This is a genomic window from Williamsia sp. 1138 (assembly GCF_002095435.2).
Classification (GTDB): Bacteria; Actinomycetota; Actinomycetes; order Mycobacteriales; family Mycobacteriaceae; genus Williamsia.
The window spans coordinates 56,608-111,815 of record NZ_MJEJ02000034.1; the positions used below are offsets into that span (position 1 = coordinate 56,608).

Annotated in this window: 60 protein-coding genes (2 of these 60 only partly in view); 32 read left to right on the top strand and 28 right to left on the bottom strand. The window is 64.0% G+C overall.

The window, feature by feature from the left end; all coding sequences use genetic code 11:
- From istA to BH683_RS07475, 3 genes are all read left to right on the top strand, one after another.
- Positions 1–1,328, top strand: partial view of an IS21 family transposase gene (gene istA / locus BH683_RS07465; RefSeq protein WP_084835633.1) — the 3' portion only. 211 nt of this gene lie to the left of the window's left edge; 1,328 of the gene's 1,539 nt are visible here — the last part of the coding sequence; the start codon falls outside the window, past its left edge; it ends in the stop codon at positions 1,326–1,328.
- A 66-nt stretch (positions 1,329–1,394) separates the two neighbouring features.
- A complete protein-coding gene (istB, locus tag BH683_RS07470; protein ID WP_084835634.1) occupies positions 1,395–2,159 on the top strand; it encodes an IS21-like element helper ATPase IstB in 765 nt (254 codons plus the stop codon).
- 188 nt (positions 2,160–2,347) lie between these two features.
- Positions 2,348–3,580, top strand: coding sequence for an IS110 family transposase (locus BH683_RS07475; protein WP_084835684.1), 1,233 nt, complete (start codon positions 2,348–2,350; stop codon positions 3,578–3,580).
- A gap of 43 nt (positions 3,581–3,623) precedes the next feature.
- Here BH683_RS07475 and BH683_RS07480 read toward each other — a convergent pair whose 3' ends face one another.
- The 3 genes from BH683_RS07480 to BH683_RS07490 form a co-directional block, all read right to left on the bottom strand.
- Positions 3,624–4,103, bottom strand: coding sequence for a hypothetical protein (locus BH683_RS07480; RefSeq protein WP_143695998.1), 480 nt, complete (start codon positions 4,101–4,103; stop codon positions 3,624–3,626).
- A gap of 137 nt (positions 4,104–4,240) precedes the next feature.
- The gene (locus BH683_RS07485) at positions 4,241–4,807 is read right to left on the bottom strand and encodes a hypothetical protein (protein WP_094647315.1); all 567 of its coding nucleotides are present in this window, start codon (positions 4,805–4,807) and stop codon (positions 4,241–4,243) included.
- A 367-nt stretch (positions 4,808–5,174) separates the two neighbouring features.
- Complete coding sequence (locus BH683_RS07490; protein ID WP_084835636.1) at positions 5,175–5,534, bottom strand: Rv2640c family ArsR-like transcriptional regulator; 360 nt, start codon at positions 5,532–5,534, stop codon at positions 5,175–5,177.
- A gap of 97 nt (positions 5,535–5,631) precedes the next feature.
- On the opposite strand from BH683_RS07490, the gene BH683_RS07495 reads away from it, so the two are divergent.
- A complete protein-coding gene (locus tag BH683_RS07495) occupies positions 5,632–6,132 on the top strand; it encodes an ArsI/CadI family heavy metal resistance metalloenzyme (RefSeq protein WP_084835637.1) in 501 nt (166 codons plus the stop codon).
- 51 nt (positions 6,133–6,183) lie between these two features.
- Here BH683_RS07495 and BH683_RS07500 read toward each other — a convergent pair whose 3' ends face one another.
- From BH683_RS07500 to BH683_RS07530, 7 genes are all read right to left on the bottom strand, one after another.
- A complete protein-coding gene (locus BH683_RS07500) occupies positions 6,184–6,603 on the bottom strand; it encodes a low molecular weight phosphatase family protein (protein WP_084835638.1) in 420 nt (139 codons plus the stop codon).
- Positions 6,600–7,031, bottom strand: coding sequence for an arsenate reductase ArsC (locus tag BH683_RS07505; RefSeq protein WP_084835639.1), 432 nt, complete (start codon positions 7,029–7,031; stop codon positions 6,600–6,602). Before BH683_RS07505 ends, BH683_RS07500 begins: the two co-directional genes overlap by 4 nt.
- A 34-nt stretch (positions 7,032–7,065) precedes the next feature.
- Positions 7,066–8,142, bottom strand: coding sequence for an ACR3 family arsenite efflux transporter (gene arsB / locus BH683_RS07510; protein ID WP_084835640.1), 1,077 nt, complete (start codon positions 8,140–8,142; stop codon positions 7,066–7,068).
- Positions 8,139–8,525, bottom strand: coding sequence for a metalloregulator ArsR/SmtB family transcription factor (locus BH683_RS07515; protein WP_084835641.1), 387 nt, complete (start codon positions 8,523–8,525; stop codon positions 8,139–8,141). Before BH683_RS07515 ends, arsB begins: the two co-directional genes overlap by 4 nt.
- Before the next feature lie 109 nt (positions 8,526–8,634).
- Positions 8,635–9,591: a bile acid:sodium symporter gene (locus BH683_RS07520; protein ID WP_084835642.1), complete on the bottom strand. Its 957-nt coding sequence runs from the start codon at positions 9,589–9,591 to the stop codon at positions 8,635–8,637.
- Positions 9,592–9,711: 120 nt separating this feature from the next.
- The gene (locus BH683_RS07525) at positions 9,712–10,002 is read right to left on the bottom strand and encodes a hypothetical protein (RefSeq protein ID WP_210405180.1); all 291 of its coding nucleotides are present in this window, start codon (positions 10,000–10,002) and stop codon (positions 9,712–9,714) included.
- Positions 9,999–10,805: a MerR family transcriptional regulator gene (locus BH683_RS07530; protein ID WP_084835643.1), complete on the bottom strand. Its 807-nt coding sequence runs from the start codon at positions 10,803–10,805 to the stop codon at positions 9,999–10,001. The genes BH683_RS07525 and BH683_RS07530 overlap by 4 nt, the downstream gene beginning before the upstream one ends.
- A gap of 428 nt (positions 10,806–11,233) precedes the next feature.
- Between BH683_RS07530 and BH683_RS07535 the strand changes: the two genes are divergently transcribed.
- A complete protein-coding gene (locus BH683_RS07535) occupies positions 11,234–11,866 on the top strand; it encodes a copper resistance CopC family protein (RefSeq protein ID WP_084835644.1) in 633 nt (210 codons plus the stop codon).
- 50 nt (positions 11,867–11,916) lie between these two features.
- On the opposite strand, the gene BH683_RS07540 is transcribed toward BH683_RS07535, so the two are convergent.
- The 3 genes from BH683_RS07540 to BH683_RS07550 are packed head-to-tail and all read right to left on the bottom strand — an operon-like array spanning position 11,917 to position 14,274.
- Positions 11,917–12,894, bottom strand: coding sequence for a M56 family metallopeptidase (locus BH683_RS07540; RefSeq protein ID WP_084835645.1), 978 nt, complete (start codon positions 12,892–12,894; stop codon positions 11,917–11,919).
- Positions 12,891–13,253 carry a BlaI/MecI/CopY family transcriptional regulator gene (locus BH683_RS07545; protein ID WP_084835687.1) on the bottom strand — a complete coding sequence of 121 codons (363 nt, stop codon included), beginning with the start codon at positions 13,251–13,253 and terminating at the stop codon, positions 12,891–12,893. The genes BH683_RS07540 and BH683_RS07545 overlap by 4 nt, the downstream gene beginning before the upstream one ends.
- Before the next feature lie 43 nt (positions 13,254–13,296).
- Positions 13,297–14,274 (bottom strand): M23 family metallopeptidase, encoded by a 978-nt coding sequence (locus BH683_RS07550; RefSeq protein WP_084835646.1) that lies wholly within the window; start codon positions 14,272–14,274, stop codon positions 13,297–13,299.
- A 557-nt stretch (positions 14,275–14,831) separates the two neighbouring features.
- Here BH683_RS07550 and BH683_RS07555 point away from each other — a divergent pair.
- Complete coding sequence (locus BH683_RS07555) at positions 14,832–16,097, top strand: Ig-like domain-containing protein (RefSeq protein ID WP_246833239.1); 1,266 nt, start codon at positions 14,832–14,834, stop codon at positions 16,095–16,097.
- Between the two features lie 30 nt (positions 16,098–16,127).
- On the opposite strand, the gene BH683_RS07560 is transcribed toward BH683_RS07555, so the two are convergent.
- A complete protein-coding gene (locus tag BH683_RS07560; protein ID WP_281492292.1) occupies positions 16,128–18,278 on the bottom strand; it encodes an acyltransferase family protein in 2,151 nt (716 codons plus the stop codon).
- Positions 18,279–18,425: 147 nt separating this feature from the next.
- On the opposite strand from BH683_RS07560, the gene BH683_RS07565 reads away from it, so the two are divergent.
- On the top strand, positions 18,426–19,208 hold the full coding sequence (locus BH683_RS07565) for a cytochrome c biogenesis CcdA family protein (RefSeq protein WP_084835688.1): 783 nt from the start codon (positions 18,426–18,428) through the stop codon (positions 19,206–19,208).
- 45 nt (positions 19,209–19,253) lie between these two features.
- Here the strand turns inward: BH683_RS07565 and BH683_RS07570 are convergent, their stop codons facing one another.
- Both BH683_RS07570 and BH683_RS07575 read right to left on the bottom strand, forming a co-directional pair.
- The gene (locus BH683_RS07570) at positions 19,254–19,868 is read right to left on the bottom strand and encodes a vitamin K epoxide reductase family protein (RefSeq protein ID WP_246833240.1); all 615 of its coding nucleotides are present in this window, start codon (positions 19,866–19,868) and stop codon (positions 19,254–19,256) included.
- On the bottom strand, positions 19,865–20,506 hold the full coding sequence (locus BH683_RS07575) for a thioredoxin domain-containing protein (protein WP_084835649.1): 642 nt from the start codon (positions 20,504–20,506) through the stop codon (positions 19,865–19,867). Before BH683_RS07575 ends, BH683_RS07570 begins: the two co-directional genes overlap by 4 nt.
- Before the next feature lie 206 nt (positions 20,507–20,712).
- Here BH683_RS07575 and BH683_RS07580 point away from each other — a divergent pair, with 206 nt between their 5' ends.
- From BH683_RS07580 to BH683_RS07595, 4 genes are all read left to right on the top strand, one after another.
- Positions 20,713–21,606, top strand: a complete 894-nt coding sequence (locus BH683_RS07580; RefSeq protein ID WP_246833244.1) for a cytochrome c oxidase assembly protein — start codon at positions 20,713–20,715, stop codon at positions 21,604–21,606.
- Positions 21,607–21,722: 116 nt separating this feature from the next.
- Positions 21,723–22,277 (top strand): TlpA disulfide reductase family protein, encoded by a 555-nt coding sequence (locus tag BH683_RS07585; RefSeq protein ID WP_246833245.1) that lies wholly within the window; start codon positions 21,723–21,725, stop codon positions 22,275–22,277.
- Positions 22,278–22,361: 84 nt separating this feature from the next.
- The gene (locus BH683_RS07590; RefSeq protein WP_084835652.1) at positions 22,362–22,667 is read left to right on the top strand and encodes a hypothetical protein; all 306 of its coding nucleotides are present in this window, start codon (positions 22,362–22,364) and stop codon (positions 22,665–22,667) included.
- A 37-nt stretch (positions 22,668–22,704) separates the two neighbouring features.
- Positions 22,705–22,977 carry a DUF4229 domain-containing protein gene (locus BH683_RS07595; RefSeq protein ID WP_084835653.1) on the top strand — a complete coding sequence of 91 codons (273 nt, stop codon included), beginning with the start codon at positions 22,705–22,707 and terminating at the stop codon, positions 22,975–22,977.
- Positions 22,978–23,001: 24 nt separating this feature from the next.
- Here BH683_RS07595 and BH683_RS07600 read toward each other — a convergent pair whose 3' ends face one another.
- Positions 23,002–23,931, bottom strand: coding sequence for a cation diffusion facilitator family transporter (locus BH683_RS07600; protein WP_084835654.1), 930 nt, complete (start codon positions 23,929–23,931; stop codon positions 23,002–23,004).
- Between the two features lie 216 nt (positions 23,932–24,147).
- Between BH683_RS07600 and ctaD the strand changes: the two genes are divergently transcribed.
- The 5 genes from ctaD to lnt are packed head-to-tail and all read left to right on the top strand — an operon-like array spanning position 24,148 to position 30,354.
- Entirely contained in the window at positions 24,148–25,917 is a 1,770-nt protein-coding gene (ctaD, locus tag BH683_RS07605; protein WP_084835655.1) for a cytochrome c oxidase subunit I, read from the top strand.
- 6 nt (positions 25,918–25,923) lie between these two features.
- Positions 25,924–26,421 (top strand): signal peptidase II, encoded by a 498-nt coding sequence (lspA, locus tag BH683_RS07610; RefSeq protein ID WP_084835656.1) that lies wholly within the window; start codon positions 25,924–25,926, stop codon positions 26,419–26,421.
- Complete coding sequence (locus tag BH683_RS07615; protein ID WP_084835657.1) at positions 26,418–27,128, top strand: TlpA disulfide reductase family protein; 711 nt, start codon at positions 26,418–26,420, stop codon at positions 27,126–27,128. Before lspA (BH683_RS07610) ends, BH683_RS07615 begins: the two co-directional genes overlap by 4 nt.
- Before the next feature lie 2 nt (positions 27,129–27,130).
- Positions 27,131–28,807: a cytochrome c biogenesis protein ResB gene (locus tag BH683_RS07620; protein WP_246833246.1), complete on the top strand. Its 1,677-nt coding sequence runs from the start codon at positions 27,131–27,133 to the stop codon at positions 28,805–28,807.
- Between the two features lie 29 nt (positions 28,808–28,836).
- Positions 28,837–30,354: an apolipoprotein N-acyltransferase gene (gene lnt, locus BH683_RS07625; RefSeq protein ID WP_084835690.1), complete on the top strand. Its 1,518-nt coding sequence runs from the start codon at positions 28,837–28,839 to the stop codon at positions 30,352–30,354.
- Between the two features lie 20 nt (positions 30,355–30,374).
- Here lnt and BH683_RS07630 read toward each other — a convergent pair whose 3' ends face one another.
- The 3 genes from BH683_RS07630 to BH683_RS07640 all read right to left on the bottom strand — a co-directional run bounded on the left by BH683_RS07630 (position 30,375) and on the right by BH683_RS07640 (position 34,326).
- Positions 30,375–32,576: a cation-translocating P-type ATPase gene (locus BH683_RS07630; RefSeq protein ID WP_084835658.1), complete on the bottom strand. Its 2,202-nt coding sequence runs from the start codon at positions 32,574–32,576 to the stop codon at positions 30,375–30,377.
- Positions 32,569–32,976 carry a metalloregulator ArsR/SmtB family transcription factor gene (locus BH683_RS07635; RefSeq protein WP_084835659.1) on the bottom strand — a complete coding sequence of 136 codons (408 nt, stop codon included), beginning with the start codon at positions 32,974–32,976 and terminating at the stop codon, positions 32,569–32,571. Before BH683_RS07635 ends, BH683_RS07630 begins: the two co-directional genes overlap by 8 nt.
- 102 nt (positions 32,977–33,078) lie before the next feature.
- Positions 33,079–34,326: an Nramp family divalent metal transporter gene (locus tag BH683_RS07640; RefSeq protein WP_084835692.1), complete on the bottom strand. Its 1,248-nt coding sequence runs from the start codon at positions 34,324–34,326 to the stop codon at positions 33,079–33,081.
- Between the two features lie 170 nt (positions 34,327–34,496).
- On the opposite strand from BH683_RS07640, the gene BH683_RS07645 reads away from it, so the two are divergent.
- A complete protein-coding gene (locus BH683_RS07645) occupies positions 34,497–35,231 on the top strand; it encodes a copper resistance CopC family protein (RefSeq protein WP_084835660.1) in 735 nt (244 codons plus the stop codon).
- Between the two features lie 289 nt (positions 35,232–35,520).
- On the opposite strand, the gene BH683_RS07650 is transcribed toward BH683_RS07645, so the two are convergent.
- From BH683_RS07650 to BH683_RS28355, 4 genes are all read right to left on the bottom strand, one after another.
- Positions 35,521–36,150 (bottom strand): hypothetical protein, encoded by a 630-nt coding sequence (locus tag BH683_RS07650; protein WP_143695999.1) that lies wholly within the window; start codon positions 36,148–36,150, stop codon positions 35,521–35,523.
- Between the two features lie 221 nt (positions 36,151–36,371).
- On the bottom strand, positions 36,372–36,656 hold the full coding sequence (locus BH683_RS28350; protein WP_143696000.1) for a hypothetical protein: 285 nt from the start codon (positions 36,654–36,656) through the stop codon (positions 36,372–36,374).
- Between the two features lie 355 nt (positions 36,657–37,011).
- Positions 37,012–38,973 carry a cytochrome c oxidase assembly protein gene (locus tag BH683_RS07660; protein ID WP_094647323.1) on the bottom strand — a complete coding sequence of 654 codons (1,962 nt, stop codon included), beginning with the start codon at positions 38,971–38,973 and terminating at the stop codon, positions 37,012–37,014.
- 321 nt (positions 38,974–39,294) lie between these two features.
- Positions 39,295–39,474, bottom strand: a complete 180-nt coding sequence (locus BH683_RS28355; RefSeq protein WP_062800715.1) for a hypothetical protein — start codon at positions 39,472–39,474, stop codon at positions 39,295–39,297.
- Positions 39,475–39,542: 68 nt separating this feature from the next.
- Here BH683_RS28355 and lspA (BH683_RS07665) point away from each other — a divergent pair, with 68 nt between their 5' ends.
- Positions 39,543–39,980, top strand: a complete 438-nt coding sequence (gene lspA, locus BH683_RS07665) for a signal peptidase II (protein ID WP_084248515.1) — start codon at positions 39,543–39,545, stop codon at positions 39,978–39,980.
- Here lspA (BH683_RS07665) and BH683_RS07670 read toward each other — a convergent pair.
- Together BH683_RS07670 and BH683_RS07675 are read right to left on the bottom strand one after the other, a co-directional pair.
- The gene (locus BH683_RS07670) at positions 39,969–40,742 is read right to left on the bottom strand and encodes an adenylate/guanylate cyclase domain-containing protein (protein WP_084248511.1); all 774 of its coding nucleotides are present in this window, start codon (positions 40,740–40,742) and stop codon (positions 39,969–39,971) included. The genes lspA (BH683_RS07665) and BH683_RS07670 overlap by 12 nt on opposite strands.
- Positions 40,739–41,335 (bottom strand): class I SAM-dependent methyltransferase, encoded by a 597-nt coding sequence (locus BH683_RS07675; RefSeq protein WP_062800713.1) that lies wholly within the window; start codon positions 41,333–41,335, stop codon positions 40,739–40,741. The genes BH683_RS07670 and BH683_RS07675 overlap by 4 nt, the downstream gene beginning before the upstream one ends.
- 92 nt (positions 41,336–41,427) lie before the next feature.
- On the opposite strand from BH683_RS07675, the gene BH683_RS07680 reads away from it, so the two are divergent.
- Positions 41,428–41,844: a metalloregulator ArsR/SmtB family transcription factor gene (locus BH683_RS07680; protein WP_062800711.1), complete on the top strand. Its 417-nt coding sequence runs from the start codon at positions 41,428–41,430 to the stop codon at positions 41,842–41,844.
- A 247-nt stretch (positions 41,845–42,091) separates the two neighbouring features.
- On the top strand, positions 42,092–42,517 hold the full coding sequence (locus BH683_RS07685) for a VOC family protein (protein ID WP_062800741.1): 426 nt from the start codon (positions 42,092–42,094) through the stop codon (positions 42,515–42,517).
- 179 nt (positions 42,518–42,696) lie between these two features.
- On the opposite strand, the gene BH683_RS29140 is transcribed toward BH683_RS07685, so the two are convergent.
- Positions 42,697–42,831 (bottom strand): hypothetical protein, encoded by a 135-nt coding sequence (locus tag BH683_RS29140; RefSeq protein WP_255283891.1) that lies wholly within the window; start codon positions 42,829–42,831, stop codon positions 42,697–42,699.
- 180 nt (positions 42,832–43,011) lie between these two features.
- Here BH683_RS29140 and BH683_RS07695 point away from each other — a divergent pair, with 180 nt between their 5' ends.
- From BH683_RS07695 to BH683_RS07720, 5 genes are all read left to right on the top strand, one after another.
- On the top strand, positions 43,012–44,187 hold the full coding sequence (locus tag BH683_RS07695; protein ID WP_062800709.1) for an ATP-binding protein: 1,176 nt from the start codon (positions 43,012–43,014) through the stop codon (positions 44,185–44,187).
- A 1,683-nt stretch (positions 44,188–45,870) separates the two neighbouring features.
- Positions 45,871–46,584, top strand: coding sequence for an adenylate/guanylate cyclase domain-containing protein (locus tag BH683_RS07705; protein WP_084835662.1), 714 nt, complete (start codon positions 45,871–45,873; stop codon positions 46,582–46,584).
- Positions 46,584–47,075: a Pycsar system effector family protein gene (locus BH683_RS07710; RefSeq protein WP_084835663.1), complete on the top strand. Its 492-nt coding sequence runs from the start codon at positions 46,584–46,586 to the stop codon at positions 47,073–47,075. Before BH683_RS07705 ends, BH683_RS07710 begins: the two co-directional genes overlap by 1 nt.
- Before the next feature lie 234 nt (positions 47,076–47,309).
- A complete protein-coding gene (locus tag BH683_RS07715; protein ID WP_143696001.1) occupies positions 47,310–48,212 on the top strand; it encodes a hypothetical protein in 903 nt (300 codons plus the stop codon).
- Between the two features lie 488 nt (positions 48,213–48,700).
- Positions 48,701–49,639 carry a DUF4192 family protein gene (locus BH683_RS07720; RefSeq protein ID WP_143696002.1) on the top strand — a complete coding sequence of 313 codons (939 nt, stop codon included), beginning with the start codon at positions 48,701–48,703 and terminating at the stop codon, positions 49,637–49,639.
- 70 nt (positions 49,640–49,709) lie between these two features.
- Here BH683_RS07720 and BH683_RS28620 read toward each other — a convergent pair whose 3' ends face one another.
- A complete protein-coding gene (locus BH683_RS28620) occupies positions 49,710–49,856 on the bottom strand; it encodes a hypothetical protein (RefSeq protein WP_168186992.1) in 147 nt (48 codons plus the stop codon).
- Positions 49,857–50,180: 324 nt separating this feature from the next.
- On the opposite strand from BH683_RS28620, the gene BH683_RS07725 reads away from it, so the two are divergent.
- The 7 genes from BH683_RS07725 to BH683_RS07755 form a co-directional block, all read left to right on the top strand.
- On the top strand, positions 50,181–50,765 hold the full coding sequence (locus tag BH683_RS07725; protein WP_084835666.1) for a hypothetical protein: 585 nt from the start codon (positions 50,181–50,183) through the stop codon (positions 50,763–50,765).
- A gap of 87 nt (positions 50,766–50,852) precedes the next feature.
- Complete coding sequence (locus tag BH683_RS07730) at positions 50,853–52,532, top strand: ParB N-terminal domain-containing protein (protein WP_084835667.1); 1,680 nt, start codon at positions 50,853–50,855, stop codon at positions 52,530–52,532.
- A gap of 551 nt (positions 52,533–53,083) precedes the next feature.
- Positions 53,084–53,299, top strand: a complete 216-nt coding sequence (locus BH683_RS07735; RefSeq protein WP_143696003.1) for a hypothetical protein — start codon at positions 53,084–53,086, stop codon at positions 53,297–53,299.
- Between the two features lie 105 nt (positions 53,300–53,404).
- Positions 53,405–53,614, top strand: coding sequence for a hypothetical protein (locus BH683_RS07740; protein ID WP_084835669.1), 210 nt, complete (start codon positions 53,405–53,407; stop codon positions 53,612–53,614).
- A gap of 388 nt (positions 53,615–54,002) precedes the next feature.
- Positions 54,003–54,437, top strand: a complete 435-nt coding sequence (locus tag BH683_RS07745; protein ID WP_143696004.1) for a hypothetical protein — start codon at positions 54,003–54,005, stop codon at positions 54,435–54,437.
- 87 nt (positions 54,438–54,524) lie between these two features.
- Positions 54,525–54,869: a hypothetical protein gene (locus tag BH683_RS28360; RefSeq protein WP_143696005.1), complete on the top strand. Its 345-nt coding sequence runs from the start codon at positions 54,525–54,527 to the stop codon at positions 54,867–54,869.
- Positions 54,870–54,913: 44 nt separating this feature from the next.
- Positions 54,914–55,208: the 5' portion of a hypothetical protein gene (locus BH683_RS07755; protein ID WP_143696006.1), read on the top strand. Its footprint extends 8 nt past the window's final position; 295 of the gene's 303 nt are visible here — the first part of the coding sequence; it begins with the start codon at positions 54,914–54,916; the stop codon falls past the right edge of the window.

Genomic DNA, 55,208 nt, shown 5'->3' on the forward strand with positions numbered 1-55,208 from the left:
CGGTGCGGGCGGTGACCAGACCGGCGATCGCGGCCCACCACGCCTGGATCAAGGACCAGTTGGACGAGTCGGTGACGGTCGCGACTATCGCCCAGCGGTTGCGTGATGACCACGGAGTGGATGTGTCCGAGTCGTCGGTACGGCGTTACGTATCAGCAGTATTCGCCGAACAGGTAGCCGAAGGCAAGGCCACGGTGCCGCGTGGCGCAGTCCCGCCGGGCGAGGAGGCGCAAGTCGATTACGGCAAACTCGGCATGTGGCATGACCCGGTCACCGATCGGCGGGTGACGGTCTGGGCGTTCGCGATGATCCTGGCGTGCTCACGGTTACTGTTCGTTCAGCCGGTGCTTCGGATGGATCAATCTTCCTGGTGTGCTTCGCATGTGGCGGCGTTCGACTACTTCGGCGGTACACCCGCCCGGATCGTGTGCGACAACCTCAAGACCGGGGTCGACCGCCCTGATCTCTACGATCCGAAAATCAACCGGGCTTACGCCGAGTTCGCCGCCTTCTACGACGTGCTGATCGACCCCGCCCGCGCGCGCAAACCCAAAGACAAACCGCGGATCGAACGCCCGATGCCTTACATTCGAGACTCGTTTTGGCGAGGCCGAACCTTCGGCTCGCTACCGCAGATGAAGGAGGCCGCCGTGGTGTGGTGCATCGACGTCTACGGCCAGCACGCGCACCGCGGTATCGACGGGATGACACCAGCAGAGCTGTTCGCTCAGATCGAACGATCAGCTCTGAAACCGTTGCCACCAAAACCCTTTGAACATGTCGTCTACCACGTCGGGAAGGTCGCACCGGATTGTCATGTCAAGGCCGGCAAAGCCCTGTATTCGGTGCCGTGGCGATTAATCGGGCACCGCGTCACGATCCGCACCGCTGGCGACATGGTGCAGGTTTTCGACGGCGATGAGGTGGCCGCGACCCACGTGCTGCACCTGGCGGGGCGGTCGACGAACTTCGAGCACTACCCACCCCACAAAGTCGCCTACACGTTGCAGACCGTGTCCTGGTGCCGCCACCAAGCCGAGGAGATTGGACCCGCGGCGGTGGCCGTGGTCGCCGAACTCTCCGAGGTCAACGCGCTGCACCGGCTTCGAGCGATCCAAGGCATCGTGGGCCTGCGCAAGAGCTACCCCGACGACCGGATCAACGCCGCCTGCCACCGGGCCAGCCAGGTCGGTGATGTGCAATACCGCACCATCAAAGGAATCCTGGCCGCCGGCACCGAACACGAAGGTGCACCCGCGCCGGCCGCTGCCGTCGTACCGGCCCTACTTCGCGGGCCGCAAGCTTTCGACACAGCCTCCGGTCAATAAGACGCATCCGCATTGCCATTGACACACAGCATCTTTCACGACTATCTCACTTAAGGAACTAGTGCTATGACCATCCACGATCCCAGCCTGCGAGCCGCACTGAAAACCCTCAAGCTCGGGGGCATGCTCGACACCCTCGACGCCCGCCTGGCCCAAACCCGCGACGGCCAACTCGGCCATCTCGAGTTCTTGCAGGTGCTCTGCGAAGACGAAATCTCCCGACGCGAGCACGCCGCTCTGGCCCGACGCGTACGCCGCGCTCGCTTCGAGCAACAGGCGACCTTCGAAGACTTCGATTTCACCGCGAACCCGAAACTGCCCGCCGCGATGCTCCGCGACCTCGCCGCACTGCGCTGGCTCGATGCCGGTGAATCAGTGATCCTCTACGGACCAGTCGGAGTCGGCAAAACCCATGTGGCACAAGCACTCGGCCACCACGTCGCACGACGAGGCGCGGACGTGCGTTTCGTCAAATGCGCACGCATGCTCGCCGACCTCGCTGGCGGTCACGCTGACCGGACCATCGGCCAACGCATGCGCGAATACACGCGCCCCGCCGTGCTCATCATCGACGACTTCGCGATGCGTGAGCACACCACCACCGGATCCGACGACCTTTACGACCTCGTCTCAGACCGGGCCATCGCCGGCAAACCCCTGATCTTGACCAGCAACCGCGCACCCAAAGACTGGTACCCGCTCTTTCCCAACCCCGTCGTCGCAGAATCGCTGCTCGACCGGCTCATCAACACCAGCCACCAGATCCTCATGGACGGCCCCTCCTACCGACCCCGCAAACGACCCGGACGCCCCGCCAAGAAGACCACCTGACCCCACCCGACCTGCTCAGCTACGCTGACCCCAGCACGCTCGGACATGGGGAATTACCTGACGGAAACCCCTGAGGAATTACGTGACCGTCGACAACTACTGAGATGACGGACCTTCGAGTCCTGCAATTAGGTCGTCGATTGACTCCGACTGGCTCGTGGACCGTGTTGCCGGACGAGGAGAGGTACGTGGAAGTATTTTGTGGAATCGATTGGGCCAGCGACCATCACGACATCGCGCTCGTCGACGCAGAGGGGACTGTGTTGTCCAAGGAGCGCGTAGCGAACGATGCTGCTGGGTTCGCGCGTCTCCTGGAACTGTTGGCTGACGCTGGCGATACAGCAGACAATTTGATCCCGGTGGCGATCGAGACCGACCACGGCCTGTGGGTCGCGAGCCTGGTCGAGACCGGGCGACAGGTGCACGCCATCAACCCGCTGGCGGCAGCGCGGTACCGGACCAGGCACTCGGTATCGAGAGCGAAAGCGGACATCACCGACGCGATCGCGCTGGCCAACATAGTGCGCACCGACCGCCACGCCCACCGTCCAGTCCCGGTCGACACAGAGCTGGCCAAGGCTGTCAGAGTCTTAGCGCGAGCCCAGCAGGACGCGGTGTGGGAACGCTCGGCCATCGGGAACCGCATCGCAGCCCTGCTGGGGGAGTTCTACCCAGCCGCGCTGCAGATGGTGGCGCTACTCACAGGCGGCCTCACTCGGGCCGATGTACGCACTATCTTGCGCCGAGCGTCAACACCTGCGGTAGCGCTGACGTTGACGCCAGTGAAGTTGCGCGGCTTGCTGGTTCGCGCTGGTCGTGAGCGCTATATCGCCGAGCATGCCACTGCGTTGCGAGCAATCTTCGCCACGGCGCAGCTACGGCAACCGGAACTCGTTGAAGAAGCGATGGGTATTCACCTGATCGCTTTGCTCGACCAGTACGAAGCCGTCGACCAGGCAGCACGGCGGTTGGCGGAGGCGACGAGTGAACGGTTCGTCGAGCATCCGGACGCCGCAGTCATCGTCAGCTTCCCCGGGTTGTCCGCGGTTTCCGGCGCCCGGCTGCTGGGTGAACTCGGAGACGACCGAAACCGGTTCACTGACGCGCGTGGCCTCAAAGCCTATGCCGGCGCTGCCCCGGTGACCCGTGCCAGCGGCCGCAAGACCGTGGTGACACACCGCCGCGTCAAGAACAGGAGACTCGAATCGATCGGGTCAAGTTGGACGCTGGCATCGCTGCGGGCCTCGCCCGGTGCGCGCTCGCACTATGACCGACGACGAAGCGTGGGCGACTGGAACCGGGCGGCGCAGCGGAACCTGTACAACAAGTTCCTCGGCCAGCTGTACACCTGCCTTCACACGGGCCAGCTGTATGACGAGGGGCGAGCATTCCCTTCCGAATTGTTGGAGCCGGCCGCCTGATTTCGCCGGGCGGCCTCGTCCCGTGGGTTGGGCCTGACCGAGGCTACGGGCTGGGCTGGCACATGGGACTGCTGGTGACGAGTAGCGGACAGATGGCGGCTTTGCCGATCTTCCAGCTACCTTCGTCGTAGATGAGCGGGATTTCGGCGCTGTAGACGGGTGCGCTTGTCCTGTGGACTTCTACGTTCGCGTGCGCAGACTCGTTCGGTTCGGCCAACGACGTTGGTGCAATGAACCGGTAGGTTGCTGTTCCCTGGTCTGCGATCTTGGTGAAAACGTCTCGGTCGGCATCGGAGTCCTCCACCAGCGCAATCTTCTCGGCGGCAGGTACGTTCGGGTCAACGATGATCTCCATCACCCGGTTCAACGCTGAAGCAGGAGGTGCGGCGGACCCGTTCGCTAACGCATCCTGGTGGTCGGGGCTGAGCAGAGGATCATTCGCTGGCTCATCCGCGCCGCACGCGGCGACGAGAAACGTCGCCGCGATCGATACCCGCCATCCGTATCGCGTTCGACCAGCCATATCGCAACATTCTCACATCTGACGGCACGTGAGGCGGCAAGAGCGATCTCGCCCGAGATTGGGTAGGCAACCAGTGCGTAGACAAGAACTCAACGGCCTCGTCGTCTGAGGATTGAGAGACAACCGGATAAGGCGGTCTATGAAGTCGGTTGCGGTGGTGAGTATGGAGGTGGGTACTCGTCGCCCGGTTGCGGGATCGGGAAGGTCAAAGATGGGGTCTCAGTAGGCGCGGCGCTGGATCTCGGTGCGCCTTGGAGGTTGTCGTTGTGTGCTGCTGCGGCGGCGGCCAGTGGCGGCGAGGAGGGGTCGCGTGCTTGTTGTTCGGTTATTTTGACGTCTCCGTAAATCGGGATGAGGGTGTACCAACCTTCTGACGGCGATGCGTTGGTGGCGAACAGGTACCACTGGCCGCTGTTGAGCGGACGGTCGCCGCCTAGGGACATGTAAGCGCCGCTGCGGGTTCCGCCTTGTTGGTTGACGATCACGGTGGCCGATACCTCGCCCTTGAGCTGAACCCCGGTGGTCACGGTGAACTGGGTTTCGGGGAAACTGCTTCGAGATTTCGAACCAGCAAAGGCGTCGACGCGTCCGGTGAACACGTGGGTCGTCTCCGCCATCAGATTTCGTATGTCACTGAAATCCGTGGTGGCGTCGAAGGGTGAGATCAGGGTTGTTGTCGCCGACTCGGTGGGTGCATTGCCCATGTTGACGGTCGTTTTTCCGCAGCCGGATAGGGCCGCAGCTGCCCACAGCGTCACTACAAGAAGTGCGAGTCCACGCCGGCCGCCGCAGGACGAAGGGTGGGTGCAGGCAATTGTGCCTGGACTGGGCTGTTTCACGGTCTCGTCAGGCATCACGAGGATCGCGCGTTGAGGCGTGTGCCGACCGTTCGTGAATCGGGTCTGGATGCGCTCATGGCACCACCGTCTCACACCGGCACGACCGCAGGAAGTGGCCTTTGACTACTCCCGGATAGTTTCCGGACTTGACGACTTAGCAACCTGAGATGTCTCTGTGTCCTGTCAAGCGCAGGATGTTCGAATCTGCGGCCGACGTACGCCGTGGGACAGGTCAGCGGCAGCAGGTCGGGTCCAACACCTGCCGCAACGCTTGCAGCGCGTCGGTATGGGCGCGGTAGAAGACGTTCATGCCGCGACGTTCGGGGCGGACCATCCCGGCTTTCTTGAGCTGACCGAGGTGATGGCTGACGGTCGGCTCGGATAGCCCGACTGCGGCCGCCAGGTCGCAGGTGCAGACTTCGCCCGCGTCGTCGGTGAGCAGGATCGACATCAACTTGATCCGAACCGGATCCGCCAATGCCTTGAGCCGCAGCGCCACCTCCAGGGCCGCGTCGTCATCCATCGGGGACGCCGAGACCGGTGCGCAGCAGATGGGTGCGGTCATGTCGATCACCGGCAACGTCTTGGGCATGACACCAATCTTACCCACGCTATTGACATATGTCGAAGAGGTCGGCACTCTGGGTGGCGACGGTAGTTCGATGTATGTCTCACAGGTGGAGGTAGTTATGTCCCGTATGCAGTTGGCGCTCAATGTCGACGATCTTGATCAGGCGGTCGAGTTCTATTCGAAGTTGTTCAATGTTGCTCCGGCCAAACGCAAACCGGGCTATGCCAACTTTGCGGTGGCAGAGCCCCCGCTGAAACTGGTCCTGCTGGAGAACCCGGGCCAGGGCGGCACGATCAATCACCTCGGGGTGGAGGTCGAGTCCAGCGACACCGTGCATTCGGAGATCGCCCGGCTCAGCGGCGAGGGACTGTTCACCGAGGAGGAGATCAACGCGACGTGTTGCTTCGCCACCCAAGACAAAGTGTGGGTGACCGGACCGGCCGGGGAGAAGTGGGAGGTCTATACGGTCCTTTCTGACTCGGACACCTTCGGCACCAGCCCTAAGCTGTTGGCGGACAGTGCCACTGAGTCCGAGGAGTCGTCGGTGTGCTGCGGTACCGCCGGCGGGTCGCAGGAAGCGCAGAGCGCGGCGAGTACGACGTCGGCGGCTTGCTGCTAAGGACTTCTGCGGTATCGGTGGGCTCCTACTTTCCGGGACTCACCGACGGGCTCAGGATGTGCTCAAGCGGGTGGTCAAGTCGGTGACCCGGGCGGCGATGTCGTCTCGGATCAGGCGCATGCGCTCGATTCCGTCGATACCTCGCAGCGACGGTTCGTCGGTCTCCCAGACCTCGACGATGACGCCGTCGGGTGCAGTGACGTTCGCGGAGGTACCGAGTACGACGGTGAGGTCGGCGCCGCGCATCAGGTCATCGGTGAGCTGACGCGGTGCGTGGCCACCGATGTCCACGCCGACTTCGGCGAGCACCTGTGCGGACATGTCGTTGACGTTCTTGCCGAGGGCGGCGTCGGTGCCAGCCGAGGAGGCGGTGATCGCCGCACCGGCGATCTTCTCGGATAGTCCTTGGGCCATCACCGATTTGCCGCGGTTGCTCACACAGACGAACAAAATCTGCGGCGGCGTGCTCACAGCACCCCTCGAGTGGTGTGCGCAACGGGCGCGATCTCGGCGAGCAAGTCAACGACCAGGGCCCGGATCTGGTCGCGAATCGGCCGGACCGCGTCGACGCCCTTGCCGGCGGGATCGGCCAGGGCCCAGTCGCGGTAGCTGACCCCAGGAAACACCGGGCAGGCATCCCCGCAACCCATGGTGATCACCACGTCGGAGGATTCGACGGTATCGGGGGTGAGGATCTTCGGGGACTGGTCGGAGATATCGATGCCGACCTCGGCCATCGCCTCCACGGCCGCAGCATTGATGGTCTGCGCGGGCGCCGATCCGGCGGACCGAACCTCCACCTGCCCGCCTCCCAGTGCGGTGAGGAAACCGGCGGCCATCTGGGAGCGGCCCGCGTTGTGCACGCAGACAAACAACACGCTCGGCAGGGTTGTAGACATGAATGTCGCTTCCTTGTCGGTCTTGTGGGAGTGGTTATGCCGGTGTGGGGGTGAAGCGCTTGCGTAAGGCCAGGGACACGTACACCAGGGCGACCAGGACCGGGACTTCGATGAGCGGGCCGACCACACCGGCCAACGCTTGCCCGGAGGTGACGCCGTAGGTGGCGATCGCGACGGCGATCGCGAGCTCGAAGTTGTTGCCCGCGGCGGTAAACGCCAGGGTGGTGGTGCGTTCGTACCCCAAACCCATGACGGCCCCGAGGGCGTACCCGCCGCCCCACATGACAGCGAAGTACACCAGCAGTGGCAGCGCGATCCGCACCACGTCCCAGGGCTTGGAGGTGATCTGGTCGCCTTGGAGTGCGAACAAGATGACGATGGTGAACAGCAACCCGTACAGCGCCCACGGCCCGATGCGGGGCAGGAACTTCTCCTCGTACCACCTGCGGCCCTTGGCCTTCTCGCCGTAGCGGCGGGTCAAGAACCCCGCCAGCAAAGGGATGCCGAGAAATATCAGGACAGACTTGGCGATCTGCCAGGGCGAGGTGTCGATGGTGGTCTGTTCCAGGCCGAGCCATCCCGGCAGGACCGACAGGTAGAACCAGCCCAAGATCGCGAACATGAACACCTGGAACACCGAGTTGATCGCCACCAGCACTGCGGCGGCTTCGCGGTCGCCGCAGGCCAGGTCGTTCCAGATGATGACCATGGCGATGCACCGGGCTAACCCGACGATGATCAGTCCGGTCCGATACTCGGGCAGGTCGGGCAGCATGAGCCAGGCCAGGGCGAACATCAACGCCGGGCCCAGGACCCAGTTCAGCGCCAGCGACCCGATCAAAAGTTTGCGGTCGCCGGTGACGGTGTCGAGGCGGTCGTAGCGAACTTTCGCCAGGACCGGGTACATCATGATCAGCAACCCGATCGCAATCGGCAGCGAGATGCCGTCGATCTCGACCGCGCTCACCACGTCGTCCAGGCCCGGAATCAGTCGGCCCAGCAGCAGACCGGCAACCATCGCCACCCCGATCCACACCGGCAAGAACCGGTCCAGGGTGGACAGTTTGCCGACCACGGCCGGCTGGTCCGAGGTGGCCGCGGCGGTGCTCATGCGGTCACCAACGACGTGTCTGCGGTGGGATCGGCGGCACTAAGCACCGACGACAACTGTTGCAGGGCAGCAGGAATTACCCAGTAGTACACCCAGGTGCCGCGCCGTTCGCAGTCGAGCAGGCCCGCCTGACGGAGCACCTTGAGATGGTGCGAGATCGTCGGCTGCGACAGATCGAACGAGTCGGAGATGTCGCACACGCACGCCTCTCCGCCGGCGTGACTGGCCACCAGGCTCAACAACCGCAACCGCACCGGATCGCCGAGCGCTTTGAACATCACCGACAGGTCGCCGGCCCACTCGGCCGATAGCGGCTCACGCAGCAGCGGGGAACAGCACTGCCCGCTGGGCGCATCGGAGGGCGGGAGATCTTGTTTCGACATACGTCTATATTGACGCTTGCCGAATCAGCGGTCAAATGAACAGCTCCTGAACGCAAAATGGCTGGCCGCGGGGGCGGGGGGAGGCGGCTCGTCGGCCACTGGGCCGGGGTTAGGTGGGAACAGGCTCGGCGCTCGGTATCAGCCGGGGTATCACGCGGACGTAGATGACCATCCCGATGACTTCGATGAGGGTTTGGGTGACGACAACGGCGGCGGCGAGTTCGAGACCGTCGGGCAGCGCCAAAGCCAGCGGCAGCACGACCAGGGAGTTGCGGGTGGCGCCGGAGAACGCGATGGCGCGGCTGCCCCCGACATCGAGACGAAAGGCTGCCGATAGGGCTTTGCCGGCGTAGGCCATCACGATCAGGAACACGATGTAGAAGGGGATGACAGCAGCGACGTCGGTGAGGTTGTCTCTGATGGCAGGGATCTGCGAGGCGACGACGATCGCGAGGACGGCGACCATCAGCGGCACCATCAGGGTGCTCGCCCCCGCGGACACGGCGCGGCCGGCGGGCCGGCGTGCTGCCCAGGCCTGGGTGGTCCAGGCCAAGATCAGGGGGATCACGATCAAGATCAGGAACGCTTCGAGGAACGGGCCGACCTCCACGACCTCGGCGAGGTCTGAGCCCATGAACAGCAGCAAAAACAGTGGCAGCAATATCATTTGGGCAATCAGCAACAACGGTGTGGAGGCCAGGAGGCGGTCACTGCTGCCGCCGGCGAGACCGGAGAACACGATGACGTAGTCCACGCACGGACACAGCAGCACCAGCAGCACCCCGACGCGGACGGCCTGATCGGTGGGTAGCAGGAAGAACATCGCAGCGACCACCACCGGAACAACAACGAAGTTGATGACCAACGCCGCCGACAGAAACCGCCCGTCGCGTAACGACCGTGCCAGATCGGCGGCCGGTACCTGCAGGAATGTCACATACAACAACGCACCCAGGACCGGGTTGATCGCGTGCTCAAGAAACGGGGCCAGGCCGGGAGCAGCCAGGCCGATGCCCGCTCCGGCGACCATCGCCAGTAGATAGATCACCACCTGATGGTGTTCCATCCGATCAACCAGCCTCACTGGTGATGTCGACACGCGTCTCCTTCGAGGTCTCTGTGGAATGAGCAGGTTTTTTTCGATCCCCGACGCCGGTGAGCGCGGGGCCGTGCATCGCCGGGTGGTTCAGCGATCACGGGTGGGGATTGTGGGCGAGTCGAGGTCAACCGGGCCCGCGGGCGAGGAGGTGCACGCCCCGGCGCGGCGCCGGCGGCCTAGCTCGAGGACGATGCCCGCCGCCGCCGCTACCGCGACAACCATCAGCAGGGCAGGGAGCCACAGGGACCCGGCCAAGCCTGCGACGCCGATCCCGCCGAGGATCGCGAGCAGCGGCCCGGCGCAACAGAGAGCGCAAGCGCCCACCAGACCGGCCAAGACCGTGGCCGGTGCCCGCCACGATCGGCTCGGGGCGCTCACGCCACCTCCCCGAACAGCTCGGCCATCAGTGGCTGGGCATCGCGGGGTGCACGAACCTGCACCGAGGCGCCGCCATCAGCGATGCGCAGGGTGAACTCATAGAACGAACAGCATTGTTGCTCTGCGGCAATCAGATACGCGAGCTGACTGATCAACGCGGCATCGGTACCGAAGCCGATCTCCAAACCGACACTGGCCGGATCGGTCTCCACAGGCCGGCGGTAGCGGGCATGACCGAGGACCTCGCGCCACTGCAGCGTCCGCTCGCCCAGGTCATCGCTGCTCAACGTGCACGCGATAGCCGGCCCCACTTCAGCTGGGGACGGGCAAGCAGTGACGCTCACGTCGGTGAGCCCAAGGTCGGCCACCCCCGGCGCTGGCGCCGCCGCCGGACCGGTGTCGGTGATCATGCATCCGCAGCCGGGACCACACCCACCTGCAGGGGCCTGGCCGGCGAGCTCTGAGCGCACCGTGCGCAACCGGTCGGCGAACGCCGAAAGCTCAGCAAGACGATGCTCGGTGTCGGTGATCTGCTGATCAATTAGCGGTGCCAGCTGTGTGCGCACCGATGCGCACACCCCGGACTGCCACGCCCCCAATAGGTCTCGGATCTCATCGAGTGCCAACCCCATCAATTTGGCCGACGAAATGAACGCCAACCGATCGACCGCGCCCTGATCGTAGATCCGGTATCCCGACGGGGTCCGATCAGCAGTCAGCAGACCCGAATCTTCATAAAAACGCAGCGTCGAGGTGGGCACACCCGCCCGCTGCGCCAACTCGGAAATGCGATAGGTCGTCATGGAAGCAACGGTAAACCTTCAACACGAGTTGAAGGTCAAGCCTGCACGGCTGAACACCCCATAGCTAGCACAAGTGTTCGATAATTAATTAGAATCCGACCGGCGGGGGCCTGCGACCTCGTAGCCGTGCGATCGAGGCCACCGTCTCCCTGTGTGTGAAGGACCGTGGCAAAAATTCCCGGCGGGCATAAGAAGTCAAGGAAAACCCCGGTCGTAGATGCGCTCATGTCCCTGTTGAGCCCGGGTCGAAGACGCCCGCGCGGCGGAAAAATGGCAGACCGCGGGGTTTGGTCGGCGGGGCCTGGCACCCAGCGCCGCACCCGCCCGTGCTTCAACTCGTGCGCCCCGAGTTCAGTCGGATGGGCAGTGGGATGCCCTGAGCGCGTGAACATTCGCACAAAAACTATGAGATATAGTAGTTTTGGTTGATGGCAACTGGAACCGTTCATGCTGGCGGGGTACTGGCAAAGGTGGCGGTCGTGCTCGTCGCACTTGTCGCGGGCCTGGGCGGTGGTGCTGGATCAGCCTCGGCACACAGTTCGTTGGTGTCCTCCACCCCTGCTGCCGATGCGGTGCTCGATCAGGTACCCAGCTCGATCGAGTTGGTCTTTAATCAGGACATCTCGCAGAGCTTTGCAACAGTGGTGCTCACCGACAGCTCTGGCGAGCAGCGGCAGTTATCTGAGGTCGCGGTCTCGGGACCGACCGTGAGCGCACCTCTCCAGGCGCCGTTGAAGGCGGGCCGGCACACGATCGGGTATCGGGTGCTCTCGGCCGACGGGCATCCGATCACTGGTGAGGTCCCGTTCTCGGTTATCTCGCCCGCGACCGGTAGCGCTCCAGCCAGTGTCGGTCCGAACAGCCCCGCCGGGCAGTCAGCGGTGCCCAGGATCTCTGCCGGCCCGGCGCCACAGGCCGTCGAAAACTCTACGGGCGGCAAATTGAAGGACAACTGGATCGTGTTTGTGCTGGTCGGTGGGGCCTTGGTCGGGCTGATAGCTATTGGTGCTTTGCTGGTGTTCAGCTCGGACAGGAATCGCGATGATCGGGATCCGTCTTAGAGTGGGCGTGAGTCAGATGTCGCCGACTAGCGTCCGAACGAGATCGACGGTTAGGTGATGAAGATGCAGTACACCGCGGACAGGGCGGCCATGGTTATCACTGCCGAGACGGCCGCGGCTGTGAGAGGCAGTAGAGCTGCGGCGGCGTAGGTCAGGCGGCGAGGGCTCGGTGCGGCGGCGGCGGAGAGTACCTGGAGCCGGCGGTCATTGGTAGCTTCGATGTCGCGCGCGGTGGGGGCATAGCCCACGGCGTGTACAGCAGGGCTATCGCCTTGTTCGGCAAGGACACGACATAGCGCTGAGCGGACGTCGGCGGGGCTCGTTCGGCGTGCGGCGGCGCGATCGGCGTCGAGTTCGACGAGCATGGAGATCGCGGCCGGCGCGCGGGTGATCAGCGGCACCATCGGCAGTGTGCGCGCCAGGATAGCGCACAGCGCCAGGATGCGGTGGTGGCGGCCGTGTAGGTGGGCGCGTTCATGTTCGAGGACAGCGGCGGCTTCTGCAGGGGTCAGGCAGGTGTTGAGGCCCTCGGTCGCAATGACCAAACCGGGGCTGCCGGCGATGCTGTACGCGAAGGGCAGGGGATGGTCGAGCCACAGCACGGGATAGCGGCTGCCGGGGTCGTGTTTGGTGCGGGCGACGATGGTCAGTATGTCGTCGTGATAGCCGCGGACCTTGGTGCGGGATCGGTGCTGGCGGCGGCCGACGGCAGTGAACCGGCCCAGGAAGAATGTTGCGGCGAGAACCGCTGCGCCGAAGGCTATCTCCGATATCCAGGGGGCCATCGTGTGTTGCGCCGAGCTCAGGCAGCGGATCCAGATGTCGGTGATGCCCTCGGCGGGAGCGTGATCGGGCCAGGCGACGACCACTACAGCTGAGAGCGCGAGAAAGATGAATGCGGCGATGCTGGCGAGCCAGCCGACGAGCATCAGGCGCGGTGGGGCGGCGGGCGGATGTAGAGCCAGTACTCGGGGCATGATCACCCCCACCAGGGCGGCCGCCAGGGCCAGCGTCGCCGCAAGGGTCACCGGGCCGCCCGTTTTCTGGGCAGGCTTTTGCGTAGCGCTGCGGTTTCTTCGGGGGTGGCGGTCTGGGCGAAGTGCATCAGGACTGCGGTCGGGTCGTCGCTGGAATCGAGGATGTCGCGCAGGGTTTGCGAGGTCACCTCTTCGCGGGTGTGTTTCGCGCAGTATTGGTAGGCGCGGCTGACCTTGGTCCGGGTTAGAAAACCTTTGCTGTGTAGGTTGGTCACGACGGTCAAGATGGTGGTGTAGGCCAGTTTGCGGTCACTGAAGGCTGCGAGGATGTCGTGTACCGACAGTGCTTCGGGCGCGGCGTCCCACACGGCGTCCATGACGTCTGCCTCGAGTGTGCCCAGCTGCTTCATGACGTCATTGTCCCCAATGGTCGCCGGGTCGTCCACTGGCGGGTCATCCGATGTCGATTCCGCGGTTGCTCAGCCACTGCGCCGGGTCGAGCTTGAGCCCGTCTTGTTGCCAGACCTCGTAGTGCAGGTGCGGGCCCGTCGAGTAGCCGCGATTTCCGACCGTTGCGATCTGTTCACCGGCTTGGACCCGCTGCCCGGCGCTCACCAGGGTCTCGTTGATGTGCCCGTAGACACCGATGGTGCCGTCGTCCTGCAGGACGCGGATCCACAGCCCGAAGCCATCGGCGGGCCCGGATTCGATGATCTCGCCGTCGCTGGTCGAAACCACTGGAGTGCCAATGACGTTGGCGATATCGAGACCGTAGTGTGTTGTGTCCCAACGTGAACCGTAGCTCGACGTCAGGGTGCCGTAGGTCGGTGCAGCGGTCTTCGGCCGTGGCGGCGGTGCAGGCTCCGGAGGCGCTCCGCGGTTCGGCTGAACTAGGTCGCGCATCGCGGTGGTCAGCGCATCGAGTGGAGATGCCGCCGCCGGTGCAGGCGGGGTGGGTGCCGAAGGGCTGCCTGCTTGCGCGGTGACCTGACTGATGGTGGCAGGTGGCGTCGTGGACGAGTCTTGCCCGGCGACGGCCGGATGGCTACCGACCTGCGAGACGGGCGTGATCGCCGGATGTGGTGGATCGGCGAGCGCGGTGGTGGCGGTACCCCCGGCGGCCAGGAGAACTGCGGCAGCGACCAGCGACCCGCTGATGCCGGCGGAGGCGACTGACCGCGCCGACGAGACGGGTTTGTACCCGGCGTCGAGTCGTTCGAGATAACTGAACTCGGTTTCTCTCCGGCGATCGGGCGCCTGGGCGCACAGGGCGCGTTCCCATGGAGCTGCGGGCGCAGCGAAGACGTACCCGGGATCGACGTTCTGGGGACGCGGAGCACGCGGCCGCGGTGAGCCACCCGGATGACCAGGTCGACGAAACTGTGGGAGAGCACGAGTCGGCTGCAGCAGCGATGAGGATGACGCTTCCATCGGTCGATTGCGCGGCGCATGTGGTGGCACCGGAGTCCTCGGTCTCGTGAAGACTGGGACTTCGGGGGCGGCGAAGAGCCGGTGCCGGCCGGACGTCGTCGGCGTCAGCGGTTTCGGGGTCCGACCGGAGATGGCTATAGAACTCATCTCGGGTGCGCAGTCGTCAGGTTGGGGGCCACGGCCATGTAAGCGGGCGCCGGGCGAAATGTCGTGGGGCGAAGCCGTGTCAGGTCTGCGATGCCGTGCCAAGGGAAGTCCTTCAGTCCAATCGGGCCGGATGAAACAGTGTGATAACGAGCAGGACTCAAACAGGTTACTACTATCTACCTTAGTTTTTCATTCTGGCGCCCAAAGTCGCTGTTTATGCTGTTCAGAGGTGCGCGGGTGCAGACGGGTAGCCCTGTGGGTTCCAGAATTCATGGCTACGTCCAATCCTTGCCCCGTGGTCGAGCGGCTGTGAGATACACCCTCCGGTGTCCTCTCGCAGCGGAACTCTCGGCATGGTTTCCGTAAACTACTAAAGGTCTTAGTAGTAGTGCGGTGAGGAGCGTGACCGAGTGCCAGAACGGCATCGTTTTGCTGATGTCCCGATGAGCCGGCGCGGACTGCTCGCCGTCGGCGGGGGTGCGGTTGCGGCCGCTTTCCTGGCCGCCTGTTCCACCGGCGGTTCCTCGGTGTCCCCCTCGTCGAGCTCGCGTCCGTCAGTCGGTGAGGCGGGGCCGCCCGGTGGCGCCGTCAGCTTTGTCCCGGCGCCGGGCACCCAAGCATTTGACCCCCTCGGGGTGGTGACGGTCACCGCCGCCGGGGGGACCCTCGTCGAGGTGACGATGACCAATGACACTGGCCGTGTCATTCCTGGAATCTTCACCCCGGACAAGCTGGTGTGGAAGCCCGATACCCCGTTGGGTTACGGCAGGACCTACCAGCTGTCGGTCGTCAGCCGTGACGATCAGGGCCGTCAGGGCGAGTTCGCCAGCACGTTCGGGACGGTGACACCGGACAACCTCACGACGCCCTCGCTGGTCACGACCGGTGGTGGAGCTCTGTCGGACGGGGCCACCTATGGGGTGGGCGTGGTGGCCGTGGTCAGGTTCGACGAACCCGTCACCGACCGGGCTGCGGCGCAGCGATCTTTATCGGTCCAGACCGAGCCACCGGTCGAAGGCCAGTGGAGCTGGGTGGACGATCAGAATGTGCACTACCGGCCGCGCGAGTACTACCCGCCGGGCACCTCCGTGGCGGTACGAGCCGACGTGTACGGGGTGGACCTGGGCGGCGGACTTTACGGGCAGGAGGACGCGGCAGTGTCCTTCACCATCGGGGCTTCGCACGTGTCTATCGCTGACGACAACACCAAGCAGGTCACGGTGTTCGAGAACGGTGAACTGGTCCGCACGATGCCCACCTCGATGGGCCGCGGCGGCACGGAGACGGTCAACGGTCAAACGATTCACTTCTGGACGCAGCGAGGAATTTATACGGTCCTGGACAAGGCGAACCCGGTGATCATGGACTCCTCGACCTACGGCCTGCCGGTCAATTCGCGACTGGGATATCGCCAGTCGATCAACTACGCCACCCGGATCAGTAACGACGGGATCTATCTGCACCAACTCGAGAGCAGTATCCCTCAGCAGGGCAACACCAATGTCTCGGCGGGATGTCTGAACCTCAATCCTGACAATGCCCAGTGGTTCTACAACTTCTCGGTACCCGGGGACGTGGTGGAAGTGCGCAATACCGGCGGGGATCCGCTGCAGCAGTGGCAAAACGGTGACTGGAGCGTGCCGTGGGACCTCTGGCTGCAGGGGAGCGCTCTGTAGAGTCCTCGGCTGAGATCGACCGTCGGTGCGTCACGGTCTGAGCCAGGGGAGTGAGGCGTTCATCTGACGCCACAACTCAGGTGCCAGGCTCCGCACGAAAGTCGCGCTGAGGTGGTGCCAATCGTTGTAGACCACGGTGTTGCCGATGACAGCGGGACACATGTCTTTGGTGCACAAACCCTCGGATAGGTCCAGCGGCAGGATATTCGGGTTGGTGCCCAGGATGGCCAGTGTTGGATTGCTCGGTTCTAGCGCCATGGATCGGGGCGTGCCGCAGTCGTCGGCGCTGCCACCCTCGGCCAGGCACGAGGGGCTGTCGATGGGGCCGTCGGCGTTGTGTGGCCATACGGTATCGCGCATGCCGAGCACCGGAATGCCGGCTGCGGCGAATTGGGCGAAGATCGGTAAATAGGTAGGGGGGACCCAGTCGCCAGGGGCATTGTCTCTGGGTCGGGTGGTGTTGGTGAATACCGCATCTGGGCGGTCCGCAATGATCTGTGGCATGACCCGTTGCACCCAGTCGAAGCAGCCGGGATAGGGAACGCCCCGCTGTTTGGGTACCGGATCGGTCGAGAGGGGGCACCCCATTTTGAGGTAGGTCATGACCTTGAAATTGTTCTGTTTTCCGAGCGCATCCAAAGCGGTGATCCAGAACTCGGCGTGCGACCCCCCGGCCAGCGCGATGGTTCGGGTGGCGGTGGGGTTGCCATAGGTGCCCACGCGCACTTCAGGGTCGGTGAAATCGCTGATATATCCCTCAAACGAGGTGATGGGGAGGTCTTTGCCCACCTCGAGCGGGGACGGTTGCGGGTCCACGGAGGCCACGGGTGCGCCGTCGAGGAAGGCCCGGGCGCCGGGGTAGACGGTGGGATCGAGGTTGGTGGTGTCGACGCGGAGGTTGCTGACGTGTCGGTTCCAGGCCTCGATGGCGACGCCGCTGACCAGAACTCCGACGAGTAGGACGGCCGCGGTCATCCGCGCTTGTGTCATGAGTTGGCGAGGACGCCGCTCTCCAGCGGTGCCGGTGTCGACAGGATGTGCCGATCGCGTCGCGGTCGGGCTCGCGCGTAGGGGTTCTTCGACGAACCGGTAGGTCGGCCACGCCAGGGCGATCGACACAGCCAGAACGAGGAGACCGCCGATCGCGCCGGCCTTATCGGTGTTGGCCCAGGATAGGTAGAAGATCAGCACCGGCCAGTGCCACAGGTACAGCGCGTAGGCAATCGATCCCAGCCACACCGGAATAGCGGTTGCCAGCAGTCGATTCATGCGCGGGGGTGCGTTGGGGGTGTTCGTGGGCCCCGTGCTTCCGGACAGAATGAGCGCCATCGTGGCCAGGACGGGAACCAGGGCCCACGGGCCGGGGTAACTGCTCAGTCCGTCGATCCACCACCCGCTGCTCAGGATCAGCGCCAAGCCCCCGATCGCCAGCGCACTGCGCAACCAGTAGCGTGCGATCGTCGGTGCCCATACCGCCAGGAGGCCACCGGCCAGCGGTTCCCAACTCCGGGCGATGGTGTCGTAGTAGTTGAAGGGCTGGTTGACCGACATTCGCATCGTCGCCCAGTACAACGAGATCGCCGCCACGCCCACGATCGCGATGCCAGCCACCACGCGAAGAACGACCGGATGAGACAGGGCCGGCAGGACAGTGCGGGCGCCGAGCTTGAGTAGGATGCCGATACCGAGGGCCGTCACCAAGGTGATGACGAAGAACTGACCCTGCACTGCCATAGACCAGACATGCTGCAACGGGCTGTTGACCGAACTCGCTGCGGTGTAGTCCTGGGAATTGAAAGCGAGATACCAGTTTTGGTAGTACAGGGCGCTCGCGACGACCTCACGGCCGGTCGCGAGCCATCGCGTTTGGGGCAGCACGAGCACGGTGCCGATGACCACGGCGATCAGGACGACGGCCAAGGTCGGCACCAGCCGGCGTGCCAGCCTGATCAGCCGGGGAACTGGGGTCGCCGCAGTCCACCACCGCACCGCAGGGTCCTGGGCGGCGGTGATTTGCCGCAGGAGCGATCCGACGAAGAAGTAGCCCGACAGCACCAGGAATACGTCAACACCGCCGGAGACTCGGCCGAACCAGATATGAAAGCACGCAACCAGCATGATCGCGACTCCACGCAGGCCGTTGAGATCGAGCCGGTGGGAGTCGGCGGACGTTCGTGTCACGGATGTGGACCGGCCGGCGTCTAGAACCGGTTGCGCCACGGGCTTACCTCACTCTCCCATCGAGACGCCCGCACCGGTCGCCAGAGCGGTTTGGGGGAACCGGATACAAATACTATTGTGCATAGTAGTTACAGTGGCGGGGTGGTGATGGCGTCGGTGGGGGAGCAGTTCTCCTCGATGGTGGCCGGTGGGCCTCTCATCCTCGCCATCGGGGCGTGCGCGGTGGCAGGGCTGGTCTCGTTCGCGTCGCCATGCGTGATTCCGCTCGTACCCGGATATCTGTCCTATCTTGCGGGTCTGTCCGGGGTCGAGGCAGTGGCCGACACCGCCGCGGCTGCGCGGGCACGGTGGCGGGTTTCCGGCGCGGCATTGCTGTTCGTTCTGGGCTTCACGGTCGTGTTCGTGCTCGCGACGGCCACGGTCTTCGGGGTGACCTCTGCGCTGACGATCAACCGAGACATACTGCAGCGCATCGGTGGAGTGATCACCATCGTGATGGGTTTGGTGTTCCTCGGTGCGTTCCCGGCGCTGCAACGCGACGTGCGGTTCCATCCCCGGCGGGTCTCGGGCCTGATCGGGGCACCGTTGCTGGGCGCTGTCTTTGCGTTGGGGTGGACGCCGTGTCTGGGCCCGACACTGGCCACGATCATTGCCACCGCCAGCGGCACCCAAGACACCACCGCGGCGCGCGGGGTGATCCTGATCGTCTCGTACTGTCTGGGTCTGGGACTTCCGTTTGTGTTGTTGGCGTTCGGGTCTGGGTGGGCGATGCGCGGGGTCGGGGTGCTGCGACGTAACTCGCGGCGCATCCAGATAGTAGGCGGAGTCTTGATGATCGTCATCGGCATCGCTCTGATCACCGGTGTCTGGGACTACTTCGTGGTGTGGATACGGGACATGTTCGTCACCAACACCACCCTGCCCATCTGACCAGCATGGCGCCGGGGGGGTGAACTCGCATCCGTGAACGGTCCATCACAGCAGAGTTGACCAGTACCACCAGAAGCGCTGAGTGATCAGTGCAATCACTGCGAGCACCCACAGCACCGGTACGAGGGAGTGCACGGTCACGACGACGTCGAGACCGCGGCGGGCTCGTCCAGGCGGGCAGTAGTGGTCGGCGTTGCGCACGCTGACGTACCAAAAAGCAACTACGACAACGACCCATACGGCCATGCAGTAGGGGCATAGGGCATCGATGCGATACAGGCTCTGAAAGATCAGCCAGTGCACGAACACCACCGCTGCAGTCAATCCGGCCTGAAGGCCGGCCATCACCCACCAGGCTGGGCGGCGACCCATCATGACAGCGACAGCGAGCAGCGCTGCAAAGCCCGCGATACCGAGCAGCGAGTTGGGAAACCCGAACGCCGAGGCTTGCGGGGTGTCCATCACCGAGCCGCAGTTGACGATGGGGTTGATGCTGCAGGTTGGTGTGTAGCTGGGATTGGTGGCCAGTTCAAACTTTTCGACCGTCAGCGTGAAGGCTGCGAGGAGTCCGACAGCTCCGCTGACGACGAGGATCCAGGGAAGCAACCGCCCGAACAGCACCGACCGCGGGGGTGAGTGTGGTGGGGTTGCGCTCGTCACTGCGCCATCGCGGAGTTAAGAGCGGCGCTCAACTCCTCGTAACTGCCGGGCTCGACCGGCGTGTGATTGATGTAGAGCGTGGGTGTGGCGCTCACGCCCCGAGCTTTGCCGTCGGCGATGTCGCGGTCGATGAGTTCGCGGGTGGCCTTGGAGTTGTAGTCCACTGCGTACTGCTCCATGTTCAGACCGAGTTCTTGGGCGTAGGTGGAGAACAGGTCATCGAGTGGCTCCTGCTGCTCACCCCACTGCTGCTGAGTCTCGAACAATTTTTTGTACATTGCCTCGAAACGACCTTGCTGCGCCGCCGCCGCGGCCGCCCGGGCGGCGCGGTCGCCGTTGACATGACCCGGCAGCGGGAAGTAGCGGACGACGAAGGTGACCTGGTCGCCGTAAGTCTGTCGCAGCCGCTCGACGGTCGGATACATCGCCCCGCACGCCTCGCATTCGAAATCCAAGAACTCCACGAACGTCGCCCTCGAGTCAGCGGGCGCCGAGAGCCGTTGGGAATCGGCCCGTACCGGCGCCGCGCCCTGCTCTGCTTCGCTGCTTCCGCCGGCCCGTGCCACCACGAACACCACCGTCAACGCCAGGCAGAAGACGAACACCACCGCGAGTGAGATCTTGATGTTGCGGCTCATCTGCTGACGCTCTCGGCCGAAACCTGGGGGGTCTGAACTGGCACGCTACTCACTCCTGTCGACGTACTACTAAGATGCCTAGTAGTTTACGTGGGTCCTGTCCCTGCCCGGTACCGCCGGGGTGCCGGGCGAGGGGACAACAGAGTCGGGTGAGGACGGTGACTGCGGTGCTCGAGGTTCCTGATGCTCCGCCGACCATCCTGGGCATGATGAGGTGGGATCTGCCGCCGATCCCGCTGCTGGCCACCCTCGGAATCGTCCTCGCAGCGATCTACTGTCTCGGGTTGGCGCGGCTTCGTCATCTGGGCCGGCCGTGGCCGTGGTACCGCTCGCTGAGCTTTCTCGCTGGCTGCCTGATCCTGTCGGCCGTGACCGGATTGGCCATCGAGGGATACGGGGTCGGGCTGTTCAGTGCTTTCATGTTTCAGCACATGACACTGTCGACGCTGGTTCCACCACTGCTGGTCATGGGTTCCCCGGGGCTGCTCCTGTTCGCGGCCGTTCCCGACGAGGGCAGAGGCCGCCGGGTACGCCGGGCGACGCTGCGCCTGGCACGCTCGCGGGCCAGCAGAATTGCCTTGCACCCAGGGTTCGCGATCCCGGTGTTTTTGTTCAGCTTCTACGGGCTGTACTTCTCGTCGATCTTCGACACACTCAACGACAGTTGGCTGGGCCACACGGGGATGGAAGTGTTCTTCCTGGTCAGCGGATTGCTGTTCATCATCCCGATTCTCTCGATCGGGCCCTTGCCGATGCGCCAGTCCAATCTGGGCCGGCTCCTCGACATCTTTCTTGAGATGCCGCTGCACGTGTTCTTCGGAGTCGTTTTCATGATGGCTCCGACCGTGCTGGTCGCCAGCTTCGCGGACCCGCCGCCGCAGTGGGGCATCAACCCGGTCGATGATCAAGCGGTCGCCGGCGCCCTGGCCTGGTCCTACGGGGAGCCAGTGGCCCTGCTGATCGTGTTGATCTTCGCCTCACGGTGGCGCCGCGACGAGGAGAAATCGGTGACCTCACCCAACGACTACGACGAGGCAAAAGACGCCGAGAAACTCGAGGCCTACAACGACTTTCTCCGCACCCTCGGATCTGGCCGATGAGGCTTTCGCTCTCCATCACGGCAGTGGCTGGATCGATCACACCGACGGCCCACGTTGCCTGCGGTCGCCGGCGACAGCGACGGGACAACAGGTTGAGAAGGCTTCCTGCTGTGGTGATGGTGATCTGTGCCCTCGTGCTGGTGGGCTGTGGTACCGGGGACGACGCAGTGCGCCAGGGTGATTCGTTCGAGTTCGTCTCACCCGGCGGCCAGACTGCCATCTTCTATGATCCGCCGGACTCGCGCGGTCAGGTCGGCGAGCTCATGGGCCCGGACCTGCTCGACGACACCGCCACGATCAGGCTGTCCGATTTCGCCGGCCAGGTGGTGGTGATCAATGTCTGGGGGTCCTGGTGCGGGCCATGCCGCGGCGAGGCCCCGGCCTTGGAACAAGTGTATGAGCAGACCAAAGACTCAGGAGTAGCGTTCTTGGGCATCGACTTTCGCGACCGCAAGCAATCCGGCCGGGATTTTGTCACCGACCGCGGCGTGACCTACCCGTCGATCTACGACTACGACGGACGGACGCTGGCCACCCTGACCACACCGACCTCGGTGGTACCCACCACGGTGGTCCTCGACCGGCGCCACCGCGCCGCGGCTGTCTACCTGCGCGCGATCACCGCCGACGAGCTGCGCCAGAGGGTCGAGCGCATCGCCGCCGAACCCTGACGGTCCGCCGGGCACGAGATGACGACCCGACAACGACCACTTCCTTTCCGCCCCATGACTTCCCGTTCAACCGATAGGGCCACCATGACCACTGACACCAGCGACACCGACAAAAACTGGAGCAACCCCCGGGCCGTCCGCGCCGGAGCGATCTACCTGGGAGCGTTCGTCCTGGTGGGTATCGCCTTCTTGGTGGCCTACCGGCAAACCGACTCCCGATTCTGGGGATTCTGTGCGCCGGCTGTCTTCATGCTCGGCGGGCTCGGCGCGTTCGTCCACACCTATCGCACCTGGCAGCGCGGCGGTCTGTGGCCACTGTGGCAAGGCGTCGGCTGGGCGCTGCTCATGTGCATGCTGATCACCCTGGGTCTGCCCGTCCGCGACCTGTGACACCAGTACAACTATCGACAATAGGAGCCTTTACCCGATGAGCGAATCCGCCACTCGTCGACTGATCCGCGACGTGCTGATCCTCAACGGCGCCCGGATGGCCACGGTTTTTCTGACAGTGATCGCAGTCTATTTCGGTGCCCGGGCACTGAATCTGAACCTGTCCGTTCTCGTCGCCATGGCGGGCGGACTCGTTGTCGCACTGGCTGCTTCGGCAACCATTCTGCGTCCCCTGCGCGTGCGGGTCAACGAGGGCATCGCCGCCGTGGACGCCCAACGCACCGAGCGACGCACCGCCAAAGAGCAGTAACGCACTGAGGTCATGCCGCGGGGGTCACCACGTCAGTTCATGACACCCCGACCCCGATACCGGCTCTATCTGCACGGTCGCGTGCTCGAGGTGGTGCTTGTCAGCGAGCAGCTGCTGGGCCGCGAGCAGCACCGCGGAATGATCAGCCGCCGGGGCAGCCACAACATGGGCTGAGGCCACCTCCATCCCCGACGTCAAGGTCCATACATGCAGATCATGCACCTGCACAACGCCGTCGAGGCGCACCAGATCTGCCCGCACCTGATCAACGTCCACGCCCGAGGGTGCGTGCTGGAACAGGATCCGCAACGCCCCCCGTGCCAAGGAGTAGGCGCGCGGCAACACAAACAAGCCGATCCCGACACCGATGAGGGGGTCGGCATACCGCCATCCGAACAGCAACGTCACCAGTCCGCTGATCAGCACGCCCACCGAACCGATCATGTCGGCCATCACCTCGAGGTACGCACCTCGAATATTGATGCTCTCCTTGGCACCTGACTGCAACAACAGGAACGCGATGATGTTCATCGCCAAACCGACAATGGCCACCAGCACCACAGGAAGGCCAGGCACCTCCGGCGGATCGGAGAGTCGCTGCGCAGCCTCGTACAGAATCCAGCCGGCGGCCACGAACAGCAACGCAGCATTGAACAGTGCGGCAAAGACTTCGGCGCGGTACAGACCGAAGGTCTGATCGGTGCGTGTCGTGCCACGTTTGGCCACCAACACCGCGGCCAAGGCCATGAACACGCCGAGCACATCGGTGAACACGTGCGCCGAATCAGACAGCAGCGCCAACGATGACGTCGCGAAGCCGACGATGACCTGCGTCACCAGCGTGATCAGCCCCAGGCCCAACGCCATCGCCAGACGCCGCACATGTCGCCCCGACGCGCTGGCAGCCTCGCCAGGGGACAGTGCAGCGTGAGTGTGATCGTGGCCGTGCCCCATAGTCATCTCTCCTCAACCCGTACACATAGTGATATGCGCATGTATGCAAGTATGAACGAGGCCGTGCCCAGGGGCAAGCTACTATCTCAGATAGTAGTTACTCGCGGCCGCTCCTTCTTGCAGACTCGGCCCAGCGTCCGGACTAGTGCATGCAACTACTATGATGCATAGTAGTTGGATGTATTCGTGTGATCGCCGGATGAGTTGGGTGGATATATGAGTCTGTTGGATCAGCCGGCGAAAGTGGAACCGGTCCGGCCGTTTCCGGCCCGGACGGGGCCCAAGGGGTCGTTCATCTACAAGATGATCACCACGACCGATCACAAAACCTTGGGCGTCATGTACTTGGTGGTGTGTTTCGCGTTCTTCCTCATCGGTGGCTTGATGGCCCTGCTGATCCGCAGCGAACTCGCCGCACCGGGGTTGCAGTTCCTGTCGACCGAGCAGTACAACCAGATGTTCACCATGCACGGCACCGTGATGCTGCTGATGTATGCCACCCCGATCGTCATCGGCTTCGCCAACGTTGTTCTCCCGCTGCAGATCGGCGCCCCGGATGTGGCGTTCCCCCGGCTCAACGCGTTGAGCTTTTGGCTGTTCGTGTTCGGCTCGTCCGTCGCGCTCGCCGGCTTCATGACCCCTGGCGGCGCCGCGGACTTCGGCTGGACCGCCTACACCCCGCTCACCGACGCCGTGCACTCCCCAGGGGCCGGCGCGGATATGTGGATCCTGGGCCTGGTCGTATCGGGGCTGGGTACCATCTTGGGCGCGGTCAACATGATCACCACTGTGGTGTGTTTGCGCGCGCCGGGTATGACGATGTTCCGGATGCCGATCTTCACGTGGAACATCTTGGTCACCAGCGTGCTGATCCTGCTTGCCTTCCCGCTGCTGACCGCGGCGCTGATGGCGTTGGAGTTTGATCGCCAGTTCGGCGGCAATATCTTTGACCCCGCCAACGGCGGCGCTATCTTGTGGCAGCACTTGTTCTGGTTCTTCGGACACCCGGAGGTGTACATCATCGCGCTGCCGTTCTTTGGCATCGTGTCGGAAATCTTCCCGGTCTTCGCCCGTAAACCCATCTTCGGCTACACCGGATTGATCTACGCCACTCTGGCGATCGCTGCGCTGTCGGTCGCGGTGTGGGCCCACCACATGTACGCGACAGGTGCGGTGCTGTTGCCGTTCTTCTCGTTCATGACGTTCTTGATCGCGGTGCCTACGGGTGTGAAGTTCTTCAACTGGATAGGCACGATGTGGAAAGGTCATCTGACCTTCGAGACACCGATGCTGTTCTCCATCGGCTTCATCGTCACCTTCTTGTTCGGCGGTTTGACCGGTGTCCTACTCGCCAGCCCGCCCCTGGACTTCCAGCTTTCGGACAGCTACTTCGTGGTGGCCCACTTCCACTACGTCCTGTTCGGGACCATTGTCTTCGCCACCTATGCGGGTATCTACTTCTGGTTCCCCAAGATCACTGGCCGGATGCTCGACGAGAAGCTCGGCAAGATCCATTTCTGGCTGACCTTCGTGGGCTTCCACGCGACGTTTTTGGTGCAGCACTGGTTGGGTAACGAGGGCATGCCGCGCCGCTACGCCGACTACCTGGCGTCAGACGGTTTCACCACCCTCAACATGATCTCGACGGGGGGCTCGTTCATCTTGGGTGCCTCCACGTTGCCGTTCCTGTGGAACGTGTTCAAGAGCTACCGCTACGGCGAAGTCGTCACCGTTGATGACCCGTGGGGTTTTGGCAACTCACTGGAGTGGGCCACCAGCTGCCCACCGCCGCGGCACAACTTCACCGAATTGCCCAAGATTCGTTCCGAGCGGCCGGCGTTCGAGTTGCACTACCCCCACATGGTCGAGCGAATGCGGACCGAAGCCCATGTGGGTAAGGGCCACAACAGCAAGAAGGCCGAAGAGGCCCGCCGTGAGCCACTGACGGTGGGAGATCACGAGTCGTCCACCGAATCGAATCCGTAGCAGCCGATGCGCGACCGCACCATAATTCGACGCACGTTTCTGGCCGGTGCCGGCGGGGCCACCGTGATCGCTCTTGCCCTCGAGCCAGTGATCCGGTGGGCACTGCGCGATCGCGACTATGACCTGGGGATGCTGCAGCTCACCCTGGCGTACAACACCGGTGTCGGGTTCAGCGTCGGTGCGCGGCAACCGGTGTGGCTTCTCGTTGCCGTCACCGCAGCACTGACGGTTGCCCTGCTGATCTACGGATGGCGCAGCGCAGGAAAGGTGCCCGTCATCACCACCGGCGGGCTTGCGCTCATGTCCGGCGGTGCTGGTGCCAACGTCATCGACCGGGCCCTGGACGGCCGGGTCACCGACTACTTCCACACTGGATGGTGGCCGACGTTCAACCTTGCCGACGCCTTTTTGTCGGTCGGCGTGGTGTTGGTCATCATCGGCGCGGTGTGGGAGGAGCGGCACAGCGCACCGGCCACGCGCACCGGCCTCGATACCGGCCGATGAGCGCACTGGCTGACCGGATCCGGACGCGACTGGCGATGTCTGCCTCGACGCGGTGGACCATCGCAGCTCTGGTCGTGGTCATCGCGATGATGGTGGCGATCTGGCCCCGCGAAGACCCAGGCCCGGGCCCCGCAGCGAACACCGGCATCAGCGGTTCCACAGCACCTCTGCCGGGCGAGCAGGCCGAGGTACCCGACGAGGATCTCGCGGCCGCTCGGCAAGAAGCCGGCCTGCAACCATGCCCCGCCGCAACCATGCCCCCAGGCTCAGATTCAGAACTGGCCACGGTCACTGTTCCTTGCCTGGCCGACGGCTTCGACGTCGACCTCGGCAGCGCCACCGCCGGCAGTATGTGGGTGATCAACTTCTGGGCGTATTGGTGCGCGCCGTGCCGCAAAGAGCTACCGATCTTCGCCGAATTCCAACGTACTGCCGGCGATCTGGTCCGCGTGCTGACCGTGCAGGGCAAGGAGGGGGCACAGAATCCGTTCCTATCCCTGAACCTGTTGATCGAGACTGGTGTCGACCTACCGACGGTGATCGATACCCAGGGCGCCATGGCCGCCGCACTCGGCGTTCCCCGCGTCTACCCATCCACGGTCCTGCTGCGCGCTGACGGTTCGGTGGCAGCTGTCCTACCCCAGGTCTTCACCTCCACCAGCGATGTGATCGACGCAGTCAACACCCATCTCGGGCTTGCGTTGTGAGTATCACCGCACCCGAGCGGACCGCGTCGGCACCTGGACGCGGGCCGGGTCGTCGCCTGCAGCGGTACCTGCTGTGGCCCGCTCGCAACCTGTGGCGGTCGTTGACCTCCATGCGTATCGCGTTGGCGTTGCTGTTCCTTCTGGCTATTGCCGCCGTGCCCGGAGCCCTGCTGCCGCAGCGGGACCTCAACGCCACAAAGACCAGCCAATACATCGCTGACAACGGCACCGTCGGTGAGGTTCTCGACAACCTTCAGATGTTCGAGGTCTTCTCCAGTATCTGGTTCACGTCCATCTACGCCCTGCTGTTCATCTCGCTGGTGGGATGCCTCACCCCTCGGATCGCCGACCACGCCAGATCCCTGCGGGCAAGGCCGGTCGCCGCACCGCGCAACCTGGCCCGCCTACCCCGGCACGAGGTGCGAGAGACCCACGGCACGCCGGAGCAGATTGCAGACACCATCGGACAAGGACTGCGAGGATGGCGCACAACGGTACGCACCGTCGAAAAACCCACACCGGACGGCGGATCGCTCACTGTCGTGGAGGTCTCCGCCGAAAAGGGCTATCTGCGTGAGTTCGGCAACCTCGTCTTCCACTTCTCATTGCTGGCCCTGCTAGTGGCGATCGCCGCGGGCAAGATGTTCGGCTACGAGGGCACCCGGATACTGGCCGCCGATGGCCAGGAAGGGCTCTGCAACACCTCCACCGCCGTGTACGACTCCTTCCGGGCGGGCAATCTCGTCGACGGCACCAACCTCAACGAGTTCTGCATCAGGGTCGAGGCATTCGACGCCAGCTACCTCGAGACCGGGCAACCTGACATGTACACCGCCACCCTGCAATACCAGAGCGGCACCGAGATTCGGAACAACGAATGGAACCAAAGAGCCCTCAAGGTCAACGATCCGCTCCGCGTCGCCGGTGATCGTGTCTACCTTCTCGGTCACGGATTCGCACCCACATTCACCGTCACCTTCCCCGACGGCCGCACCCGCACCCAGACCGTCCCCTTTCAGCCCGACGAACTCCAGACCATGATGTCGAGCGGAGCCGCACGCTTCGACACCCCGGCCGGGTTGTACCCCGACGAGGACGAACGGCGAAAAAACCAGATCGCGGTGGAAGGACTGTTCGCCCCGACCGCTGTTTTCGACGGCGGTCTGATGACCTCGGCGTGGCCGATCCCGGACAACCCGGCCGTGGCCATTGACATCTATCAAGGCGATACCGGCCTGGACACCGGCCGGCCGCAGAACGTCTACAGCCTCAACGTGGACATGATCAACCAGGGCCGGCTCCTCAAACTCGAACGGGTCAACCTCCTGGCCGGCCAAGACACCCGCCTCGCCGACGGAACAACTGTCCGGTTCGACGGTTACCAGCGGTGGGTATCTCTGCAGGTGTCGCACGACCCCGCCCAGAAATGGGTGCTGGTCGCCTCGATCACCATGCTCGGCGGTCTACTGGTCTCTTTGTTGATCAAACGGCGGCGGGTGTGGGCTCGGATCACACCTCAGGAAGGACGTGAGAGTCCTCGCTGCACCGTCGACATGGCCGGGCTGGCCCGCACCGACCAAGCAGGCTGGGGCGAGAACTTCCCCGACATGGTCGATGCACTCCTGTCGCAATCCGTGCCGACTGATGCGCACCCGACGCAGCCCCGTCGACCTCTATGACGGTCCTGGAACCGAACTCGTTGCGCGAGATGACAGTGTCACCACGGGTGGTTCGGGTGATCGTTCGGATCGTCGCTGCCGCCGGCTCCGGTGGCATCCTCTATCTGAGCTTCCCGCCCCGCCAGCTGTGGTTCCTCGCCCCCGTCGCTGTGGCCGTGCTAGTGGTGACGCTGCGGGGGCGTTCGAACCCGGCGGCAGCCGCCTACGGGTACCTCGCCGGGCTGGGATTTTTCGTCCCGCTGCTGCCGTGGGTGGGCGCCTATGTGGGTGCGGCGCCGTGGCTTGCACTGGCCGCCGTTGAAGCGGTGGCGTTCGGCGTATTTGGCGCCCTGGCGGCGGTGGTCGGCAGACTCCCCGGCGCGCCCGTGTGGATGGCGTGCGGCTGGGTGGCGGTCGAGGCGATCCGTGCCCGGGTACCGTTCGGCGGATTTCCCTGGGGGCGAATCGCCTTCGGCCAGCCTGATGGTCCGTTGTTGCCGCTGGCCGCTCTGGCCGGCGCACCTGGCTTGTCCTTCGTCGTGGTTCTACTCGGCGCAGCACTGGCCGCTGCTGTGGTCGCGCTGCGCACGAAACAACCTCAGATGCTGATCGCACCCGCCACTGCGGTCGCGGCCGTGGCGCTGCTGGTGTGGATCATGGCACCCGCCGGGACAACAGAGGCGGGGGAGAGGTCGGTGACCGTGGCCCTGGTGCAAGGCAATGTGCCGCGGTTGGGTCTGGACTTCAATGCCCAGCGCCGCGCCGTCCTCGACAACCATGTGCAACGCACCCTTGAACTGGCCGATCAGGTCCGCACCGGACAGGTCGCGCGGCCCGAGATTGTTGTGTGGCCCGAGAACTCATCAGATATCGACCCCTTCGGCAACCCCGACGCTGCCGCGCAGATCGACCGTGCCGCGCGGGCGATCGGAGTACCGATCTTGGTAGGCGCGGTGATCGCACAGGACAACGGCACCTCCCGCAACACGTTGGTGGTGTGGGACCCGGCCTCTGGACCCGGACAAGAGCACGACAAACGCCAGCTGGTGCCGTTCGGGGAGTATCTACCGCTGCGAGGACTGATGACGAGGCTGTCCTCCTACGCTGAGCAGGCCGGAAACTTCGTTCCCGGAACAGGTAACGGTGTCGTCGACATCGGTGGCGTCCCGGTGGCGGTGGCCACCTGTTACGAGGTTGCTTTCGACGATTTGGTGACCGAGTCGGTGCGCGCGGGTGCCCAGTTGATCGCGGTGCCGACCAACAACGCCACGTTCGGGCGCACCGAGATGACCTATCAGCAATTGGCGATGTCACGGGTGCGGGCAGTCGAACACGATCGGGCTGTGGTGATCGCGGCGACCAGTGGTGTGAGCGCGGTGGTCAACCCTGATGGCACAGTAGAACAACAGACCGCATTGTTCACTCCGGACGTCCTTGTCGCACGGGTGCCGCTGCAGACGACGACGACTCTGGCGACGCGGATCGGACCGGCCTGGGAGGTCGTGTGTACCGCGGCGGCCGTGGCGGCACTCGTTGCGGCAGCCTTCAGATCGCGGCGCCGAGCATGAGGCCTGCTCGCTACTACTAGCTAGCTGTGCCCGCGATCAGGAGAGGACGCCGCGCTCTGGTGTGCCTTGTCCGGTTCGGCTGGGGGTGCGCAACAGGTGCACCCGGAATCGTTTGCGGGAGAGCTGCTATTGGTGATCGACAGGTTGAACAGCGGTGATGCGGGCATCTGTGGTGTCGACGCTGGCGATGGCAGTTGTGCCTTGTTCGGTGTGGTGGCCGGTGCTGGAGCGCAGCAGCTATCGCCTGGGTCATGCTGGGCCGCCACCGCAATGTTGAGCTTGCCTGTGGGCACCCGCGGCAGCGCGGTAGCACCGGGAAGGGCGCTGGTCCGGGCGGCGCGGATGGCATTGGCGATCACGAGTACTTCGGCGAGTTCGTGGACGAAGACGACTGTGGCCAGACCGAGAATGCCCGTCGCGGCCAGCGGGATCAGGACACCGATGATGGCCAGAGACACCCCGATGTTCTGCAGCATGATTCGGCGTGCACGCCGAGCTTGTGACAGTACCTGCGGCAGGTGCCGAAGATCTTCGCCCATCAACGCCACATCAGCGGTCTCGATGGCGACGTCGGTACCCATCGCGCCCATAGCGATACCCACGTCGGCAGTCGCCAACGCCGGGGCGTCGTTGACGCCGTCGCCGACCATGGCGATCGGCCGGCCACCCGAGAGGGTGCTCAGCAGTTCGGCTTTGTCTTCGGGCAGGAGTTCGGAATGTATGGTGCTGATTCCGGCTGCGGCGGCCAACGCGTGTGCGGTGCGGTCGTTGTCCCCGGTCAGCATGGCCGAGTCGATCCCCAACGCCGTCAGTTGCAGGATCACCTCGGGGGCCTCGGGGCGGAGCTCGTCGCGTACGGCGATCGCGGCAATGACCTCACCTTCGCGTTCGACCAGCACGACGGTGGCGCCGTCGCTCTGCAATCGGTCGATATCGGCGGCGAGCACGCCGGGATCAAGCCATCCGGGTTTGCCCAGGCGCAACTGCTGTCCGTGGAGCTGGCCGGTGAGTCCATGGCCGGCGATCGCCGTGACGGCGTCGGCGGGTGCATCGAGTGCGGGAGCGGCCGCGAGAATAGCGGCAGCCAGTGGGTGCTCACTGCGTGATTCGAGTGCGGCGGCATATACCAGCGCGTCCTCGCCAGTGGTGCCTGCAGTGGTGAGGACCTCGATGACTTCAGGGGTGCCCCGGGTCAACGTGCCGGTTTTGTCCAACGCGACAACCCGGATGCGCCCCAGCTCCTCCAGCGCGGCACCGCCTTTGACCAGTGCGCCGTGGCGGCTCGCGGCGCCGATCGCGGCGACTACCGTCAGCGGCACCGCGATCGCCAGAGCGCACGGAGATGCGGCAACCAGGACAACCAGGCCGCGTTCGAGCCAGAGCACAGGATCGCCCGCCAGTGCGCCGACACCGGCTACCAGCGCTGCCAGCACCATGATCGCGGGGACCAGCGGACGGGCGATCCGGTCGGCGAGACGTTGGCCGGCGCCTTTGCGTTCCTGGGCTTCTTCGACGATGTGGACGATGCGGGCCAGGGAGCTGTCGGCAGCACGGGAGGTGACGGTGATTTCGATCGCGCCGCCGCCGTTGATGGCGCCGGCATGGACATTGTCGCCTGGAACCGCTTCTACGGGAACCGATTCGCCCGTGATCGCCGACAGATCCAAGCTAGTGCTGCCCGCGGTGATGGTTCCGTCGGTCGCCGCGCGCTCCCCAGGGCGGATCACCATCACATCGCCGACGACCAGTTCATCGGGGGAAATCGTGGTTTCGCGGCCGCCGCGGATGACCGCCGCGGTCGGTGGAACAAGCGCGAGTAACGCCCGAAGCCCCCGCCGTGTTTTGGTGACTGCGTAGTGCTCCAATCCTTCGGCGACGGAGAACAGAATTCCCAGGAGCGCTGCCTCGGGTATCTGTCCCAAGGCGACGGCACCGATCGCGGCGATCGTCATGAGCGTTCCGACACCAATTCGACCGTGGCGCAGGTTCTTCAGTGTCGTGGGCACGAAGGTAGATGCTGCGATCACTGCCGCCATCAGCTCAATGGCAATGCCGACGGGTTCCGATACCGTGCGGCCGATGATCCACCCGATGACCAGGACTACCGCGGCAGCGGCAGCGAATTGGAGTTCGCGGACGTGTCGCAATCGGACTGGACCCCGGTCCAGGCCCGCGTCGACCTCAGCGTCGTGATCAGCCGGCCCGCAGCACGCGTCAGCCATGACGAGATCCGGTGGAGTCGACCGCCGGGGACGGTGTCGTGGAAAGCCCCGCCACCGCAAGCACACCCGCGACGAGCGCGAGGCCCGCGGGAGTCAGTGCGTACATCACCAAGCGTCCCTGGCGGCGGCCGGTGACCAAACCCGCCGCCTTCAACAGCCGTAGATGGTGGGAGACGAGATTCTGGGCCAGGCCCACCACCCACGCCAGATCACAGACACACAGTTCCTCGCCCGACAGCAACGCCGTCGCCAGCCGAAGTCGAGTGGGATCGCCGAGTGCTCGAGCACCGGCCGCAGCAGCGTCGACCGCCGTGAGGTCGGGCATCGAGGTACGAATGGTCTCTGCGTGCGGTAGATCCAGACACAACAGTTCGCAGGTGTCCACCGGTTCCGGGCTCATATCAATATCCTTACGTTCATCGATATGATCATCGAAGCACGCCGAACCTCTGATATCAATACCTGTCGATATGTGAGAGGTGAACTCTCCGCGCGGTCGCGCTCAACCTGTGATGGTCAGGTAGATCAGTGCGATGTTCAGCACGATGATGATGGCGGCGGTGAGCCACGCCAGGGATGTGGTGATCCGGTTGTTGATATCTGTGCCCATCAGTTGCTTGTCGCTGGTGAACCGCACCAGCGGTATCAGGGCAAACGGGATCCCGAAAGACAGGACGACCTGGGAGACGATCAATGCGCGGCTGGGATCAACGCCGATGGCCAGCACCGTGATCGCAGGTATCAGGGTGATCAGGCGGCGCAGTACGAGCGGGATCTTGCGCTGCAACAGGCCGTCCATGATCATCGCACCGGCATAGGCCCCGACCGAGGTGGAAGCGAGACCGGACGCGAGGAGCCCGAGCGCAAACAGCAACGCGACAGCCTGGCCCAGCGTGTCGCCCACCGCCGCATGTGCGCCGTCGATCGAGTCGACGCCCTCGCGCCCGCGCAGGGTGGTCGCTGCGACGAGCAGCATGGACATGTTGACCGCGCCCGCGAGCAGCATCGCCAGGCCAACATCGATTTTCGTCACCCGCAGCAACCGCGCCCGAAGGGGTCCTTCAGGTTGATGCCCATGTCGGTCGCGCACCAACCCGGAGTGCAGATACACCGCATGGGGCATGACCGTTGCGCCCAGCATCGCCGCAGCGATCAGCACGCTCTCCGAGCCGTCGAATCGTGGTAGCAGACCGCCCAGGACGGCACCGGGGGGAGGGGGAGCCACAAACGTGCTGGTCAGGAATCCGATGGCGATGACAGCAAGCAGCCCGATGATGACCCGTTCAAACGGACGTTGACCACCCCTGTCCTGCACGAGTAGCAGTGCCATCGATACCGAGCCCGTGATCACCCCGCCGATCAACAGGGGCAGGTCGAACAGCAGGTTCAATGCGATCGCGCCACCGACCACTTCGGCCAGATCGGTGGCCATGGCGACTATTTCGGCCTGGACCCAATAGGACAACCGGGTGCGCCGCGACGACCTCAGCCGCACGGTCTCGGGTAGCGATCTGCCGGTGACCACGCCGAGTTTGGCCGAAAGGAACTGCACCAGCCCGGCCATCACATTAGCGACCACGATGACCCACACCAACAAGTAACCGAACTGCGCGCCGGCGCTGATATTGGACGCCACATTGCCCGGATCCACATAGGCGATCGCGGCGACGAACGCAGGACCGAGCAACATCGACCCGGATCGGGCGCGAGCAAGGCGAGGACGAACCGCTTCTTTCGTGCTGCGCTGCATCACAACCTTCCCGCCAGAGTTCGGGATCCCGAACAAATCTATTCGTAAGACCATAGACCACAATCGTTCGACCTATCGAGCGACTCGTCGCTCGTCGCTCGTCGACACGGCGGCCTGCCGGCCGCCTTCCGCCACGCGGGCGCGGGGTTGCAAGAGTCGAACTTGGCCTCATGGAAACTGGGCGCCGGCCAGGCTGGCCGCTGCACGTCTCGACGATCGGTTATGTTGCGGCGGCGATCGTCTGGCGCATCGGCTCGCAGAAAACGTCACCCCTCGTCGCAACTACTACCCTGTATAGTAATTTGGGCAAGGTGGTGGAAACTTTGGTTCGAGCACGCATTCTGATCATTACCGCGGTAGCGGCCCTGGGCCTTCTCGCAGGCGCCGGCCCAGCATCGGCTCACAGTTCGCTGGTGACAGCCAGCCCGCAACGTGACGCGGTCCTCGACCAGTCGCCGTCGTCGATTGATCTCACCTTCGACCAGGATGTGTCAGACCGGTCGCCGGTGATCGTGTTAAGTGACTCCGCTGGGCGCGACATCGAGGTCTCGCAGCCGTCGGTCAGCGGGCCGTTCGTCACTGCTCCAATCTCATCGGAGCTCGAACCGGGCGTGTTCACCGTCAGCTTCGGTGTCGACTCGGCCGATGGGGATCCCGTCACAGGAGACTTCACCTTTGAGGTGGTGCCAGAAGGGACGGGGCAACTCGACGGACAAGGTCGCACCGACGCCCCGCCCACTGGTCCGGTACTGGCAGATGTATCGGCAGCGATGCACAACGGCTCTGACGGATTGAACTGCGGCTGGCTATGGGGCTCTATCGCCGGGGCAATCATGCTACTGGCAGCGGGAATCGGCATGTTCTATGTCATCGGCGCACGCAAAGCCCGAAACAACGACATATGAACCCAGCATCGGAGAGGTCTAGCAGCCGTCTCTGAACGTGCAGGCGTCACCCTTCAGCCAGAACGACACTCGAATGCCCGATAGTGGTCGCGAATCGGAAGGCTTTTATGCCACAACAATAGTCAAGATTGCGGCAAGGCTCGGAGGAATTTTAAAGGCAGCTGGGGCCAATCGCCTCCAAGGAGGCGATTCTCGTGGGTATCTCTGGCCTAGATTAGCGTAACGTTCCGTTACTAGCTGCGAAAATATTGCGCTGCAATTGATTACATAATACGCCAGGCGGAGTTGGTCAGAGTTCGTTCTGCAGGGCGATTCTGTTGGTGGTAAGGGCGTCGGTGAGCATGGTCGGGTCGCCGCCGTCGGCGGGAGTGACGCCGGCGGCGGTGAGGTGGCGCAGTCCGCGGTCGAGTTCGCGTAGGGCGCGGTGGATTGCTGCTTCGGGGATCGCGATGTCGGGATACTCGCGGCTGGTGGTGTGGCCGGTCAGGGCGGCGCGTTCGATCAGCAGCCCCCAGGCGGCGATCAGGGCTTGGGATTCACGATGAGCGGCTAGGACGTCGCCGGGATCACTGCCGCCCGCGGAGGTCGACAGTTCGACGGCGATCGCGAGTCCGGCGATGGTCCGGGCGGCCAGGGCCAAAGGAATGGTGTGGGTGATGGGTAGGTCGAGCAGGTCCTGTCCTGGCTGCTCTTTGGCGAACGGTTCGACCGCCTGGCCAGCTAGAGACTGCGCATCGGCGATTGTGAAGTTGGTGCGGGCGGTCTTCTCGGTGATTCCCGGCCGGTCGGCCACGGTACGAACATGGTTCTCGATCAGCGCGGCCACCGCGCCCCGCGGCGCAGTCAATCCGTGCTGCCCTGCGTGCTCGCAGAATGCATCGACGTACTCATCAGACCAGCGCCGCTTCATGTTGCTCACCGGCCATTATGGCCACCGGGAGTGGGGACTGACTACACATCTGGGACACCGTCTGCGCACATCCACCGTCGACCGTCGATGCAATGAGAGCCGGTACGGTTCGTCATTAGTGACGAAATACAGTGCACCACATATGATTACGCCGATAGCAAATACTGCGTCGGGTCAGCTTCGATGTCAGGATTGTGCCGCTCGGCGCAGCAGTGACGGGCCGACGGCGGCTATGACCGCAGTGCCCCCAGCGAGTAGACTCCGATTCCGGCAGCTCGACGGGGGACGCCGTTGCGTGCGGCCGCTATCACTACGCCCGCGTCTACGAGGTCCATCGCGATACCGGCTTGCAGTACTGACCGCCTAACGGTCTGATCGGGGTGCAGTGCTGCGGCGCCAAGCGCGATGTCGCGAACGCCGAATGCTTTAATCCAGATGCCGCGGTCTGGTCCGGGGTAGTCGACCCCGAGGGCGCGGTGCACGCGGGCCGGCGCCAGTGCTGTCGTCGCACCCAATACGATTCGGCCGATGCCGATCGCCGTTCCGTTTGGTGGTCGGTATGAGTCCGTGGGCGTCGATGGTTTGGTGTGATTTAGTCCGATCTTGGCCGTGGGTAGGTTGCCGGATGTGTGGGGGCGTTCGAGCGGTCTCGCAGTTTGTGCACTCGCGCGTTCGATTGAGTGATGGGTCTGTTGAGAACGGTGCCAGGCGATGCCGGTTGAGCGCATCGCGGTAGGTGCCTCAATGGCGTTGATGCGTTCGACGATGCCGTTTAAGTCAATGATTTCGCGTGCCGTGTCTATGGACCGGGAACGGTTCTTCCGGGCTGCCGACCGTTCATCAACCGGCTGACGCGCTGCGCGCCAGAAGCTAGTCGTACGGGTCGCGGGTCTGAGTCCGGCCGGAGAGTTGGGCGAGCATCGCGTTGTAGCTTGCCAACTCTGCACCGTCGTCGCGTTCTTCGCGTCGGTCGAATCGCTTCGCCTGCCGTTGATCCTGCCGACTCCACTGCACCAACAACGCGAGCATCACCAAGACCAACGGGATCTCACCCGCCGCCCAGGCGATGCCACCACCGAGGCGCTGGTCACTCATCAGATCGGGGTTCCACGGCAGCATCAGGCTGTTGTAGTAGTTACGCGCGATGATGTTGTCGGTGCTCATCAACGCGACACCGAAGAACGCGTGGAACGGCAAGGAGCCGAACACCATCGCGAGCTTGGCCACCGGTGACAGCGTGCGCGGTGCTGGGTCGATACCGATGACGACCCAGTAGAAGAGATAACCGCTGACCATGAAGTGCAGGTTCATCACGACGTGCGCCGCGTGATAGTCCGCCAGTAGTTCGAACAGGCCGCCCAGGTACAGCACGTAGTAGCTGCCGACGAACAGTACAGACGCCACCAGCGGGTGGGTCATGAACTTCGAGAACGGACTGTGCAGGAGCGTTAGAATCCATTCCCGGGGTCCCGGCGGTGCGCCGCGCCCGGCCGGTGCCAACGCTCTGAGCGCCAAGGTGACCGGACCACCGAGTACGAGAAGCACCGGCACCAGCATCGACAGCACCATGTGCGCGATCATGTGCATGCTGAACAGCGCAGGGGCGTATTTGCCCAGCCCGGACGACGTGGCGAACAACAGCGCCGCACAGCCCAGCATCCAGGCGATCGTGCGGCCGATCGGCCACGCGTCGCCGCGCCGACGGAGCCTGATCACTCCCCGCAGATAGACGACGGCCATCGCGATCGCCAAGGTTCCGAACAGCAGGTCGAAGCGCCAATCGGTCAGCAGGCTCCCGAAGGTCGGCGCTTCGTCGATCCGATATCCGAGCACGAGTTCGGCGGCCGGCATGTCCGCCGGGTTGACGTTGGCAGGTGGCGGGGTACGCGAGAGACCGACTGCGATACCGAAGGTCGCCGCAAACACGAGTAATTCGACGAATGCGAATCTGACGAACGGCTTACGCTCGTCGCCGCCGGTCAAGGCCGGGATGGTCGTGCGACGATGCCAGGCGCCGAACCCGCCGAGGATCACCAACGCGGAGAGTTTGGCGAGCACCAGTTGCCCGTACGTCTCGGTGAAGAGTTGATCGATGTGCACGCGAACGAGAGCGTTGATGACACCGCTGGCTCCGACGACGATGAAGCACCAGAAAGCCACCCGCGAATATCGCCGGGCCGCGAGCGCGGTGAACTGCCCGCCCCCGCGCGCGTAGGCCAGCAGCGCGAACAGGCCACCCATCCACAGGCAGGCGCCGACGATGTGCAGGATCAGGCTGTTGGTGGCGACATCGTGACTTCCGCCGGTCGAAGAATGCCCCGCGATGGCTATCGGCATCAGCGTCAGCAATGCCAAAGGCAAAGTGATGAGGGTCCAGGTCCATCGCAACGCGATCCGGGCGACGATTGCGCAGATCAGAGCGAAGATCGCCGTCCACAACCATGATCGCGCATCGGCCACCTGGTCGAAGGCGGTGGTCATGCGATCGACAGTCAGCGTCTCAGACAACGGGAAGCCGGACGCATCTGAGATCGTCAGCGGGATCATGAGCAGTGCCGCGATCGCCCAGACCAACGCTCCCACCGATGCGAACCGGATTGCGCGGTACCCGCCGACGTCGAGAATCCCGTCGGATTGCGGCGGAACGAAGAACGCTGCGAACAGCGCCCCGCCCACGGCCACCACGGCACCGATCTCACCTATCGTCTGCACGGTGGGCAGCCCGTAGCGTGTCAGCGCGCCGGGGTCACCGACGCCGGCCAGGTCCAGCGCCTTGCTCGCGGAGATGGCGGTGACAGCAATGGCGACGGCGGCCGCAACCCAGGCCAGCACCCAGCCGATGCTCGCCGCGGCGCTACGGCGGATGTCGATCGAATCGGCGCTCGGCGTACTCACCCTTTCAGGGTAAGCAGCGAGCGCTGCGCCGAAGACACTGGCCACAGAGCAGCCCACCGCCCGCGACCCCGAGGAATGCACTCGCGCTGCACCGGGAACGGCTCAGGATCACGAGGGTGCACGCGGCCGACCAGCGTAGACCCACTCGTTCGTGGGCGATAATATCGTTGTATGTCGATCATGAGCGCAGTCTGCGCTGCTACCGGCGAGACGACGTCTGCAAACCCACTTGGTGCGGTGACTATGTGTCCTCGTCTGTCAGAACGCGCGCCCTCCCGGGTTGATGCTGATGGGCTCCTGTGGAGCTGGGCCGTGGTCGCCGGAGTTCATGACGTGACCGATGTCGTCGTTATCGGCACCCCCGGAGGCGAGCCGGTCGGGCGGCAGCACGGGCTGGCCGCCCCGGGTGGTCAGGACCGTGTCGTGGGGGAGTGGCACTGGTGAGTATCTCCCACGAACCCAGCGCCACCGCGACACCACAGCGCCGGGTATTGGTCTATGTGGCAATGGTTTTGACGACTCTTGCTCTTGTTTTTGATCCGATCGCCCGTGCCACGCTTGCCGATGGCCGCATCGTTGACCTTGGCCCGCTGGAGCTTCGGTTGGCGTTCAACACCGGGGTCGCTTTTAGCTTGGGCAATCAACTTCCCGCTGCGGCCCTGATTGCGGTTACCGCTGCAATCACTGTGGGTATTGGCATCTACGCGTGGGTCAGCGCACCGCATCACCACACAGTGCACGCCATGTGCCTGGCCGCCATCTTCGCCGGCGCCACGGCCAACGTCATCGATCGGCTCATCGACGGCAAGGTGACAGACTATTTCCACACCGGGTGGTGGCCCACATTCAACCTCGCCGATACCTATATCACTTGCGGCGCAGTGGTTCTCATCGTGGCTGTGTTCATGGAGCGGCCAGCGGACACGGCAAGCTCATCTCAGTGACCTGGTGGTGGCGCCTCGCGAGTTAGGGCTTTCTAGCGCCGGTGTGCTGCCCCGGGGTGAGGCCAGGCTGGCGGTCTGCTCGTTGGTGTGGTCGTAGCGTTCGGCGCAGTCGGTTGAGCAGAACCACCACCGGTCGGTGCCGGTCTGTCGGTGTGCCGGTGCTGTCGCTGGGTCGATCCGCGCTCCGCATATCGGGTCGCTGGGATGGCGGGCTGGGGTGAGTGCGAGGGCGTGCAGCTCGACGGGGGCGCTGATGTTGCGCAGCCCCCGAGACCCCAGTGCCGTGGTGGGCCATCCGATGCGGGTGGCGGCGGGCAGTACCGGGGTGGTGATGACCGCCTGGCCTGCGCCGGCGAGGGCGGTGATGCGGGCAGCGACGTTGACGGTATGCCCGAACAGATCGCCGTCGCGGACGATCGCTGTGCCGTGGTGGATCCCGGCGCGCAGCGTGAGGAATCCATCGTGGTCGGCGACGGCGTCCGACAGGGTGTTGATCGTGGCGAGCATCGCATCGGTGGTGTCGGCGGCGAGCATCACCGCATCGCCGATGGTCTTGATCACTCGGACACCCGGGTGAAGCGCTCGCCGGGCCTGTTCGGCCAGCGCGAGAGCGAGTTCGGCGGCTTCCTGGTCCCCGCAGATCTCGGTCAGCACGCTGAAGCCGGCGAGGTCGACGAATGCGACGGTGACCTGCACCTGCTCCAGTCCGGCCAGCTCGTTCGAGTTCGCGCCGTGGTGGTGCGGGTGCGACGGCGCGATCATCGGTCACCGCCGCGGCGCGCGCGAAACCGGGTAGTGACCGCATTCTCCCGGATCCGGAGGTCGGTCAGCGGCAGGGTGTGAAGATGCGGGCGTAGCTCGCCACGGCTGATGAACCGGTGCGGTGCACCTTCGAGGCGATGCAGCAGCCGTGCCGGTGCGCTGGCGAGCAGGTCGTAGCCCACCAGTACCCCGCCGGGCGCCAGCACCCGGACCGCTTCGGCCAGGGCCTTCTCCCAGTCGAGCACGTGGTGCAACATGATGAACGAGACAACGGTGTCGAAGGCGCCGTCCGGAAACGGCAACGCGGTGGCATCGGCGACCCGAGCGTGAGCACGACCTCGGAAAGGTTGCATCCGGCGCCCGGCGGCCTCGACCATCTCGGGATCGATATCGGTCACTGTTAGGTCAACTAGATCTGGTGGCGCCGTCGCGAGGATTTGGGTCGCCATTGCACCACTGCCGCCACCGATCTCGAGCACCCGGCCCCGAGGCTCGATGCCCTGCAACGCCCACGGCAGCACCCATCTGCCCGTTGCCGCCTCCCAGGGTGCGCTGCGACAGAACAGTGACTCGATCGTCGACATCGATGGCATACCGGCGGCTCCTTACACACTTTGTCCGGGGCGCGTCGCCCGGAAATGTCGTGGTACTCGATTACACCACAAAATATCGCTATCATCGCCATATGACGATGAATAAGAGTGCGGTGGCGACCGGCGCGGACCTCGATCCGGCGGTGGCGTTGTTTCACAGCCTGTCCGACGGCACCCGGTTGGCGATCGCGACCCGGCTTGCCCAGGGCGGTGAGGCCCGGGTGGCCGATGTGATGGCTGAGCTGGGGTTGGCGCAGTCGACGGTCTCGGCGCATGTGGCGTGCCTGCGGGACTGCGGGCTGGTGGTCGGCCGTCCGGTGGGGCGGCAGGTGTTCTACAGCCTGGCGCGGCCGGAGCTGATGGACCTGCTCGCCGCGGCGCAGACACTGCTGGCGGCGACCGGGAACGCTGTTGCGTTGTGTCCTACGTACGGCACTGACAGCAAGTGTTGCGACGGCCCAGAGCCCGGAGTCGGCGCCCCGGAGGGCAAAGCGACGGTGTGGCGATGAGCGAGGCATGCGGCTGCGGGCACGACGAACCCAGTGAGGAAGAGCAGGCGGTCTGCGCCGCAAGGGATTTGCGGTTCTGATCCTGGTTCGTTCCGGTAATCCGCCGGTGCCTTCTGGCTGCGGCGAAGCGACATCGCTGCCCCAGCGGGTACGGCGTCCTCCTGTGCGGTGTGACGGCGGCCTTCATCTACGACTTCCCGGCTGCACCGAGTCTCGCGGTTCCTGTGGTCAGGCGTTAGATTGGGTGATGAGTTTGTTGAGGGTGGTGCCGGCGCTGCCGGTCGAGCGAATCGTGCTCGGTGTGGAGTTCTATTGCACACGACTTGGGTTCACGGTTATCGCATCAGATGAGGGGTTCGCGAAACTGGTGCGCGAGGGTGCTGAGGTGCATCTATGGGCGGCGTTCGACGACGATTGGCGTGCGCGTTCTGACTTTGTCGCGATGCCGATCTGCAGTGGGGCAGAAAGCTTCATCGCGGGAACGGCTAGTTGCCGGATAGAGACCGACGGGTTGGACGAGCTCTACCGCGAGATGGCGGCGGCTCAGGTTCTTCATCCGGGTGATGCTGGGGCGGGGCCCACGGACACTGAGTGGGGCACGCGAGAGTTCGCGGTACTTGATCTAGCTGGAAATCTGCTGACGTTTTTCTCGCCAGTAGCTCCCGGGACCTGAGCACTCGTGCCGTCGAGCAGGGCAGGGTCGTTGATATGAGGGTGGAGATTCTCTATGTCGAGGGCTGCCCTAACTGGGTAGCGGCGGTCGAGCGCGTCCGTGCGGCGGCGGCCAAAATCGGAAGGACAGATCTCGAAATAGGGGTGCGGCGAATTGGGTCGGATGCCGAGGCGGCAGCGTCACCGTTCGCTGGTTCGCCGACGATACTCATCGATGGCGCTGATGCCTTCGACGATGCCCTTCACGTCGATCAACTTGCGTGCCGTCTCTACCGGACTGAAGCCGGTGCGTCCGGGCTGCCGTCCGTTGATCAACTGGCTGATGTCCTACACGCCAGAGGCTGAGCGATTCACAACTGGTCTGTTGCAGGAGCTCAGGAACGCCTCTGCCACGTCACAGTCAAGAGCTCGAACTGGACTGGCCGGACTGTAGGACTGTATCAGTCTGTATAAGATCTCGCCTTATAGAGACTGATACTTTGCTAGTGTCTGCGGGTGGAATCTGGCCTCAATCCCTTCACGCCCGGTTCGGGTACTCGTCCGCCTGAGCTGGTAGGGCGTACTCGGGAACTGGAGCGTTTCGATCTGCTTGTCGCGCGGGTCAAGCAACGCCGCTACGACCGTGGGTTGATGCTGCAAGGGCTGCGTGGTGTGGGAAAAACGACGTTGTTGGCGACCATGGCTGACCAAGCCCGGCGTAACGACTGGGTCGTTGTCGAAGTCGAAGCACAGACAAGTCAGGAAGGCGCCGAAGCCCTGCGCCGGCGAATCTCCAAAGACGTCACCCGGGCGCTTCGACGCCGAAAGTTCGCCCGGTCGATCGTGGACCGACTCCGGTCGATGACCGAAGAGTTCTCGGTGTCAGCGACCGCGTTCGGCACGGGAGTCAGCGTGTCCAAAGCAGCGCCGCCACCGCAAGCATCGCTGGGGGTGGAGTTCGAAGATCTCGTGGAAGAGCTATGCGATGAACTGCGCAAAGAAGGCAACGCGTTCGGAGTGTTCGTCGACGAAATGCAGGAGCTCGAGGCGCCGCTGCTCCAGGTCCTGCTAGCAACCCAACACCGTGCCGCCCAACGGGGATGGCCGTTCTTTCTGGTCGGGGCGGGACTGCCGAACCTCCCTCAAGTCTTAGCTGATGCGCGATCCTACGCGGAACGGCAATTCGACTACCGCACCATCGGACCAGTGTCCAACGACGAAGCACGGGCGGCGATCGTCGCGCCGATTTCCCGACTGGGACAAGCCGTCACCGACGAGGCCGCTGACTACGTGGTCACTGCCAGCGCCGGCTACCCATACTTCCTGCAAGTGTTTGGATACGAACTATGGCGCGTGGCAACAGGATCACCGTTCAGCGTGATTGAAGCCGAAGACGCGGTGAGCACCGGACATGCCTCCCTCGACTCTGGCTTCTACAGCTCACGGTGGCTCCGCGCCACCGAGACCGAACGGCGATATCTACACGCCATGGCTGTCAGCGGTACCGAGCAACCGCGATCCTCCGCGGTCGCCACAGCCCTGGGTAGCTCCATGCAATCGGTGGCACCGCACCGCGACGCCTGCATCAAGAAAGGCTTAATCTGGGCACCCGAACGCGGGGTCGTAGCCTTCACCGTTCCCGGCATGGCCGAGTTCATTCGCCGTCAAAACAACACTGAGCCAGCAAACTGACCCCCGATGGCAAAGAGTGCCAGGTAGGCGAGTCCGTCGTCGTTGGGCTTGGGCCCGATCGTCTACCAACTCGGGCGACCTACCACTCGTCGCAGCTGCTTCCGGAATCTTCGTGACGTCGAACGCGTGAACCTGTGCACTTACGCACGGCCGACGCTGCGACCTCACTGAGGCGCCGCTACACCGTGGTTCGGGATACCTTTCGTCACTGGTGTCGAAAGGCGTTGCTGCGAAACGGAAGCAGTTAGTGAGACGCATTGGCGTGTAGGACGAGTAAGAATGCTCTTATAGCAGTGATTTTCAACGGGTCGAGATACCACGGACGGTCACTACTGAGAGACTGTTGCCCTGGGGCGTCAGGCCTTGGCAGTCACCTCCGGTCGCGTCGGCGGAAGCTGGCCGTAAGTTCTCATCAGGCCGAACTACGCTGGTCAGATGCGAGTCAAATGCACCATCGTCCTCACCGTTGCGGCAGTTCTGATGACCGCCGCGTGTTCTGCGGAAGAGGACGCTCCGAGAGTTTCCGCACCGCAAGCATTCGTTGATCGCTCGACGCTGCCTAGTTGCGGGGAGACCACAGCTAAAGGGCCCGATTCCACCCTCGCCGAGTTGTACCCGCAGTCAATTGTGGACTGCCTCCTGAGGAGCCGCTACGGGAAGGGCGCGGAGCTGAGCGTCACTGCCTTTACGACCGAGGGTGACCCGATCAGAACGTACTATCGGACGGCTGAAAGCGCCTCAACCGTCGAAGTTTTCCTAGATAGGTCCCGCGACGGCGGCAAAGAATGGGTGCAAATTTCATGCGAGGTACCCACAATCACTGCCGATGCCCTCCGGACGTGTACGAGCAACTACTAGCCGGGATGCGAGCCAGCCCGGATAGAGCAATATTGTGCGAAGAATCGTCGAACAATGCAGTGACACAGATCTGCTCATGTTTCTGGACTTGTCCTAGTTAAAGCCGAGATTGAGTTTACGTCGGGTTAGCTGCGATGGCAGGATTTGTCCCGGACCGATTGGCGTAGCAGCGAAGGTCCTATGGCTGCCACGACCGCAGTACCACCAGCAAGTAGGACCCCGACTCCAGCGGCTCGGCGGGGGACGCCGTTGCGGGCGGCCGCGATGACTACGCCCGCATCCACAAGGTCCATCGCGATACCGGCCTGCAGTACTAATCGTCTAACGGTCTGATCGGGGTGAAGGGCCGCAGCGCCAAGGATGATATCGCGAACGCCGAATGCTCTAATCCAGATGCCGCGGTCTGGCCCGGGGTAGTCGACCCCGAGGACGCGATGAACGCGGGCCGGTGCCAGTGCTGTCGTCGCGCCCCATATGATTCGGCCGAGGCCGATCGCTGAGGCAACTGTCCGTTCTGCGTCATTTGTCCGATTCACGGTACCTGTTCTATCACTGCGGAGCTAGAGCCATTTGAAGCTGTGCCAGGACCCGCGACGCGCGAGCCGGGCGCAGGTCGGGCAACGCGACTCCCGGATCGCGTAGCGTTTCGTCACTGGTGACAAAATGTACTGTGCCACAATTGATTACGCCGATAATATATATTATGTCAAGTAAACTTGACAAGTGGCTAGTGGGGATAATACGACGGGCCGATGTGGTGGCATGGCGACCTCTCTGTGTCCGACCCATCGATTAGAGTGAGCTAGTTGACAATAAGGAGTCTGCATGTTCCCGAGCATCGAGACGAGCGTCCGAGACATCATGACGGCGACGTGGGACATCACTGAAGGGCGAGTAGTCCCAAAGACCGATGACATCGTGATGAGGAATGGTGGACGCAAGATCGATGCGACCTATGCCTACGCCGATCTAGCAGACTCAAGCACGATCGCTCAATACCTCGATAAAGAAGTCGCGGCGAAGATTATTCGAGCCTTTGTAAACTCCGCCACGCGGATATTGCGCCACTACGGTGGCGAGATCCGCTCGTTCGATGGTGACCGAGTCATGGCGATATTTATCGGCGAGAGAAAGAACTGGAACGCAGTCCGTTCAGCGCTCGCGATTCATTCGGCTGTCGTCGATGTCATCCGCCCGGCGATCGAGAATAACTGGGACTGGTCGAATACGAGTAAACAGCTTTACAGGATTGGCCATCGCGTCGGTATAGACACTGGTGAGTCATTGGTTGTTCGCGGCGGTGCCCGGGACAACAACGATCTCATCTCGATCGGGGGTGCACCGAACATCGCCGCGAAGCTCAGCGACTTGAAGAGCGGTCACGCCACCTATATCACCAAGCGTGTCTACGACGAGCTCGACGATGACTTGCTTACGCATCCTGAAACTGGACGTTTCTGGAGCAGGTTGCCTACTGCAGTAACGATCGGTGGTGTGTCGAACATTGTCTATGGGTCTAACACCCGTTGGGAAGTCTGATGGCTAGCGATCCAGTCGACACCGCCTGGAAAATACATGCCGCTGTGGTGGATTGGACTGGCAAGGTCGACAGCAAAGCGTCCTTCACTCTCACGATTCAAACCGCGATCATGGCCGGCATCATCACGATGTCGACCGACAATCGCGTGCTCGCGGACCTTAGCGGTCCCAAGGAGATCTTCTACACCATCGGTGTGGTCCTCGTAGGTTTGGCGATGCTGGGCTCTGCCGCAGTCGTGATCCCTCAGTTGAGGCGGTCCAAAACGCTCAAGACCGAGTCGTCGAACAACTTCATCTACTTCGGTCACCTGCGACATCTAGATCCAGCGGACATCGAGCGACAGATCAAGAACGCCGACTTGCTGCCGGTCTTGTCACATCAACTGCAGGTAATGAGCAATATCGCTTGGTGGAAACATCGCCTCGCACAAGCGTCAATGATTCTCGCAATCCTAGGCATCATCCCGATCGTCATAGTCGCCTTGGTCTAGCTAGGCTGCTGACGAGTGCCGCCTGGCGCTGTACCGCGTGTTCTCGCGCCCGAACCACATGTCCCCGGTCCGGGATTCGGTTCCTCGCTTCTAACGAGCGGCGGTAGAACAGCAAAAGAGCGACTACTTCTCGACTTCGACACGAACTCGTCGGCAGGCCATCGTCCAGTCCGTGTGTTTCGCAGGGGGGCGGGCTAGTTTGGTTGCACCGCCCGGCCACAAGGAGGATCTTCGATGGCGCTGACTTACCCATCCTTTCGTGTGTTGGCTTGGCTGGCCGGAACTAGCGGCCAACACCCGCCGGTCGAGGTATGCGCTGGGAATGATCTGGCGCTTGCCTATGACCAGCTGCGCCAGGCCGACCTAATACTCGACACATCCGACAAGGACACTGTAGGTGCTGGCCCCTTCGTGCTCAGTGCTGCTGGCCGAGTTGAGGCTTCCTTGGCCGCGGTCGAGTACCGGGCCGAGCTGGCCCGTCGGGGCGTTCTGAGATGGGTCCTTGATGACTATCGGTCGTTGGATGGACTCGAGTCGAGCGACGCAGGTAACGACTACACCGGCCCACTCACCCATCGCGAGGTGGTGGACGCCGCCAACGAACTTGCGATGGAACACCTACTTGAGGGCGAGCGCAGAGGGGACGGCGAGTTCTTCCTGGTACGTGCGACCCCGCGGGGTCAACGTGCGTTACGGGGTCCGGCACCGATCGTCGGGTACCAGTCACCTACAGCAACAAACAATCATCACCATCGGTCCACGGTTACGATCAGCGGCTCTCAGAACCAGGTTGCGTTTGGCAATTCAGGATCAGTTGATCAGCGGTTGAAGAACGTCAACAACTCCACTGCCATCGCTCCCGGCTTCGAAAAGGTTGCTGAGAGCATCCAGTATCTGCTGAACCGCCTCGACGCTTTAGCTCTTAACGACGATGACGATCAAGAGGTACGCGACCATGCCGCCGTCGTGGTCGGTGAGATCGTCCGGGACAACCCCGATCGCACCACTATCAAACGTGCAATCAACTCGGTCCGTGGCGTTCTCGCCCCGATTAGCCTCGGTGTGGCGGCGGCTGCCACCGCTGAATCAACAGAGACAGCGCGCGGGCTGATTGAAGCGCTGACCGGGCTCGTGTAGAGCTGAAACAACCGCCGATAAACCCCAGAGCTACCGCGACACCAAGCCCTACCGCGACCTAGCGCAGCTCCCGCACAGCCAGCTTCCAGCGTCGACGACCTGGAGCCACACACCCACCCCAAGGCCAGGCCACCCCACCAGGTGGCCGGCCTTTCGTTTGTCCGCTGACGCGGCCACGACTGCCCGCTACGCGGTCACCTACTCGGAGCGCCTGCGGCGCACTGTGACCCGGCCCTGGCGGGCCGGGAATCTGTGTTTTGTCCCTTCTGGCCTTCCGAGTGTGACCGGCGTCGACCTCCCGGGCGATACCCGACTCCGCTGCGCTGCGGCCCAGGGGCCCGAAAACTATTTCAACCCGTGCTTCGCAGAAAAACTTTTCGTCCGGGTCCCACCCTCCCGGTCTCCTACCCGGTCCACATCGTGCATGCCAGAAGGGCAAAAAAGTTGGCGGACATCAGGTCTGCCGCACCAATGCAGTGGAGGTCACCATGGACAACAACACCCCGATCACGCTTTCCGCACCGGCCAGTCTCATCGCCGCGCTCCCGGCGTTCCTCGGCTTCATCCCGACCGAGGCAGTCGTCGTGGTCGCACTCAAAGACGACGAGGTTTTGTTCGTCGCGCGCATCGACATCGCCACCATCGGTCAGGGTGCAGTCACGATCTTCGACACCGCCCGCCAGCACCACGCCGCGAGCGTCGTCGTCGTGGCCATTGCCAGCGATCCAGACACCGGTGCCAGCGCCGCCACAGACACCGCGGCAACAGCGGAACTGATGGGCATCGAGGTCACCCAGGTCCTCTACACCCCCAGCTGCGACGAGCAGAACTTCTGGGCTGACCTGCGCACCAACGATGCAGGGATGACCGCGGACTACCGCACCAGCCCCCTCGCCCTCGCCCGCAGCGTCCAGTCAGGGCGGACCATCGCCGGAAGCCGGGAGGCTCTGCGCGAGTTGTTCACCCTCGCCGACACCGCCGACATCGATACCCCACGCAGTCTGCTCGACATCACCCGCGAGCTCTACGCCATCATCACCGGCCACGCGGCCGCCACCGCCGAGCTGGCCGCACATATTGCCAATGCCGTGGCCGAGAACATCAGCTACCGCGACGCACTGATCACCGTCAGCAGTCACAATTACCCGGCCGCCGCCGCGACGTTCATCCAGCTCGCCAACGCGCTGCGCGACGGCAAAAGAGCCGCAGTGCTGACCCTGGTGGTCGCCGCCGCTGCACTCGGTGGGAACGGCGGCCTGGCGAACGTGGCCGTCGAAGACGCAGAACGCAGCACTGCCGAACTCCCCCCGCTGATGACGCTCATCGACCGTGCGATGCGAGCGGGAATCTCACCCGACCAGCTCGCCCACGTCATACCGACCACCGAGGTTGCGCAAGCCACGATCGGAGGTGACTGGACCACCTAAACCGCATTGCCCTTCACCAGTGAGGCCCGGAGACAAGCGCTCCGGGCCTCACTGGTGTCTGCACACGTTCCTAGAGCAGTCGACGGTCAGCGTCGTCGACGGTCACCAGATCAACCCGGCCCGCGGGCCGGCCCAAGACCAGGGCCTCGAGATCGACGGCCTGCGGCCGCGCCCCTGACACCAGATCAACCGCCACACGCTCGGATGCACTGTTCATGCCCACCACCCTAGCGGCCGGCACCCTTACTGTTTGCCCGCTGCGCGGTCACCTACTCGGAGCGCCTACGGCGCACAGTGACACCGGCCTTCGGCCGGGAAACCTTTTGTCCTTCTGGCCACTCGATTTTGACCGGCGTCGACCTGCGCGCAAGACCCGGCTCCGCATTCGCTCCGGCCTGCCAGCTCGGAAACTTTTTCAACCCGTGCTTCGCAGAAAAACTTTCCGACCGAGTCTTGCGTTCCGGTCTCCTATGCCGGTCTGAATCGTGCTTGCCAGAAGGGCAAAAAAGTTGGCGGACACGACAACCCAGGGAGGCACGCCATGTTTTTCGATCCGTTCGTTGCGATCGAGCACGTCTACAACGAGATCAAGACTCCCACCGATCCGGCCTACGCCGACATCGATGACGACACCAAGTTCGCACTGTTCGACCTCGTGGTCTACAGCCCCGAGGCCCAGAAGGCAGCCGAAACCATCCTCGATCCCGCCGACTTCAACCCTGAGAAGCAAAGGAACCCACCGATGAGCATTGCCAGCATCTACACCGACATCGACGCCCTGACCGTCGCCGCCCCCAACCTCGCCGCCGTCCGCATGATCGCAACCCTGCGGGAGATCCCGTTCGAGCAGGCCCTGGTCGAGCAGGCCCGCGACTGGTGCACCGCCCTCGATGAGGCCATTGACCGGTCCGCGCAGGAAGCAGCCATCGCCATCGGTAACGCCGAAGGTGCTGCGATGACCGGTGCGCAGCGCGCGAAGTGGTACGCCGAAGCCCACGACCACCTGGCCGAGGTCTACCGCCTCACTCAGATCAGGAATGTCGCCGCCCAGATGCTCGCCGACGCCGACACCAACCGGCTCGACGGGCGACCCGTTCGCACCGTCGAACTCCCCGACCACCAGTAACCACAAGGTTTCTGGCCCAAAAGAAAAGCAGCCGGGCCGACTGTTACTCGGCCCGGTTGCTTCTCACCCACAGTAGGAGAAAACACCATGACAAACAACACCACTACCGCCACCACTGTCGCCCAGACCGGCGAGTTCGTCGCCGCCGACCCGAACACCCTGGTGATCGATGACAACGTGCGCACCGACGCCACCCTGGACAAGGCATTCGCGGCGTCCATCGCCGCCCGAGGCGTGCTGCTGCCGGTCCTGGCCACCCGCGACGACGACGGCACCCTGCGGGTGCGAGACGGACAACTGCGCACGCTGGCCGCTCGTGAGGCCGAGCTGGCGACCATCCCGGTCTACGTGATCAGCAGCGCCGCCGCCGACGACGCCGCAACCATCGAGCGGATCAGCGACCAGCTCCAAACCAACGAGCACCGCACGCAGCTCAACAACACCGACCGGGCGACAGCAATGCAGCAGTTGCTCGACCTGGGACTGTCGAGGACTAAGATCGCCAAGACCACCCACACGTCGAAAAAGACGGTGGATGCGGCCCTGGCCATCGCCGGATCCGACACTGCGATGGCAGCGGTCAACGACCTGCTGACCCTGGACCAGGGCGCGATCATCGCCGGATTCGAAGCAGACCAGGACACCGACGCCGTCACCGAGCTACTCGACGCCGCCGCGCAAGGCAGGTTCGACCACAAGCACGCCGAGCTGCTCGAAACCGCCGCCCAGCGCGCAGCACTGCGCGAGGGACTGGCGCACTGGCGGGACAAAGGCTTTCACGTCAGCGACGTGCGCCCCCAATCCCGCAGCGCATGGACCGATTTGAGCGAGTTGGTCCACCCTGAGACCGGCGAGCGGGTGAGCGACGAGCAGTTCGAGGACCTCACCCCTGAGCACGTGATGGCGTTCGTGGAGGCCGAGTGCGAAGAGGTTTACCTCAACGCCGCCGGTGAGCATGTCGATGCGTCATCGATCGATTGGAGCGTGCAGGGCGAAGACCCCGACGTCGCCGTGGCCGAGGGGATGGCTGACCCGCGCACCCTCACCGAAGGTGAGGAGTGGAACCACTACGTCACCTGGTACCACAACGATCCGGCCCGCGACGGCCTGGAAACACTCAGCGAGTACCGCAAGCGCAGCAAGGCAGCGGCAGCCGATGCCGATCTGACCGATACTGCTCCCGCTGGTGTCGCCGAAGGTCAGGACGACGTCGAAAGCCCCGAGGACCAGGCTGACCGGCTCGCACGCGAGCGCGCCGAGCGTGAGCGCCAACAGGCCGAGGCCGAGAAGCGCGAACGCCGTAAGGTTCTCACGCTCAACAAGTTGGGTGTGGCGGCGCAGAGCGTGCGCCGGGAGAAGCTGACCGAGGCATTCGCCCGCAAGACCCTGCCCAAGGGCAAAGCCGCTGTGGTCGCGGCGTTCCTGGCAACGACGGTGTGGCGCAACGCCGATCTGTACAACGCCGCCCGCCAGGACGCCGACGCCAAGAAGATCGCCGCCGAGCTGCTCGGTGCCGATCCCCTCGAAGCGCTCGACGGTGCCGCCGCCGAACGGGCCCAGTTGATCGCCCTCGCGATCACCTGCGCCGCACACGAGGCGAACCTGCCCAAAGATGCCTGGCGCGGTGGCCACGCGTACCTGCGCACCGTCGGAGACGCCCGCAGCCGGTACCTGCGGTTCCTCACCGAGACGTTCGGCTACGCCCTCTCGGACATCGAAAAGGCTGTCACCGGCGACATCACGACCGACGACATCGACATCAGCTGACAATCGCCGTGCGGGGCAGATCACACCACGATCTGCCCCGCACGGCAGCGGCCCTGTCCGATGCCACTGCTATCGTCAACGCCGAGCCTGGCCAGCAAGTCCCCCCGGACCAATCCCCCCGATTGAAGCTGGCCAGGTTCTTCTATTTCCCGGCCGCGATGGGGACGGTGCCCCCGGCTCGGTCTCAACCGAGAGCACCTAAGCCGGGGTCAACGCTCACAAGCACCTCGACCTGCTGGCGGGGCTACCCGGCGACTTTCCCGGTCAAACCGGTGTCGGACCTGCGGCCCGAGCTTCGCTCCTGTGGTCACCATAGGGGGCGCGCGCCTTTTCAGTGTCGCTGGCCGGGGGCCCGAGCTGTCAACCCACGCCCCTGCGGTGTCGCCCGTTCTCCGCTGCGCTGCGCCCGTGCGCTCCAACGATTTTCATCCCGCACTCGCTGCGCTCGCATGAAATTCGTCTCCGGCCGCCGGGACTCTTCGGGGTTGACAGCCCACCCCGGCCAGCGCGAACGCAAGGCGTCAAGCGCCACCAACCACGAAGGGCACATCATGACCATCTCACAGATCCTCGAAGACACCCGGCAAGCCATCCGCCAGGCCGTCGCCGCCGAGAACGGCAGCGAGCAGCAACGATCAGCTGCCCACCATGCCCAGAGCCTGGCCAACACCGTCCTCCTGGACTTCACCGCCAACAGCCGGGACCTGGGCAGGGCCCGGTACTACCTCGAGGAAGCCATCGGCATCCAAACCCTCACGACCGACTAACCCGGTCGAGGCCGGCGGGTCACCTCAGACCCGCCGGCCTTCACCGCCGCAGCACACCCCGCCTATAAGGGCGGGGCGCCAATCACCAGAGCGAAAGGCTCAAACATGAACGTCTACACCACGATCGCCGGAATCCAGTACGGGCCACTGGCTGTTACCCAGGCCAGCCTGGTCCACCGCGTCGGGTTGATCAGGGTCGAGATGGCTGACGGATCAATCCCGACCGCCCAGACCTACCTCAGCCCCACCACCACCCAGACCGTCGAGCTGTTCCCGAGGACCATCGGCTACTGGTCCCTACAGGTAGCGCCGTAAGGCCCCGGCGTTGACCGCCTGGCCCACCCCCACCGGGGTGGGCCTTGTCGTGCGTTGACACGCGCATCGGCGGCGAGGGAGCTGTGTGCCCGCTGCGCGGTCACCTATTCGGAGCGCCTGCGGCGCACTGTGACCCGGCCCTGGCGGGCCGGGATCGCATTTGCCCTTCTGGCCTTCCGATTATGACCGGTTCGTCCGCCGCTTCGGACTGCTGACCTGCGGCCCTATCGGGTCGGACACTTTTTCACCCGCACTCGCTGCGCTCGCAGAAAAACTGTCCGATCAGCAGCCACTCCGCTCTGTCCTCTGCCGGCCCAATCGTGCGTGCCAGAAGGGCAAAAAAGTGGTCGGACACCAGGTCTGCCGCACCATGCAGTGGAGGTCACCGATGGACATCAACGACGTAGCCAACCGAATCAACCCGCGCCGCGCGCAGCTGGCCCTGGCACAGATCATTGCTGGACTCGGAGCCCATGAGAGGTGGTCGCGCGATCACCTGGATTGGATTGCCGAGAACGCCAAGAAGGCATGGACCGGAACCGATCTGCCCAGCTTCACCGACCAGGGCAGCGACGCCGCCGAGTTCTGGGCAGCCGTCATCGACACCGCCCCGAGCGCCGAACCCGCCGACCCGCTCACCCGGTGGGCTGAGATCTTCGGTGACCCGGAGCTCGCCGACGAGATCGCAGTCGCGCTCAACTGCACCGAAGCCGACGCGACCGCCGCCGCACTCACCGCCGCCGGGAACCCCCGAGCCGCCGCCACGTTCCTGGCCGCCCACACCGCCCGCGACACCAGCGACGGCGAAACCCACGACTCCTGACACGACCGAAGGCCCGTGCCGTGGGTGTCCCCAGTGTCGGGGACACCCACCGCCCGCGGCCACCCTCCGCGCGGAAATGAGAACGAGATGACGACCTCACCAGAGCTGTTCGCCCGCTGCGTCCTTCCCGGATGCACCCACCCCGCCGACGAGCAGGGCCACCCCTGCCCCGACTGCTCCCGCGCCTTAACCGGGTACCTGCACCCCGCCGCCGCGCCACCGCTGACCGAGGCCGAGCAACACCTCCGCGACGAGCACATTCGAGCAGCGCAGCGCGCCCACCGCACCGTCGCCGCCGCAGCGGCGGCCGCCGATGTCACCGGCGAGGCGTTGACCAGGCCGAACCAACGGTGCTGGCTCTGCGACGAACGCCGCACCTGCACCCGCATCAGCGGGCAATGGGAATGCCGGCAGTGCCAGAGCGTCACCTGAGCTGCGCCCCGATCACCACCGACAACCTCAACCAAGGAGACCCGATGAACTACGCCCACTCCCCCGCCCTCGCGACACTGACCACCCCGGACACCACCGCGAAGATCATCGCCGACAGCGGCGACACCGTGGTTCTCTGGTGGACCGACAACGCCGCCAACGAATGGTCCGAAACCCACGACAACCTCGCGACCGCACTGGCGCGGCTGGCTGTGCTGCAGCACTGCATCGCCCATACCGAAGGCTTCGCCCACACCGATCCGCTCGACTTCGCCAGCGACGCCGCATCATTCCTGGATCGCAGCACCACGATGCCCGCTGCGCGGTCACCTAAGTGGA

What these genes read in the sequence shown, in the direction of transcription:
- BH683_RS07550 (WP_084835646.1), bottom strand. Translation starts at nt 14,274, where the DNA reads ATGGAAGCGTCATCCTCATCGCTGCTGCAGCCGACTCGTGCTCTCCCA.
- lspA (WP_084835656.1), top strand. Translation starts at nt 25,924, where the DNA reads ATGCGCGACCGCACCATAATTCGACGCACGTTTCTGGCCGGTGCCGGC.
- BH683_RS07630 (WP_084835658.1), bottom strand. Translation starts at nt 32,576, where the DNA reads ATGGCTGACGCGTGCTGCGGGCCGGCTGATCACGACGCTGAGGTCGAC.
- BH683_RS07705 (WP_084835662.1), top strand. Translation starts at nt 45,871, where the DNA reads ATGTTCCCGAGCATCGAGACGAGCGTCCGAGACATCATGACGGCGACG.
- BH683_RS07680 (WP_062800711.1), top strand. Translation starts at nt 41,428, where the DNA reads ATGACGATGAATAAGAGTGCGGTGGCGACCGGCGCGGACCTCGATCCG.
- BH683_RS07685 (WP_062800741.1), top strand. Translation starts at nt 42,092, where the DNA reads ATGAGTTTGTTGAGGGTGGTGCCGGCGCTGCCGGTCGAGCGAATCGTG.
- BH683_RS07730 (WP_084835667.1), top strand. Translation starts at nt 50,853, where the DNA reads ATGACAAACAACACCACTACCGCCACCACTGTCGCCCAGACCGGCGAG.
- BH683_RS07740 (WP_084835669.1), top strand. Translation starts at nt 53,405, where the DNA reads ATGAACGTCTACACCACGATCGCCGGAATCCAGTACGGGCCACTGGCT.
- BH683_RS07535 (WP_084835644.1), top strand. Translation starts at nt 11,234, where the DNA reads ATGGCAACTGGAACCGTTCATGCTGGCGGGGTACTGGCAAAGGTGGCG.
- lspA (WP_084248515.1), top strand. Translation starts at nt 39,543, where the DNA reads ATGGTTTTGACGACTCTTGCTCTTGTTTTTGATCCGATCGCCCGTGCC.
- BH683_RS07520 (WP_084835642.1), bottom strand. Translation starts at nt 9,591, where the DNA reads ATGGAACACCATCAGGTGGTGATCTATCTACTGGCGATGGTCGCCGGA.
- BH683_RS07505 (WP_084835639.1), bottom strand. Translation starts at nt 7,031, where the DNA reads ATGTCTACAACCCTGCCGAGCGTGTTGTTTGTCTGCGTGCACAACGCG.
- BH683_RS07725 (WP_084835666.1), top strand. Translation starts at nt 50,181, where the DNA reads ATGTTTTTCGATCCGTTCGTTGCGATCGAGCACGTCTACAACGAGATC.
- ctaD (WP_084835655.1), top strand. Translation starts at nt 24,148, where the DNA reads ATGAGTCTGTTGGATCAGCCGGCGAAAGTGGAACCGGTCCGGCCGTTT.
- BH683_RS07635 (WP_084835659.1), bottom strand. Translation starts at nt 32,976, where the DNA reads ATGAGCCCGGAACCGGTGGACACCTGCGAACTGTTGTGTCTGGATCTA.
- BH683_RS07615 (WP_084835657.1), top strand. Translation starts at nt 26,418, where the DNA reads ATGAGCGCACTGGCTGACCGGATCCGGACGCGACTGGCGATGTCTGCC.
- BH683_RS07545 (WP_084835687.1), bottom strand. Translation starts at nt 13,253, where the DNA reads ATGAAGCAGCTGGGCACACTCGAGGCAGACGTCATGGACGCCGTGTGG.
- BH683_RS07565 (WP_084835688.1), top strand. Translation starts at nt 18,426, where the DNA reads ATGGCGTCGGTGGGGGAGCAGTTCTCCTCGATGGTGGCCGGTGGGCCT.
- BH683_RS07735 (WP_143696003.1), top strand. Translation starts at nt 53,084, where the DNA reads ATGACCATCTCACAGATCCTCGAAGACACCCGGCAAGCCATCCGCCAG.
- BH683_RS28620 (WP_168186992.1), bottom strand. Translation starts at nt 49,856, where the DNA reads ATGAACAGTGCATCCGAGCGTGTGGCGGTTGATCTGGTGTCAGGGGCG.
- lnt (WP_084835690.1), top strand. Translation starts at nt 28,837, where the DNA reads ATGACAGTGTCACCACGGGTGGTTCGGGTGATCGTTCGGATCGTCGCT.
- BH683_RS07585 (WP_246833245.1), top strand. Translation starts at nt 21,723, where the DNA reads ATGGTGATCTGTGCCCTCGTGCTGGTGGGCTGTGGTACCGGGGACGAC.
- BH683_RS07640 (WP_084835692.1), bottom strand. Translation starts at nt 34,326, where the DNA reads ATGCAGCGCAGCACGAAAGAAGCGGTTCGTCCTCGCCTTGCTCGCGCC.
- BH683_RS28360 (WP_143696005.1), top strand. Translation starts at nt 54,525, where the DNA reads ATGACGACCTCACCAGAGCTGTTCGCCCGCTGCGTCCTTCCCGGATGC.
- BH683_RS07575 (WP_084835649.1), bottom strand. Translation starts at nt 20,506, where the DNA reads ATGAGCCGCAACATCAAGATCTCACTCGCGGTGGTGTTCGTCTTCTGC.
- BH683_RS07515 (WP_084835641.1), bottom strand. Translation starts at nt 8,525, where the DNA reads ATGTCGAAACAAGATCTCCCGCCCTCCGATGCGCCCAGCGGGCAGTGC.
- istB (WP_084835634.1), top strand. Translation starts at nt 1,395, where the DNA reads ATGACCATCCACGATCCCAGCCTGCGAGCCGCACTGAAAACCCTCAAG.
- BH683_RS07495 (WP_084835637.1), top strand. Translation starts at nt 5,632, where the DNA reads ATGTCCCGTATGCAGTTGGCGCTCAATGTCGACGATCTTGATCAGGCG.
- BH683_RS07580 (WP_246833244.1), top strand. Translation starts at nt 20,713, where the DNA reads ATGATGAGGTGGGATCTGCCGCCGATCCCGCTGCTGGCCACCCTCGGA.
- BH683_RS07600 (WP_084835654.1), bottom strand. Translation starts at nt 23,931, where the DNA reads ATGGGGCACGGCCACGATCACACTCACGCTGCACTGTCCCCTGGCGAG.
- arsB (WP_084835640.1), bottom strand. Translation starts at nt 8,142, where the DNA reads ATGAGCACCGCCGCGGCCACCTCGGACCAGCCGGCCGTGGTCGGCAAA.
- BH683_RS07480 (WP_143695998.1), bottom strand. Translation starts at nt 4,103, where the DNA reads ATGGCTGGTCGAACGCGATACGGATGGCGGGTATCGATCGCGGCGACG.
- BH683_RS07715 (WP_143696001.1), top strand. Translation starts at nt 47,310, where the DNA reads ATGGCGCTGACTTACCCATCCTTTCGTGTGTTGGCTTGGCTGGCCGGA.
- BH683_RS07670 (WP_084248511.1), bottom strand. Translation starts at nt 40,742, where the DNA reads ATGATCGCGCCGTCGCACCCGCACCACCACGGCGCGAACTCGAACGAG.
- BH683_RS07490 (WP_084835636.1), bottom strand. Translation starts at nt 5,534, where the DNA reads ATGCCCAAGACGTTGCCGGTGATCGACATGACCGCACCCATCTGCTGC.
- BH683_RS07745 (WP_143696004.1), top strand. Translation starts at nt 54,003, where the DNA reads ATGGACATCAACGACGTAGCCAACCGAATCAACCCGCGCCGCGCGCAG.
- BH683_RS07675 (WP_062800713.1), bottom strand. Translation starts at nt 41,335, where the DNA reads ATGCCATCGATGTCGACGATCGAGTCACTGTTCTGTCGCAGCGCACCC.
- BH683_RS07485 (WP_094647315.1), bottom strand. Translation starts at nt 4,807, where the DNA reads ATGGGCAATGCACCCACCGAGTCGGCGACAACAACCCTGATCTCACCC.
- BH683_RS07645 (WP_084835660.1), top strand. Translation starts at nt 34,497, where the DNA reads ATGGAAACTGGGCGCCGGCCAGGCTGGCCGCTGCACGTCTCGACGATC.
- BH683_RS07530 (WP_084835643.1), bottom strand. Translation starts at nt 10,805, where the DNA reads ATGACGACCTATCGCATTTCCGAGTTGGCGCAGCGGGCGGGTGTGCCC.
- BH683_RS07710 (WP_084835663.1), top strand. Translation starts at nt 46,584, where the DNA reads ATGGCTAGCGATCCAGTCGACACCGCCTGGAAAATACATGCCGCTGTG.
- BH683_RS07720 (WP_143696002.1), top strand. Translation starts at nt 48,701, where the DNA reads ATGGACAACAACACCCCGATCACGCTTTCCGCACCGGCCAGTCTCATC.
- BH683_RS07595 (WP_084835653.1), top strand. Translation starts at nt 22,705, where the DNA reads ATGAGCGAATCCGCCACTCGTCGACTGATCCGCGACGTGCTGATCCTC.
- BH683_RS07590 (WP_084835652.1), top strand. Translation starts at nt 22,362, where the DNA reads ATGACCACTGACACCAGCGACACCGACAAAAACTGGAGCAACCCCCGG.